Below are 55699 nucleotides of genomic sequence, written 5' to 3' on the forward strand. Positions count from 1 at the left end.
CCGCCCAGGCCCAGAACGACGCCAGCACCAGCACCACCATAGTGATCTGCACCGTCAGCGACGAGCGCAGGAACAGGCCCACGAGTGTGAAGTCGAGCGGCTGGCCGTTGGCGGCGAGGGTTTCCATGTCAGTGCCTCAAATCCGTTTCATGCCGCAGTTCCGCGGGCTTGTAGCAAGAAGCGCGTCGCGGGGTCAGGCGCAAGGCCAACACAATGCCGTGCGGCCCGGCCCGTCAGCCGTCCCTTGCCGGGTTCGGGAGGGAGGCCAGCCCCGCAGGCAGCCGCACCGGCCGCCCTGCCGGGCCGAGCGCGACGACGGTGACGGCGGCGCGGAACAGCAACGCTTCGCCGCGCCGCACCTGCTGGTCGAGGGTCAGCCGCGCGGGAGTGGCGGCGGCGAGCGTGGTCTCGGCGGTAAGCAGGTCGTCGAAGCGGGCCGGGGCGAGGTAGTCGGCCTCGATCCGACGCACGGCGAAGACGGTGCCCGCCTCCTTCATCGCCGCCTGGTCGAAGCCCATCTCGCGCAGCCATTCCGAGCGCGCCCGCTCGATGAAGCGCAGGTAGTTGGCGTAATAGACGATCCCGGCGAGGTCGGTGTCCTCGTAATAGACCCGGATGGGCCAGCGATGCGTCATGCAAGCCTCGCGCCGAGGCGCAGCGCATGCGAGGCGTCGGTGGCCACGGCGGGCAGGACCGGGTCATAGGCGGCGCGGATGAGCGCGGCGAGGTCGGGCGAGGGCGTGACCTCGCGAGCGAATGTGAGCAGCGCGTTGACGGCGAGGGATTCGGCGAGTGCCGCGGGATGCTCGTCGGTGACGCGCACGAAGGTCAGGCAGGCGCGGATGGCGCCCTCGGCGTCGAAGCGGAACAGGCGGTAGCGCGCGACGCCCTCGGCCGCGAGGCGCGCGGGCAGGTCGGGGAAGCCGGTGAGCTGGTCGAGGTCGGGGAAGCCCTCGAGCTCGGCCCAGTCGCGCAGGAAGAAGCCCATGAGGTTCGCGCCGGTCTCGGGGTCGGTCTCGGCCATCGGGATGCGCGCGTCGGCAAGGACGGCGGGGATCGCGGACTGGAACACGGCGAGGGAGTCGTCGGCCAGCCCGAACATCACCGGGACGATGGGCCGCGCCCAGCGGGAGCAGAGGAAGCGGTCGTCGCGGGTGAAGAGGGCGGCGATGTCGTCGGAGGTGAGCATGGGGCGGGGGCATAGGCGCGCGCGGCCCGGCCGTAAAGCCCGTGGCGAAGCCGGGGGCTTTGCGCCCCCGGACCCCCGCAGGATATTTGGATCAAGGCGAAAAAGCGGCCGCAGCGCCGCTGTCGGCCGCGGCGTAGGGTGCGTGGTTTCCACGCACCATGTTGCGGCGGGGCCGCCCGCGTCAGTTGACGATCGTCGCCTCGGTCGCCGCCCGCAGCTCGTCCTCGGTCACGCCGTCCGCGGTCTCGACGATCTTCAGCCCGCCCTCGACCACGTCCAGCACGCCGAGATTGGTGATGATGCGGTCCACCACGGCCTTGCCGGTCAGCGGCAGGGTGCAGTCCTTCAGCACCTTGCTCTCGCCCGCCTTGTTGGTGTGATCCATCACTACCACCACGCGGCCGACGCCGGCGACGAGGTCCATGGCCCCGCCCATGCCCTTGACCAGCTTGCCGGGGATCATCCAGTTCGCCAGGTCGCCGTTCTCGGCCACCTCCATGGCGCCGAGGATCGCCATCGCGATCTTGCCGCCGCGGATCATGGCGAAGCTGGTGGCGCTGTCGAAATAGGCCGAATGCGGCAGCTCGGTGATGGTCTGCTTGCCGGCGTTGATGAGGTCGGGATCCTCATCACCCTCGAAGGGGAAGGGGCCCATGCCGAGCATCCCGTTCTCGGACTGGAGGGTGACGTGCACGCCCTCGGGGATGTAGTTCGAGACCAGCGTCGGGATGCCGATGCCGAGGTTGACATACATGCCGTCCTCGAGCTCCCGCGCAGCCCGCGCCGCCATCCGGTTGCGGTCCCAACCCTTTGTTTCGGCGGCCATCAGGCGGTCTCCCTCTTGCGAACGGTGCGCTGTTCGATGCGCTTCTCGTGCTCGCCCTGCACGATGCGGTGGACGTAGATGCCGGGCAGGTGGATGCCGTCGGGGTCGAGCGAGCCGGCCTTCACGATCTCCTCGACCTCGACCACGCAGACGCGGCCGCAGGTGGCGGCGGGGACGTTGAAGTTGCGCGCGGTCTTGCGGAACACGACGTTGCCGGTCTCGTCGGCCTTCCAGCCCTTCACGATGGCAAGGTCCACGACCAGCCCGCGCTCGAGGATGTAGGTCTCGCCGTCGAACTCCTTGTGCTCCTTGCCCTCGGCGATGACGGTGCCTACGCCGGTCCGGGTGTAGAAGCCCGGGATGCCCGCGCCGCCGGCGCGCATGCGCTCGGCCAGGGTGCCCTGCGGGTTGAACTCCAGCTCCAGCTCGCCCGAGAGATACTGGCGCATGAACTCCGCGTTTTCGCCCACATAGGAGGAGATCATCTTCTTGATCTGCTTGGTATCGAGCAGGATGCCCAGCCCGAATCCGTCCACGCCGCAGTTGTTGCTGGCGATGGTCAGATCCTTCGTTCCCGCCTCGCGGATGGCGTCGATCAGCAGCTCCGGGATGCCGCTGAGGCCGAAGCCCCCGGCGGCGATGCTCATGCCGTCGCGGAGCAGCCCGTCGAGCGCCTCCGCGGCGGTGCCATAGACTTTCTGCATGCACGGTCCCCCTTGTCGCCTGCTTCTATTGGCCGAAGCGGCGACGGGCTGTCAACGCAGGCGGTCAGTAGCCGACAGTGGCCGCGTCCGAGCGCCGCGGGTCGGAGGCGCCGAAGAGGTAGCCGCTCGCGGGGTCGCGCAGGATCGACTGGGTCGAGCCCATCGCCTCGCGCACGACGATGGTGTGGCCCTTGGCTTCCAGCAGGCGGATGGTGTCGGGGCTGATGCCCTCCTCGATCCGCAACTCCTCGGGCAGCCACTGGTGATGGATGCGCGGCTCGGTGCTGGCCTGGGCCACGTTCATGCCGTGGTCGATCACGTTCATGACGACCTGCAGCACGGTCGTGATGATCCGCGCGCCGCCGGGCGAGCCGGTGACGAGGAACACCTCCCCGTCCTTGGTCACGATGGTCGGCGTCATGGACGAGAGCGGCCGCTTGCCCGGCTCGACCGCGTTCGCGTCGCCGCCGATCAGGCCATAGGCGTTGGGCACGCCCGGCTTGGCCGAGAAGTCGTCCATCTCGTTGTTCATCAGCACGCCGGTGCCGTCCGCGACCAGCCCCGAGCCGTAGGAGAAGTTGATCGTGTAGGTGTTCGAGACCGCATTCCCGTCCGCGTCGATGATCGAGAAATGCGTGGTCTCGTTCGACTCGTAGGGCGAGAGGTCGGCGGGCCGGATCAGCGCCGAGGGCGTGGCGAAGTCGCCGTCGATCTTCTGACGCATGGCGGCGGCGTATTCCTTGGCCGTCAGCGCCTCGACCGGCACGTCCACGAAATCAGGATCGCCCAGGTATTCCGAACGGTCGGCATAGGCGAGCTTCATCACCTCGGCCATCAGGTGGATGGTGTTCGCCGCATTCGGGCCGAGGGCGCCGATCGGATAGCCCTCAATCGCGTTCAGCATCTGGATCAGGTGCACCCCGCCGGAGGACGGCGGCGGCATCGAAATGACCTCATGCCCGCGATAGATGCCGCGCACCGGCTCGCGCTCGACGGCCTCGTAGGCGGCCATGTCCTCGACGGTGATGCGCCCGCCCGCGGCCTGCACGGCGCTCGCGATCGCCTCGGCCACCGGGCCGCGGTAGAAGCCGTCGGGCCCGTCATTGGCGATGCGTTGCAAAGTCTGGGCGAGGTCGGCCTGCACCAGGCGCTCGCCCGGCTGCCAGAAGCTGCCGTCGGGCTTGTAGAAGATCGCGGCGGCGGAGGGGTACCGGGTCAGGTCCTCGTGCGAATCCTCGAGGCTGTCGGCGAGGTCCGGCGTGACGGTGATCCCCTCCTGCGCGAGCCGGATCGCCGGGGCGATCACCACCGGCCAGGGCATGGAGCCGAAGCGGTCGAGCGCCAGCTTCATGCCCGCCACGGTGCCCGGAACCCCGGTCGCGAGGCCTGAGTAACGCGACTTCTCGCTGTCCGCCTCGCCGGCGTCATTCAGAAAGATGTCCCGCTCGAACGATGCGGGCGCGGTCTCGCGGTAGTCGATGGCGTGGGTGGTGCCGGTCTCGGCGTCATGGACCAGCATGAAGCCGCCGCCACCCAGGTTGCCCGCCCGCGGCAGCGTCACGGCGAGCGCGAAGGCCACCGCCACCGCCGCGTCCACGGCGTTCCCCCCTTGGGCGAGGATGTCGCGCCCGATCTCGGCCGCGATCCGCTCCTGCGCCGAAACCATGCCGTTCGCGGCCCAGACCGGATGGACCCGGTCCATCTCGGAGAAGATCGCCACCTCCTGCGCGGCGGCAGGCGTCGCGAGCGCGACGAGCAGCGAGACGGCGCAGCCGCGCCGCAGTCCGGTTGCAAGCGTCATTGGAAACTCTCCCCTGATCCGTGGAGCAGAGGGTAGCAGGCAAGCGGCCTGCGACAAAGCGCGGTTGTGAGGTCAGCCCTCGGCCGCCGCCTTGCGCTCCGCGGCCGTCTTCCTGGCGGGCGCTTTCTTCGTGGCGGCAGCCTTGGGCTTCGTAACGCCCTTCGTGGTCGCGGCCTTCTTCGCCGTTGCCTTCTTCGCCGTCGTCGCTTTGGGCTTGGCGTCGGCCTTCGGCTTCGCCCTCGTCTTGCCGCCTTTCGCCGCCTTTGCCTCGATCAGCTCCAACGCCCGGCCCAGCGTCACCTCCTCCGGCGCGAGGTCGCGCGGCAGGGTGGCGTTGATCTTGCCCCATTTCACATAAGGCCCGAACCGGCCCGACAGCACCTGAACCGGCCCGCCGTCGGGATGCTCGCCCAGCTCCGCCAGAGGCGCGGCGGCGGCCCGGCCGCGCTGTGGCTTGCTCGCCAGCACCTCGACGGCGCGGTTCATGCCGATGGTGAAGACCTCCTCCACATCCGGCAGGTTCGCGTATTTCGGCCCGTGCTTCACATAGGGGCCGTAGCGCCCGATCCCGGCCTCGACCGCCACCCCGTCCTCGGGGTGCGGCCCGATCTCGCGTGGCAAGTCCAGCAGCTTCAGCCCCCGCTCGAGGTCCATCTCCTCGAGGCTCCACCCCTTCGGTACCGAGGCGCGCGGCGGCTTCGGCTGCGCCTCGGACGCCTCGCCGCGCTGCACATACCAGCCGAAGCGACCGTTCCTGAGGCTGATCGGCAGCCCCTCCGCGTCGTCGCCGAGCAGCCGGTCGCCCTGCGCCTCCTCGTCGCCGGGCGCCGAAAGGGGACGGGTATAGCGGCATTCGGGGTAGTTCGTGCAGCCGATGAAGGCCCCGCCCGCCCGTGCGGTCTTGAGGTTCAGCCGCCCCTTGCCGCAGAGCGGGCATTCCCGCGGATCGCCACCATCGGCGCGCGGCGGGTAGAGATGGTCGGCCAAGGCATCGTCGATCGCCGTCAGCACCTCGCTGATGCGAAGCTCGGACGTGCCGTCGAGCGCGGTGCGGAAATCGCGCCAGAAGCGCGCCAGCACATCGCGATAGGCGCGGTCGCCGGCGCTGATCTCGTCGAGTTCGTCCTCCAGCCCGGCGGTGAAGTCATAGGCGACGTAGCGCGGGAAGTAGCGGGTCAGGAACGCGGTGACGAGGCGGCCCTTGTCCTCCGGGATCAGCCGCTGGCCATCCTTGCGAACGTATTCGCGGTCCTGAATGGTCGTGACGATGCTCGCATAGGTCGAGGGCCGGCCGATCCCCAACTCCTCCATGCGCTTGACGAGGGTCGCCTCGGTGTAGCGCGGCGGCGGCTGGGTGAAGTGCTGCTCGGGCGTGACGCTGCGCTTGTCGGCCCGATCGCCCTCGCGGATCAGCGGCAGGCGGGCGCCGTCCTCGCCCTCGTCATCGTCACGGCCCTGGTCGTAGATCTTCAGGAAGCCGTCGAAGAGCATCACCTGACCCGTCGCGCGCAGCCCCACCTGGCCGTCGCGGCTGGCGATCTCGACCGTGGTGCGCTCCATCCGCGCGGCTTCCATCTGGCTGGCTAGGGTGCGCTTCCAGATCAGATCGTAGAGCTTCCGCTGCTCGGCGTCGTGGATCCTGGCGTTCGCGGGCGCCAGCATCATGTCGGTCGGCCGGATGCATTCATGCGCTTCCTGCGCGTTCTTGGCCTTGTTCTTGTACATGCGGGGCGATTTCGGGACGTAGTCGGCCCCGAACCGCGCCCGGATCGCATCGCGCGCGGCCATCACTGCCTCGGGCGCCATGTCGATGCCGTCGGTCCGCATGTAGGTGATGAGCCCCGCCTCGTAGAGGCGCTGCGCCGTGGACATGCAGGCCCGCGCGCCCATGCCGAGCTTGCGGCTGGCCTCCTGCTGCAGCGTCGAGGTCATGAAGGGCGGCCACGGGTTCCGGGTGGCGGGCTTGGCCGTCACCGAGGCGACCTGCAGGTCGCGGCTCTCGACCGCGGCGACCGCCAAACCCGCCTCCTCCGCCGTCTTGAGGTCGAACTTCTCCAGCTTGCGCCCGGCGTAGCTCACCAGTTGCGCGTCGTATTCGGCGCCCTCGGGCGTGGCGAGGCGGGCGTGGACGGTCCAGTATTCCTGCGCCCGGAACGCCTCGATCTCCATCTCGCGCTCGACGATGATCCGCAGCGTCACCGACTGCACCCGCCCGGCCGACTTCGCGCCCGGAAGCTTGCGCCAGAGGACCGGCGAGAGGTTGAAGCCGACGAGGTAATCCAGCGCCCGCCGCGCGAGATAGGCGTCCACCAAGTCCTGGTCGATCTCGCGCGGGTTCGCCATCGCCTCGGTCACGGCGTTCTTCGTGATCGCGTTGAAGGTCACGCGGCTGACGGGCGTGCCCTTCTTCGGCGCCAACGCCTCGAGCAGGTGCCAGCTGATCGCCTCGCCCTCGCGGTCGGGGTCGGTGGCGAGGACCAGCGCGGGATCCTCCTTCAGCGCCTCCTTGATCGCGCGAAGGTGCTTTTTGGAATCCGCCGCGACCTCCCATTTCATCGCGAACTCGTCCTCGGGATCGACCGAGCCGTCCTTGGGCGGCAGATCGCGGACATGGCCGAACGAGGCGAGGACTGTGTAGTCGGGCCCGAGGTACTTGTTGATCGTCTTGGCCTTGGCGGGGGATTCGACGACGACGACGGGCATGGTGGTGACTTTCGGCAGGGATGGCCGCGGAACATGGTCGCCGAGGCCGGGGCTGTCAACCGCAGGTCGGCGGGGCTTCTTCTGTCCGAAAATATCCTCCGGGGGTGCGGGGGTGGAAAACCCCCGCCGTCGCAGCGTCAGGTCAGGGCGATCCGCCCGCCCGCCGCGCGGGTGATCCGCCCGTCGAGTTCCAGCGCGACAAGCGCCGGGGCCAGCGCCGCGGCCGTGAGGCCGAGATCGCGCAGGAGCATGGTCTCGTCGGTGGGGCTGCGGCCGAGGAGCGAGAGGATGCGGCCCTCGAGGTTCACGGGCCCGCCGGCATCCCGCAGGCGCGGCGGCGGCCGCGGGATCTCGGGGGCGCGGGGCAGGCCCCCGTGGCGCGGCGGGCTGCGTCCGGCGAGGGTTGTCGCGATACGATCCTGGGCGCCGGGCGCTTCGATCAGGGTCGCGGCCGGCGCCGGTTCGATCCCCAGCGCCGCCAGCACATCGGCCGCGCTGCGGACCAGCGTGGCGCCGTCGCGGATCAGCGCGTTGCAACCTGCGGCGCGAGCGTCCATCGGGTGCCCCGGCACCGCCAGCACCTCGCGGCCCTGATCGAGCGCGCAGCGCGCGGTGATGAGCGTGCCCGAGCGATGCGCCGCCTCGACCACCACGACGCCGCGCGTGAGGCCGGAGACGATGCGGTTCCTGAGCGGAAACAGCCGCGCCACCGGCTCGGTCCCCGGCGCCTGCTCGGAGATGAGCGCGCCGGTCTCGCAGATCGCCTCGGCCAGCGCGCCGTTCTCGGAAGGATAGATCCGGTCGAGTCCGCCGGCGAGGACCGCGACGGTGCCGCGGGCGCGGCTGCCCTCATGTGCGGCGGTGTCGATGCCGCGCGCGAGGCCGGCGGCGACGGTGACGCCCGCCTCCGACAGCGCGGCTGCCATGCCATGCGCCATCCGCAGCCCCAGCGAGGAGGCGTTGCGGGCGCCGATCACCGCGACGGCATCGCGCGCCAGGCAGGCCGGATTGCCACGCAGCCACAGGACTGGCGGCGCGTCGGGCAGGTCGAGCAGCGTGGCGGGATAGCCGGGGCCGTCCCAGCGCAGCAGGCGCCAGCCCGCGCGGCGGCCGGCGGACAGTTCCGCCTCGGCGACGCCGATGGGGCAGGGCGCATAGCCTTCCACCCCTGCGGAGGCGGCGATGCGCGGCAGCGCCTCCAGCGCGGCTTCGGCCGAGCCTTCCTCGGCGATCAGGCGGTGAAAGGTCGTGGCGCCGACGCGGCGCGAGCGGATGAGGCGCAGGACGGCGAGATCGTCTTCCCTCGTGGTGGTTGGGGTGGGGGTGCCGAAAGAAAACATCCGCATCGCCACGTTCCTCGCCTCATCCGGGGATGTTCATGCCCCGGAAAGATTAAGGAAAGGTTGATGCGGCTGCGGAAATCTCAGGCGGCCGAGCCGCCCACCGTCAGCCCGCCGATCATCAGCGTCGGCAGGCCCACGCCAACCGGCACCCATTGCCCCTGCTTGCCGCAATTGCCGATGCCGGGATCGAGCGCGAGGTCGTTGCCGATGGCGCGAATCTGCCGCAGCGCGGTCGCGCCGTCGCCGATCAGCGTCGCCCCGCGGATCGGGTCGCCGACGGTGCCGTCCTTCACCCGGTAGGCCTCGGTGCAGGAGAAGACGAACTTGCCGTTGGTGATGTCCACCTGGCCGCCGCCGAAGCCGACCGCATAGATGCCATCCCTGAGGTCGGCGAGGATCGCCTCGGGTGCGGCATCGCCGCCCAGCATGAAGGTGTTGGTCATGCGCGGCATCGGGGCATGGGCGAAGCTCTCGCGGCGGCCGTTGCCGGTGGGCTCCACGCCCATCAGCCGCGCCGACTGGCGGTCCTGCATGTAGCCTGTCAGCACCCCGTCCTCGATCAGCACGTTGCGGGCCGGCGCGGTACCCTCGTCATCGACGCTGATCGAGCCGCGGCGGCCTGGGATGGTACCGTCGTCGATCACCGTCACGCCCGGCGCGGCGACCCGCTGGCCCATCAGCCCGGAGAAGGCCGAGTGCTTCTTGCGGTTGAAATCCGCCTCCAGCCCGTGGCCCACCGCCTCGTGCAGCAGGATGCCCGGCCAGCCGGGGCCGAGGACGACGTCCATCACCCCCGCGGGGGCCGGGACCGCGCGCAGGTTCACCCGCGCGATCCGCAGCGCCTCGCGCACCTGCGCCTGCCAGTGCTCCGGCGCGATCAGCGCGTCCAGCGGCCCGCGGCCGCCGCCGCCGGTCGAGCCGGTCTCGCGCCGGGCGTTGTCCTCGAGGATGACCGAGACGTTCAGCCGCGCCATGGGCCGCGCGTCGGTGACGAGCCCGCCCTCGGGGCGGAGGATGGCAATCTCCTGCAACCCGCTGGCCAGGGTGGCGCTGACCTGGACCACCCGCGGGTCGAGGTCGCGGGCGTAGGCGTCAATTTGTCGCAGCAGTTCCACCCGGCGGGCGAAGGAGATGCCCTCGGCCGGGTCGGTGTCGGGATAGAGGGCGGGGCCGCGCGGCGGCGGGGCAGGCCCGAGGCGGCCGCCGCCCGCGACCGCGAGGCGCACGGTCTCCGCGGCCTGGCGCAGCGCGGCTTCGTTGATCTCGGTCGAATGCGCGTAGCCCGTCACCTCGCCCGAAATCGCGCGCAAACCGAAGCCCTGGCTGGCATTGTAGCTCGCCGTGCGCAGGCGCCGGTCGTCGAAGACGAGCGCCTCGGCGCGGGCGCGTTCGAGGAACAGCTCGCCGTCCTCGGCGCCGTCCAGCGCGGCGCGCAGGATGGTCAGCGCGCGGTCGCGGTCGATCAGATCCTCGAAGGGTGAAAAGCTGGGCTCTGGCATCTGGAGGCCCTCCGAAGGCGCGGGACAAGAGGTCCGCGACGGCTTGTCGCGGTGGCCGGTCGGCTCTACAACCCAGTGACAACGGCAGCGGCGCGGCGTCAACCGCCCGCCCGCGCAGCATGGGCGCCGCGCAGGGGAGTGAAGGACACAGATGCTGAAGGCGATGACAGGCCGCGCGGCGGCAGTGATGACGGCAATCGCGGTGCTTGGCCTCGGCGGGGCCGCGGCGGCGCAGGAACTGGAAGTGCTGGGCGACCTGCCGCATATCGGCAAGCCGGTGAACGGCGCCATCCATTTCCAGCCGGGCGTGACCTCGATCGCGCATGACCAGATCTGGCTGGACAACTTCGTCCTTATCATCATCACCGCGGTCTGCGTGCTGGTGATCGGGCTGCTCCTCTTCGCCGCGGCGCGCTTCAACGCCCGCGCCAACCCGACGCCGGCGCGTTTCACCCATAACACCGCGCTGGAGCTGACCTGGACGCTGATCCCGGTCCTGCTGCTGCTGGTGATCGGCATCTTCTCGCTGCCGATCCTGTTCCGCAGCCAGGAAATGCCGAACGACCCCGACATGGTCATCAAGGCCATCGGCAACCAGTGGTACTGGTCCTACGAATACCCCGAGGAGGGGCTCGTCTTCGACGCGGTGATGCTCGAGCGCGAGCAGCTGGCGGAATACGGCTACATGGAGGACGAGTACCTGCTGGCGACCGACAACTCGGTGGTGGTGCCGGTCGGCGCGCAGGTGCTGATGCAGTTCACCGCCAACGACGTGATCCATGCCTGGGCCATGCCCGCTTTCGCGATCAAGCAGGACGCCGTTCCCGGCCGTATCTCGCAGGCCTGGTTCACGGTCGAGCAGGAAGGCGTCTATTTCGGCCAGTGCTCGGAACTGTGCGGCATCAACCACGCCTACATGCCCATCGTCGTGAAGGCCGTCTCGCCCGAGCGTTATGCGGCCTGGGTCGAGGCGGCGCAGACGAACTTCGCGGCCGCGCCCGGCGCCCCCGCGACCGTGCAGACCGCCGCGGCCGACGCCGCCTCGCCGGTCCGCGTCGCCGCGGCGGAGTGAACCGGTGAGCGACGTCCCCCACAGCACCAGCGCGACCGGCGAGGCCGGGTTCGGCGACTATGTCGCGCTGCTGAAGCCGCGGGTGATGTCGCTGGTCGTCTTTACCGCCTTCGTCGGCCTCTGGGTCGCGCCGGTGCCGATGAACCCCTTCCTCGCTTTCTGCGCGGTGCTGTTCATCGCGCTCGGCGGCGGGGCCTCGGGCGCGCTCAACATGTGGTATGAGCGCGACATCGACGCGCTGATGCGCCGCACCCGCAACCGCCCGCTGCCCGCCGGGCTGATCGAGCCCGACGCGGCGCTCGGCATCGGCCTCGGCCTCGGCGGCTTCGCGGTGATGCTGCTGGGCCTTGCGGCCAACTGGTTCGCGGCCGGGTTCCTCGCCTTCACCATCTTCTTCTACGCCGTCGTCTATACGATGTGGCTCAAGCGCTCGACGCCGCAGAACATCGTCATCGGTGGCGCGGCCGGGGCCTTCCCGCCCATGATCGGCTGGGCCTGCGCCACCGGCGGCCTCGGGGTCGAGCCGCTGCTGATGTTCGCGCTGACCTTCTTCTGGACGCCGCCGCATTTCTGGGCGCTCGCGCTGTTCGTCAAGGATGACTACTCGAACGCGGGCGTGCCGATGCTGACGGTGACGCATGGCCGCCCGGCCGCGCGCCGCCAGATCTTCGCCTATACGCTGCTGCTGGTCCCGGTTGCCCTCGGCCTCGGGCTGACCTCGATCGGCGGGCCGGTCTACATGACGGTGGCGATCGTGATGAACGCGCTCTTCCTGCGCGGCGGCTGGCAGATCCTGCGCCGCACCGACGCCGAGTCCGAGGCCGACCGCCACGCGGCCGAGCGCGGGTTCTTCAAGCTGTCGCTCTACTACCTCTTCGCGCATTTCCTCGCGCTTCTGGTCCAGAGCGGGTTCGGGGGATGGTGAGCATGGCGCCTCGGGTCGAGCATGATCTCCACCGCCGCCGCCGCTCGCGGAACCTCGGGCTGCTGGTGGTGCTGCTGGCGCTGGTCGCCCTCATCATCGGCATGACGATGGTGCGGGTGAGCCAGGGCAACATGATGAAGGGCTTCGATCACCGGATGGGCGACCTGCCGCCGCCGGTGGTGCAGGAGGGCCAGCGATGACCACCGCCAGCGACCGCTCGAACAGCCGCACCCTCGCGATGCTCGTCGGGGTGATCGTCTTCATGGGCGCCGCCGCCTGGGCCGCGGTGCCCTTCTACGACTGGTTCTGCCGCGTCACCGGCTATGCCGGAACCACCATGGTCGCCGATGGCGAGAGCGACGTGATCCTGGACGAGTTGATCACCGTGCGCTTCGACGCCAATGTGGACCGCGACATGGGCTGGACCTTCCGCCCGGTCGAGCGCGAGATGAAGATCCGCATCGGCGAGACCGGCCTGGCCTTCTACGAGGCGGTCAACACCACCGACGAGACCATCATCGGCACCGCCTCCTACAACGTCGCGCCGCCGACCGCCGGCTACTTCTTCGAGAAGATCGAGTGCTTCTGCTTCACCGAGCAGACGCTGGCCCCGGGCGAGCGGGTCGAGATGCCGCTGAGCTTCTTCGTCAGCCCCGACCTCGTCGAGGACCGCGACGCCGGCCGCGTTCGCAGCATCACGCTGAGCTATACCTTCCACCGGACCGAGCCGAAGCAGCAGGTCGAGGCGCGGCTGGACACCGCCGCGGCCGCTGCGGTGAACTGAGGCCAGAACAGTCCAGAGCAACGAAGAACGTCCGACCGGGAACCTGAAGATGGCGCACGCGAAGAACCACGACTACCACATCCTGCAACCGTCGATCTATCCGTTCATCGGCGCGATCGGCGGCTTCACCATGCTCTCGGGCGGGGCCTTCTGGATGAAGGGATCGACCCCGGTCGCCTTCTTCATCGGCCTGGCGATCGTCCTCTTCACCATGTTCGGCTGGTGGCGCGAGGTGGCGCATGAGGGCAACACGGGCGACCACACGCCGGTCGTCCAGATCGGCCTGCGCTACGGGATCATCCTGTTCATCGTCTCCGAGGTGATGTTCTTCGTCGCCTGGTTTTGGGCCTTCTTCAAGCACGCCCTCTACCCCATGGGACCGGAGAGCCCGCTGCGCGACGGCGTCTGGCCGCCCGAGGGGATCGTCACCTTCGACCCTTGGCACCTGCCCTTCATCAACACGCTGGTCCTGCTGCTCTCGGGCGTGGCCGTGACCTGGGCGCACCATGCCCTCGTCCACCACGACGACCGCAAGACCGCGATCCGCGGCACCGCCGTCGCGGTGATCCTCGGCGTCGGCTTCACCATCCTGCAGGCCTACGAATACAGCCACGCGGCCTTCGGCCTTTCGGACACGGTCTATGGCGGCGTGTTCTTCATGGCGACCGGCTTCCACGGCTTCCACGTCATCATCGGGACGATCTTCCTCTTCGTCTGCCTGGTGCGGCTCATGCGCGGCAACATGAACCAGGAGCAGCATGTCGGCTTCGAGGCGGCAGCCTGGTACTGGCACTTCGTGGACGTGGTCTGGCTGTTCCTGTTCTTCGCCATCTACGTCTGGGGCCGCTGACGCCCGTCCTCGGCAGCAAGCGCGCGGGGCCGCCCCCCGCGCGCTTTTTCGTTCAAGGGGGCGTCGGCGATGCGCCGCTACCTGTTTCCCGCGATCCTCGGCCTTGCCGGGGTGGCGATCCTGCTGAGCCTCGGCTTCTGGCAGCTGCGCCGGCTGGAATGGAAGACGGCGATGCTGGCCGAGATCCAGCAGGGCATCGAGGCCCCGCCGCAGGCGCTGCCCGCCACGCCCGAGCCGGGGATGAAATACCTGCCCGTCGAGATCGCCGGCCACACCCTTGGCCCCGAGGTGCTGGTCCTCGGCGGCAGTCGCGAGACCGGCGGCGGCTATCTCGTGATTTCCGCCTTCGAGACCGATGACGGCCGCCGCGTCATGGTGCAGCGCGGCTTCATCCCCGAGGGCGCCCGCCATGCCGAGCGCCCGCCGGTCGAGCTGCGGATCGAGGGCAACCTGCACTGGCCGCAGGAGACCACCTCATCGACGCCGGCTCCGAACCGGACCGAGAACATCTGGTTCGCCCGCGATGTGCCGCTGATGGCCGAGGCGCTCGGGACCGAGCCGGTGCTGGTCGTCGCGCGCCGCATCCAGGGCGACCTGCAGGGGATCGACCCGGTGCCCGTCGCCATTGCCGGGATCCCGAACAATCACCTCGAATACGCCTGGACCTGGTTCATGCTGGCGGTGGTATGGGGGGGCATGACAGCCTATCTGATCTCGCGTATCAGACGCCGTTCCTACTGAAGGCCCCTGCCCATGCGCTATGTCTCGACCCGCGGCTCCGCCCCCGTCCTGCCCTTCGACGAGGCGATGCTGACCGGGCTGGCGCGGGATGGCGGCCTCTATGTGCCGGAGGCGGTGCCGACCCTCTCGCCGAAGCAGATCGCCGGGCTTGAGGGGCTGCCCTACGAGGAAGCGGCCTATCTCGTGCTCGCGCCGTTCATCGGCGACAGTTTCACGCGGGCCGAGATCACCGGCGCGATCGAGCGCGCCTATGCTGGTTTTGCCCATGCCGCCCGCGCGCCGCTGGTCCAGCTCGGCCCCGGCCATCACCTGCTGGAGCTGTTCCACGGCCCGACGCTGGCCTTCAAGGACTTCGCCATGCAGCTGATCGGGCAGCTGTTCCAGATCGCCCTCGCGCGCACCGGCCGCCGCATCACCATCGTCGGCGCGACCTCCGGCGACACCGGCTCGGCCGCCATCGAGGCGTTCCGCGGGCTGGAGAATGTCGATGTCTTCATCCTCTACCCGCATGGACGGGTCAGCGAGGTGCAGCGCCGCCAGATGACCACGCCTTGCGAGGCGAATGTCCACGCCCTCGCCATCGACGGGACCTTCGACGACGCGCAGGCGCGTCTGAAGGACCTGTTCAACGACCACGGCTTCCGCGACGAGGTGGGCCTTGCCGGGGTCAACTCGATCAACTGGGGGCGGGTGCTGGCGCAGGTGGTCTATTACTTCACCTCGGCCGTCTCGCTGGGCGCCCCGCATCGCGAGGTCGCCTTCACCGTGCCGACCGGCAATTTCGGCGATGTCCTCGCCGGGTCGGTGGCCAAGCGCATGGGCATGCCGGTGGCGAAGCTCGTGGTGGCCACGAACCAGAACGATATCCTCCATCGGGTGCTGACGACCGGCGAATACCGGCCCGCCACGGTCGCGCCGTCGCTCTCGCCGAGCATGGACATCCAGATCAGCTCCAACTTCGAGCGCGCCCTGTGGTGGGCCCACGACTGCGACGCCGCGGCGGTGTCGCGCCTCATGGCCGAACTCGGCGCCGGCGGGTTCACTGTCAGCCAGGGCGCGTTCGAGGCCCTGCGGGAGCTTTACGCCTCCGGCCGTGCCTCGGAGGAGGAGACGCTGGACACCATCCGCCGCACCCGCGACGAGACCGGCGAAATCCTCTGCCCGCACAGCGCGGTGGCCGTGAAGGTCGCGCAGGAGCACCTTCAGCCCGGCGTGCCGATGATCACCCTCGCGACCGCGCACCCGGCCAAGTTCCCCGCCGCGGTCGAGCGCGCGACCGGCCTGCGCCCGAAACTGCCGCCGCATCTGGCCGACCTCATGGGCCGCCCCGAGCGCATCACCGAGGTCGCAAACGATGTCGCCGCCCTTCAGGCGTTGATCCGCGAACGGAGGACGGCATGAGCGGGCGCGTTCAGATCTCGACCCTGCCGAACGGGTTGCGTGTCGTCACCCATGCGATGCCGGGCCTGCATTCGGCCAGCATCGGCGTCTGGGTGAACGCAGGCGGGCGCGACGAGCGGATTGAGCAGAACGGCATCGCCCATTTCCTCGAGCACATGGCCTTCAAGGGCACCGCCACCCGCAGCCCGTTGCAGATCGCCGAGGCGATCGAGGACGTGGGCGGCTACATCAACGCCTACACCTCGCGCGACGTCACCGCCTATTACGCGCGGGTGCTGGCCGGGGACACCGGCCTGGCGCTGGATGTCATTTCCGACATTGTGCTGAACCCGGCCTTCGACGCAAGCGAGATCGAGGTCGAGCGTGGCGTGATCCTGCAGGAGATCGGGCAGGCGCTCGACACGCCCGACGACATCATCTTCGACTGGCTGCAGGAGGCCGCCTATCCCGGCCAGCCGATGGGCCGCACGATCCTCGGCCCGGCCGAGCGCGTGCGCGCCTTCTCGCGGGGCGACCTCGCGGGGTTCGTCGCCGAGCATTACGGCCCGGGCGAGATGATCGTCGCCGCCGCGGGCGCGGTGGACCACGACCGGATCGCTCGCCAGGCCGAGGCCGCCTTCGGCCACCTGCCCGCGCGCCCTGTCGCCCCGCGCGAGCCCGCCCGCTGGACCGGGGCCGAGCAGCGGCGCGAGAAGCGGCTGGAGCAGGTGCATTTCGCCCTCGCGCTCGAAGGCCCCGGCTATCTCTCGCCCGACTACTTCGCGGCGCAGATCTGGACGTCGGCCTTGGGCGGCGGCATGTCCTCGCGCCTGTTCCAGAAGATCCGCGAGGAGCGCGGCCTCTGCTATTCGATCTTCGCGCAGTCGGGCTTCCATGAAGATACCGGCATGGTGACCATCTATGCCGGCACCTCCGCCGCCGACATCGGCGACCTCTCGCGCCTGACCATCGACGAGATTCGCCGCAGCGCCGACGACCTGACCGAGGCCGAGATCGCGCGCGCCAAGGCGCAGCTGCGCGCCTCGATGCTGATGGGGCTCGAGAGCCCCTCGGCGCAGGCCGAGCGGATTGCGCGGTCGCTGGCGATCTGGGGCCGGGTGCCGGACGCGACGGAGGTGGCCGAGCGAATCGCCGCGGTGACCGCGGACGAGGTGCGCGACCATGCCCGGCGGCTGATCGGCGCGGCGCGGCCGGCACTGGCGCTTTACGGCCCGGTGGGGCGGGCGCCCTCGCGCGACGAACTGGCAGAACGCCTCGCCGCATGATGTTCGGCCGCCGCCGTCCGCTCCAGATCGAGACCGAGCGGATGGTCCTCCGCCTGCCCGCGCATGGCGACGCGCGGGCCTGGGCGGCGCTGCGGGACACCAGCCGGGACTTCCTGACACCCTGGGAGCCGATCTGGGCCGACGACCACCTGACGCAGAAATCCTTCGCCCAGCGGGTCTACTGGGCCGGCCGCGCGCAGCGCAGCGGGACCGCGCTGCCGCTGTTCCTCGTGCGCCGTGACGGCGTGCTGCTGGGCGCGATCACGATGGACAACATCCGCCGCGGTCCGGCGATGGCGGCGACCATCGGCTACTGGATCGGCGCCCCCTTCGCGCGCCAGGGCTACATGCACGAGGCGATCCTCGCCCTCGTCCACCACGCCTTCAGCGCGATGGAGCTGAGCCGGATTGAAGCCGCCTGCCTGCCCGAGAACACCGCCAGCCGCGGCGTGCTGGAGAAGGCGGGGTTCAAATACGAGGGCGTGGCGCAGAGCTATCTGCAGATCAACGGCCGGTGGCGGAACCACGTGCTTTACGCCAACCTGCGCAGTGACCGGCGCGGGCGCAGCGATGCGCGGTGAAGCCGGGGGTTTCCACCCCCGGACCCCCGAGGATATTTGGATCAAGGCGAAGATGCTGAATGATGCCGACGAGACCCTTGCCGCGCGGTTGCCTGTTGGCGTCGTGCGGGCGGTCGCCCCTCGGCTCTTGGAGGAGCCGCGAGGGCGGTGGAAGGGCCGCGCCGGGGTCGTGGCCGCGCCGCGCAATGTCGAGGAGGTCGCCGGAGTGGTCCGCGCCTGCGCCGAGGCGCGGGTGGGGATCGTGCCCTGGGGCGGCGGCACTGGGCTGGTCGGCGGGCAGGTGATGCACGAGGGCGCGGTGCCGCTGGTCCTGACACTCGAGCGCATGGCTGCCGTTCGCGCGGTCTATCGGGAGGAGAACGTCATCGTCGCCGAGGCCGGCGCCACGCTGCAGGCGGTGCGCGATGCGGCGGTCGCGGCGGGACGGCAGTTTCCGCTGGCGCTCGCCTCGCAGGGGACGGCGACCATCGGCGGGGTGCTGGCAACGAATGCGGGCGGGACGGGCGTGCTGCGGTGGGGCAATGCCCGCGAGCTGTGCCTCGGGGTGGAGGCGGTGCTGCCGGATGGGTCGGTCATGCGCACGCTGACGCGGCTGCGGAAGGACAATACCGGGTATTCGATCCGCGACCTGCTGGTCGGGGCCGAGGGGACGCTCGGGATCATCACCGCCGCTAGCCTTCGGCTCGCCCCGGTCCCGGCGGGGCAGGGGACCGGGTTTCTGGTCGTGCCCGACCCTGCGGCGGCCTTGACGCTGCTCGCCCGCGCGCAGGCCCGGTTCGCGGGCGGCGTGACAGGGTTCGAGCTGATCTCGGGCGAAGGATTGAGGTTCCTCGCGGAGGTCATGCCCGAGGTGCGGCTGCCCTTCGATCCCGCGCCCGCCTGGCTCGTGCTGATGGAGGTCGGGCTGCCCGCCGGGATGGACCCCGAGGCGGCGCTGTCGGGACTGCTGGAGGAGGCGGTCGAGGCCGGGCTGGTCGAGGACGCGCTGCTGGCGCAGTCGGGCGCGCAGGCGGCGGCCTTCTGGGCCGTGCGGGAGTCGATCCCGGATGCCAACCGAAGGATCGGCGCGGTGGCCAGCCACGACGTCAGCCTGCCGCTGTCCGAGGTGCCGGGCTTCATCGCCGAGGCGGGGGCCATGCTGGGGCGGATGGCGCCGGAGCTCAGGATCAACTGCTTCGGCCATCTCGGCGACGGCAACCTGCATTACAATCTGTTCCCGCCGTTCGGCGGCAGCCGCTCGGATCATGCCGGGGCTGCGCCCGCCCTCTCTCTCGCCGTGCATGAACTGGTCGTCGCCCGCGGCGGCAGCTTCTCGGCCGAGCATGGCATCGGCCGCGCCAAGACCGCCGATCTCGCCCGCTGGGCCGATCCGGCGCGGCTGGCGGCGATGCGGGCGGTGAAGGCGGCGCTCGACCCGCTGGGGATCATGAATCCGGGGGCGGTGCTGGCCTGAGCCGCAGGTCGGCGAGGCGGCGGCGCAGTTCGAGTTCGAGGGCACGCCGCTCCTCGGGGGCGAGGAAGGCGCCGAGTTCGACCTCGCGGCCCTCGCCCCTGAGCGTCAGGTAGCTCTCGACCGGGCCGGGACGCAGGACCACCTGCACCCAGTAGGGGTTGGCGTCGAAGCGGCGCGGTTCGCGGCCGGGATCGTGCCGCGTCAGTTCCAGCCGGTCAGCGTCGAAGCGCAGCACCTCGCGGGTCTGCTCGGCGCGGCGATAGCTGCGGTCGATGGCGTGCCAGAGGCCCCAGACCGTCACCACGATGAAGGGCAGCAGCCCCCAGAGGACGGCCGAGCCGACCACCGCCAGCAGCGGCAGCGCCACAAAGCCGGCGGTAATGGCGATGAACCACACGAAGCCGCGCCGCGGCAGCGAGCGGTGCGGCCAAGCGACCAGCTCATGAAAAACGGCCCCGAAATGATCCGGGGCCGCCTGATGGTCACGCCACTGGTAGGGCATCAGTGGGCGTGGCTGCGGTCCCAGTCCGAGGGCTTCGGCAGCTGCTCGAAGGTATGCTCGGGCGGCGGCGAGGGCAGCGTCCATTCCAGCGTGTCGGCATGCTCGTTCCAGTAGTTCGCCACCCCGACCCGGCGCCCGGCGAAGAGGGTGTAGAACACCACGCCGATGAACCACAGGAACGAGGCGAAGGCGATGTAGGCGCCGATCGAACTGAAGTTGTTCCAGAACGCGAACTCGACCGGGTAGTCGATGTAGCGCCGCGGCATCCCCTGACGGCCGAGGAAGTGCTGCGGGAAGAAGATCATGTTCGAGCCGATGAACATGGCCCAGAAATGGACCTGGCCGGCCCACTCGGGATACTGCCGGCCCGACATCTTGCCGATCCAGTAGTAGACCCCGGCGAAGAGGGCGAAGGCCGCGCCGAGCGACATCACGTAGTGGAAGTGGGCCACGATGTAGTAGGTGTCGTGATAGACCCGGTCGAGCGGCGCCTGGCTGATGACCACGCCGGTCACGCCGCCGATGGTGAACAGGAACAGGAAGCCGAAGGCCCAGAGCATCGGCGTCCTGAACTCGATCGAGCCGCCCCACATGGTCGCGATCCAGCTGAACACCTTGATGCCGGTCGGCACCGCGATGGTCATGGTCGCCAGCATGAAATAGGCCTGCTGGGTCACGGACATGCCGACCGTGTACATGTGGTGCGCCCAGACGACGAAGCCCAGCACCCCGATCGCGATCATCGCCAGCACCATCGGCAGGTAGCCGAAGATCGGCTTCTTGGCGAAGGTGGCGATCACGTGGCTGATGATGCCGAAGCCCGGCACGATGATGATGTAGACCTCGGGGTGGCCGAAGAACCACAGGATGTGCTGGTAGAGGATCGGATCGCCGCCGCCGGCCGGGTTGAAGAAGTTGGTCCCGAAGTTGCGGTCCATGAGCAGCATGGTGATGGCCCCGGCGAGCACCGGCAGCGCCAGCAGGATCATCCAGGCGGTGATGAACACCGACCACGCGAACAGCGGCACCTTGAACAGTGTCATGCCCGGCGCGCGCATGTTCAGGAAGGTGGTGATGATGTTGATCGCGCCGAGGATCGAGGAGGCGCCCGACAGGTGGACCGCGAAGATCGCGAGGTCCATCGATACCCCGTCCTCGAGCGTCGAGAGCGGCGGGTAGAGCACCCAGCCCACGCCGGAGCCCAGCTGGCTGTTGCCACCCGGCGACAGCAGCGAGAAGAGGCCCGTGGCCACGCCCGCGACGAAGAGCCAGTAGCTGAGGTTGTTCAGACGCGGGAACGCCATGTCCGGCGCGCCGATATGCAGCGGCATGAAGTAGTTGCCGAACCCCCCGAACAGCGCCGGGATCATGACGAAGAACATCATCAGGATGCCATGGTAGGTCACCATGACGTTCCAGAGGTGCCCGTTGGGCGTGCATTCGGCGGAAGCGTCGGCGATGAGGCGCGCGCCCTCGAGGCACATGAACTGGACGCCGGGATGCTGCAGCTCCATCCGCATGTAGACCGTGAAGCAGACCGAGATCAGCCCCACGACGCCAGCGGTGAAGAGATAGAGAATCCCGATGTCCTTGTGGTTGGTGGACATGAACCACCGGGTGAAGAATCCACGCTTGTCGTGGTGTTCCTCGTGCCCGTGGACGGCAGCGTCGGCCATGTTTGCTGCTCCCCTGCAAGGACCAAAAGCCGGACGAGTGCCCGGCGACTGCCATCGGTTCTAGCGCGGCCCTCCGGCTGCGGCAATGTATCACTGCCCCCAGGCTGCGGCCAGTTGTCGCGGGTGGGTTGATGTCGCGGCGGCGGGTTCCACCGGCGCGGCGCTGCCGCGCGTGGGCGGGGCGCCGCGCCGAGCCGGGTGGCAAAGAAAAACCCCCGGCGCGGGGCCGGGGGTTCTGGCAGGTCACGGCGCCGGGGGCGCGGGGGAGGTCAGTTCGCGGCAGGCGCCGCGGCGGCACCGGCCGGAGCGGCCTCGGCCGGGGCCGCATCGGCGGCGGCCGCGTCACCGCCGGGCTCGGCCGGGCCGGTGTCGCCGTCGGCCTCGGCCACGTTCGCCGGGGCGTCGGGCGAGTGCTCGAGCAGGAAGGCGACCACGTCTGCCTGGTTGCGCGCCATCTTGAAGGTCATCTTCGACTTGGCGCTCGGGTCGGTGCCGTGCTCGTCAACCCAGGGGGTCGGGTCGGTGATGTAGGCGGTCAGCGCCTCGACGTCCCAGGTGCCGCCGGGATGGGCTTCCTTCACGCCGAGGATGCCGTCACCGTACTTGAAACCCTCGACCGAGGCGATCTCGCGGCCTAGAACCCCGTAGAGGTTGGGCCCGGTGCGGCCGCCCTTCACGATGTCCTCGCCGTCGGGCGCCTGGATCATGTGGCAGGCCTTGCACTTGTTGTATTCCTTCATCCCGGCCGCGGCGTCGCCGACCTCCTGGGCGAAGGCGGGCGCGGCAAGAGCCAGCATCGAGGCGGCGAATGCGGTGGTCAGCTTGATGGTCATGTTCATTCCCCTGGTCTGCGGGCGAGGCCCGGCGACAGACCCCTGTTCTAGCATGGATTGCCCGGCCTCAACCACCGAGTAGTGATTTGGTGCCATACCCTTGCACAAAAAACACCGTGAATTGGGCGTGCAAGGCGTGATCGAGGTCGGCCATGCCGACGGGAAGCCCTAGGTCCACGAGGCTGGTCACGCCATGCGTGCGGATGCCGCAGGGAATGATGGCCTCGTAATGGCGCAGGTCCGGCTCGACGTTGATGGCGAGCCCGTGGAAGCTGACCCAGCGGCGCAGGCGGATGCCGATGGCCGCGATCTTGTCCTCGCGCAGGCTGCCGTCGGGCAGGGGCGGCTTCTCGGGACGGGTGACCCAGACGCCGACGCGGCCCTGGCGCGCCTCGCCGCGGATGCCGAACTCGGCCAGGGTGGCGATGACCCAGGCTTCGAGTTGCGCCACGAAGGCGCGGATGTCGCGGCCGCGGCGCTCGAGGTCGAGCATGACATAGACCACCCGCTGGCCGGGGCCGTGATAGGTGAACTGCCCGCCGCGGCCGCTGCGGAAGACGGGGAAGCGCGCCGGATCGAGGAGGTCCTCGTCGCGGGCGGAGGTCCCGGCGGTGAGCAGGGGGGGATGCTCGACCAGCCAGACAACTTCCGCTGCGGTGCCCTCGCGGATCGCGGCGGCGCGCGCCTCCATGGCGGCGACGGTCTCGAGATAGGGCGAGAGGCCCGGAAGGACGGTCCATTCGATCATGGCCGCGGGCGTAGCGCGCCCGTTGCGCCGCAGCAACGCAGCGTCGCGATTTTCCCCCTTTTCACCCGCGGCGGGCTCGGCTATCAGGCGGCCCTGCCCGGATGCGGTCGTGGCGGAATTGGTAGACGCGCAGCGTTGAGGTCGCTGTTCCTTAACCGGAGTGGAAGTTCGAGTCTTCTCGACCGCACCATTTTTCCTTTATTTCAGGCATGGGCGCGGATCGCCTGCACGCGGTGCGTGCAGAGCACGCACCCTGCGGCTCCGGTAGGGTGCGTGGTTCCCACGCACCATGCGGCGCGGTGCCGGTTTAACCCTCCGCCATCGCGCGACGCCCCGGAGCGATGTCCGGGGGTTGCGCCGCGCCCCACCCTCGGCAAAGGTGGCCGTGGCCTCGGGGAGGAGGCCGCGGAAGGGGGGATGGATGACGGCTGATCTGGCCGAGCCCGCAGCGAGGCCCGCGGGACTCAGCGCCGACCCGATCCTCGCCCTCGAGCATGTGACCGTGCGCTTCGGCGGCCTCGTGGCCAATGACGACGTCAGCCTCACCTTGGGCGAGCGGCGCTCGTTGGCGCTGATGGGGCCGAACGGGGCGGGCAAGACGACGCTCTTCAACGTCGTCGCGGGATCGGTGCGGCCGACCTCGGGGCGGGTGGTCTTCGCGGGGCAGGACATCACCACCGCCCCCGCCTCCGAGCGCAGCCGCCTCGGCATCGCCCGGACCTTCCAGATCACCCAGCCGTTCAGCACCCTCACCGTGCGCGAGAACGTCATGGTCGCGCTGACCGCCGCCGGGGCGTCGATGAAGGACGCCCATGCGCGGGCGCGGGACTATGTCGATTTCGTCGGCCTGGGCCTCAAGCTCGACGATCCCTCCTCGACCCTCAGCACCGGGCAGCGCAAGCGCCTGGAACTGGCCCGCGCGCTCGCCACCCGGCCCCGTCTGCTGATGCTGGACGAGGTCACGGGCGGCGTGGATCGGCCTTCGATCCCCGGCATCATCGACACCATCCACCGCCTGCGCGACGAGCGCGGCATCACCCTGATCGTGGTCGAGCACCACATGGACTTCCTGCGCGCACTGGCCGACGAGGCGCTGTTCCTGCATCGGGGACAGGTGGTCGTCGGCGGCCCGATCGAGACGGTCGCGGCGCATCCGACGGTGCGGAACATCTATCTCGGGGATGCCGATGACTGAGCCGCTGCTGGCGCTCGACGCCATCGACGTGCGCTACGGGCCGACGCAGGTGCTGTGGGGCGTGACGCTGCGGGTGGAACCCGGCGAGGTCGTGGCGGTCATGGGGCCGAACGGCTCGGGCAAGTCAACGGTCCTGAAGGCCGCGATGGGGCTCAAGGGCGTCTCCGGCGGGCGCGTCATGTTCCGCGGCGAGGACATGACCCGCCGCCCGGCCACCGCGCGGCCGGGCGCCGGCATGTCCATCGTGCTCGAGCGGCGGCGGCTGTTTCCCTTCATGTCCGTGCGCGAGAACATCGAGCTTGGCGCCTATGCCCGCAGGCTCTCCCGCGCCGATCTCGCGCGCAGCTTCGACGAGGTGCTGGCCCTCTTCCCCGAGATCGCGGGCCACCTCGATGCCACCGCCGCCCGCCTCAGCGGTGGCCAGCAGCAGATGGTCGCCATCGCCCGCGGGCTGATGGGCGACCCGCAGCTGCTGCTGATGGACGAGCCGCTGCTCGGCCTCTCGCCCGCGCTGCAACGGCATGTGATCGACCTCATGGGCCGCATCAACCAGCGGGGCGTGGCGATCCTCTTCAACGAGCAGAATGCGAAGCTTAGCTTCGGCCTCAGCCACCGCGGCTACCTGCTGGAGAGCGGGCGCGTGGTCCTCGAAGGCTCGGGCGTCGAGATGCTGGACCATCCCGAGGTGCGCCGGGTCTATCTGGGGGAGGAGGCCGCATGACCGGCACCTTGCTGGCCGAGTCGCTCATCAACGGCCTCATCACCGGCGCGATCTACGCCCTCGTGGGCGCGGGCGTGGCGCTGATCTACGGCACCATGCGGGTGCTGAACTTCGCGCATGGCGAGATGATGATGCTGGGCGCCTATTTCGCTTGGATGGGCGTCGCGGTCGCCGGCTTGCCGGTGCTGCTGGCCTTCGCCCTCGCGCTGATCGGCGTGATGATCGTCGCCGCGGTGATCCAGCGCGCCGTCGTCGCGCCGGTGCTGGCGCGCGAGGACTGGTCCTTCCGCGTCATCGCCGCCACCATCGGCCTCTCGGTCGCCCTGCAGAGCGCGGCGCAGCTGATCTGGGGCGAGAAGTTCAACGCGCTGCCCTATTTCCTCGACGGCGTGGTGCAGATCGGGCCGATGCGGCTGCCTTGGCAGCGCGCGGCGATCCCGATCGTGGCCTTCGTGGCCCTCGGCCTCTCGGCGCTGCTGCTCTACCGCTCGCGCTTCGGCCAGATGATCCGCGCCACCGCGCAGGATGCCGAAGCCGCGCAGGCCGTGGGCATCCCCGCGGGTCTGGTCCACACGGCGGTGTTCGCGCTCTCGGCCGGCCTCGCCGCCATCGCCGCGATCATGCTGGCGCCGATCATGTCGGTGAACCCGTGGATGGGGCTGCCCTATATCCTCAAGGCCTTCGCGGTGGTGATCCTCGGGGGCTTGGGCAACTTCGGCGGCGCGATCGCGGCGGGGCTGCTGCTGGGCCTCGTCGAATCGTTCGGCGTCATGGTCACCTCGAGCGAGTGGCGCGACGTGATCTCCTACGGGCTGCTGATCGCGATCATCTGGGTGCGGCCCTACGGCCTCTTCGGCGGGCGGGAGGCGGCCTGATGCGTTCGGTCCTCGGCTCCCGTCCGTGGCTCACGCTGGCGCTGATCGCTCTCGTGCTGGCGGCGATGCCGTTCGTGATCGACGACAACTACCTGCTGCACATCCTGATCCTGTTCCTGATCTTCGCGGTCTTCGCCACCGGCTGGAACCTGACCCTCGGCATCCTCGGCCAGAAGACGCTGGGCCATCACGCCTTCTTCGCCATCGGCGCCTATACCACGGCGCTGCTGTCGGGGACGGTCGGCCTCTCGCCCTGGCTGACGCTGTGGCTGGGGGTGCTGGCGGCGGCGCTTGCGGGCGGGCTGATCGGCATCCCGATCCTCCGCATCCGCTCGATGCCGCACGTCGCCATCGTGACGCTGGCCTTCGCCGAGATCGTCAAGCTGCTGCTGGCGAACTGGAAGGACGTGACACGGGGAGAGCTTGGCCTCTGGGGCATCCCGCCCTTTCCGGCAATCGAGATCGGCGGCACAACGATCCGCTTCGGCGCGGGCCAGATCGCGGGCAGCTTCGCGCTCGCGCTGCTGGCCTTCGTGGCCGTCCACGCGCTCGTGCTGTGGCTGCTGCGCGGCCGCTTCGGCCTCACCATGGTCGCCATCCGCGACAGCCAGCTCGCGGCCGAGAGTCTGTCCATCGACCTCACCCGCAGCAAGCTCGCGGCCTTTGCGCTCAGCGCCGCCATCGTCGGCCTCTCGGGCGGGCTCTATGCGCATTACCTGCAGATCCTGACGCCCACCTCGACCGCGGGGCCGGAAATGCTGGTGACGCTGCTCGCGATGATCATCCTTGGCGGCGTCGGCACCTTCTTCGGCCCGATCTTCGGCGCCCTCGTGCTCACGGCGCTGACCGAATACCTGCGCGAATACGGCGACCTGCGGATGCTGATCTATGGCGCCACGGTGACGCTCTTCGTGATCCTGCTGCCGCGCGGGGTGGCGGGGCTGCTGACACGCCGCGGCCGTCCGGCCGCCGCGGGCGACGAACCGGCCACGGCGCCGGAAACCTGAACCAACCGGGGAGAGAGACCAGATGACCATCCGCAGGACACTGATGAGCGCCGCCGCTACCGCCCTCGCGCTCGGCGCGGGCGCGGCCTCGGCGGAGGAGATCGTGCTCGGCGCCACCGCGCCGCTGACCGGGCCGGCCGCCAACAGCGGCGAGGCGCACCGCCAGGGCATGGAACTCGCGGTGAAGGAGTGGAACGAGGGCCGCGGCGACTACGTCAACGAGGGCGGCGAGCATCCCACCTTCCGCCTGGTGATCGAGGACCAGAACTCCAAGCCCGAGGTCGCGGTCAGCGCCGTGCAGCGCATGGTCACGCGTGACGGGATCAAGCTGCTGCTGGGCGACACGCTCCACAGCCACGTCACCATGGCGCTGATGGAGCTGAGCCCGCAGTTCAACCTGCCGATCCTGTCGATCGAGCCGGTCTCGACCTTGATCGCCGACAAGGTCGTCTCGGACCCCGAGAAATACGCGATGTACTGGAAGGGCAACTACAACAGCGAGGGCTACGGCAATGCCGTGGACCAGTTCGTCGAATGGGCGACCGGCAAGGGCCTCCTCGATCCCGGCGAGAAGAAACTCGCCTTTGTGATCGAGGACACCGACTACGGCCATGCCAATGCCGACACGATCATCGACCTTCTGGGCGCCGACGGCTGGACCCATGCGACGACCGAGACGCTGCCGGCGGGCAGCACCGACTTCTACCCGGTGCTGACGAAGCTGCGGGCCGAGGACCCGGACCTCACGGTCTCAGTCTTCACCGCCGTCAACAGCGGCGTGGCCCTCGTGCGGCAGATGCAGGAGCAGGCGATCCCCGGCCGGCATCTGGCGATCTACTATCCCACCAAGACCGAGTTCGTGGAGCAGGTCGGCGACGCCGCCGAGGGGCTGGTCTGGGCCTCGCTGCAATACGCCCCCGAGCTGTCGGAGGCGCACAAGGCCTTCGACGACAAGATCGTCGCCGAATACGGCAACCCCTCGACCTACAGCCAGGCCCAGGCCTACTGCATCACGATGCTGGGGATGCGCGCGATCGAGCAGGCCGGGGCCGACGACCCCAAGGCGATCTCAGACGCCATCGGCGCCAGCGACTACGAATGCCTGACCGGCAGGCTCGTGTTCAACCCCGAGAATCACACCGTCATCGACGGCGAGGGTTACATCCCGATCCCGGTGGCGCAAATCCAGGACGGGCACAACCAGATCATCTGGCCGGAATCGTCGGCCTCTGCCGAGATGGTCCAGTAAGCGGACGCGGGCGGCGGGGCAGGTGTCCCGCCGCCGTTCTATGCATGAAGGGACGGGAATGGAGTTCATCGACAGCGAGGCCAAGCTTGAGTCGCTCTATGGCGAGGTGAGCATGGCCGCGATCACAAAGGTCGCGAATCACATCACGCCGACCTATCGCCGCTGGATCGAGCAGGCGCGCTTCTGCGTCGTCTCGACCGTGGGGCCGGGCGGCACCGACGCCTCGCCCCGTGGCGACGACGGCCCGGTGGCTCGGCTCCTGGACGAGCGGACCTTCGCGATCCCCGACTGGATCGGCAACAACCGCATCGACAGCCTGCGCAACCTGATGCACGACCCGCGCATCTCGGTGATGTTCATGGTCGCGGGCTCGGGCAACGTGGTGCGGGTGAACGGCCTCGCGCGCGTCACCGCCGACGAGGCCTTCCGCGAGAGCTTCGCGCGGCACAACAAGGCCGGCGCGCTGCTGCCGCGCACGGTGATGATCGTGCAGGTGGGCGAGATCTACATGCAGTGCTCGCGCGCGCTGATGCGCTCGCGCATCTGGGGCGGGCAGGCGGCGCCCGAGGGCCTGCCGACCCAAGGGCAGATGATCGCCGGGCAGTCGGAAACCTTCGACGTGAAGAGCTATGACGAGGGCTGGGCGATCCGGGGGCCGGCCAACCTCTGGTGAGGGGCCTTCCGCCTCAACTTTCCTGAAGGACCGGGAAGGTGTTCGGTCTTCGCGGCAAGACGGGACGGGCGGGCCCGGTTCCCGGAAAATCTCCGCGGCTGTCATAAAACATACATGTTCCTGCCGCACAGGTGTCACGGGACCGCGTTACTCCCCGCGCGTCAACATCCCATCGTTGGCCACACCAGTGGAGCATTCACATGACCCCCGCCAAGATCACCGTCTCGGCCCTCGCGCTGCTGGCGGCTTCGGCCGCCACCGCCGCGGCGCAGGAGCAGATTCAGGTTGCCGGCTCGTCGACCGTCCTTCCCTACGCGACCATCGTGGCGGAGGCCTTCGCCGAGAACACCGACTTCCCCGCGCCCGTGGTCGAGGGCGGCGGCAGCGGCGCCGGCCTCAAGCAGTTCTGCGCCGGTGTGGGCCAGAACACCATCGACGTCGCCAACGCGTCGCGGCCCATCAAGGCCTCGGAACTCGAGGAGTGCCGGGCCAACGGCGTCGAGAACGTCATGGAGGTCCAGTTCGGCTATGACGGGATCGTCTTCGCCTCGTCGATCAACGGCCCGGACTTCGTGCTGACGCCGGCCGACATCTACCGCGCGCTGGCCGCCGAAGTCGTCATGGACGGCGCCACGGTCGCCAACCCGGCCATGACCTGGGCCGACGTGAACCCCGCGCTGCCCGCGCAGCAGATCACCGTCTTCGTCCCCGGCACCAAGCACGGCACCCGTGAAGTGTTCGAGGAGAAGGTCATGGCCGCCGGCTGCGAAGCTTCGGGCGATCTCGAGGAGATGACCGGGCTGGCCGATGCGGACACCGCCGAAGCCGCCTGCACGGCGCTGCGCACCGATGGCCGCTCGATCGACATCGATGGCGACTATACCGAGACGCTGGCGCGCATCAACAGCGACCCGAATGGCATCGGCGTGTTCGGCCTCTCCTTCTACGAGAACAACACCGACAAGCTGAAGGTCGCGACCATCGACGGCGTGGCCCCCTCGGTCGAGACCGTCGCCTCGGGCGAGTACCCGGTGTCGCGTCCGCTGTTTTTCTACGTCAAGAAGGACCACTTCGGCACCGTTCCGGGCCTGAAGGAATACGCCGAGTTCTTCGTCGCCGACGCGATCGCCGGCCCCGGCGGCCCGCTGGCCGACTACGGCCTGGTCCCCGACCCGGAACTGGCCGCGGTCCAGTCGGCCATCGCCGACGAGACCGTCCTCTCGGCGGCGAACTGATCCGCCAGGAACGACCGGGCAGGCCGCATGCGGCCTGCCCGAACCCGGTTGCCTCCCGCGCTCCCCGTCATCTTCGCAGGCGAGTATAAATGTCCCCCTTCTGGACCATCGTTGCGATCCTTGCGCTTGCCGCCCTGGGCTACGGCCTCGGCCGCCGCCGGGCGATGTCGCTGGCGCAGGGCAACCCCCGCAGGCTGCACTCGCGGCCGAACTATTACGGCTGGAACGTGGCCCTGTTCGCGGCCGTCCCGGCGCTGCTGCTGCTCGTGCTCTGGGCGCTGGCCCTGCCGCTGCTGCCCCACGGCGCCGCATCCTCGCGAGCCGCCGGTATCCTCGCGATCATCATCGCCGTCGCCGGGCTGGCGGTCGCCGTCCGCCGCACCACGCCCGAGTTCCGCGCCCGCAACGCCGTCGAGCAGATGATTCGCGGCCTCCTGATCCTGTGCTCGCTGATCGCCATCGCCACGACCGTGGGCATCGTGCTGTCGCTCGTCTTCGAATCGCTGCACTTCTTCAGGCTCTACCCGTGGCAGGACTTCTTCTTCGGCACCGAATGGACGCCGCGTTTCGGCGGCGGCTCTCGCCTCGGCATCCTGCCGCTGCTCTGGGGCACGCTCTACATCTCGTTCATCGCGCTTCTGGTGGCGGTGCCGGTGGGCCTCTACGCGGCGATCTACATGTCGGAATATGCCACCCCGCGGGTCCGCTCCTTGGTGAAGCCCGCGATCGAGGTGCTGGCCGGGATTCCCACCATCGTCTACGGCCTCTTCGCGCTGGTCACGGTCGGCCCGCTGCTGCGCGACTGGATCGCGCAGCCGCTGGGGCTGGGCAACAGCGGCTCCTCGGTGATGACGGCGGGGCTGGTGATGGGCATGATGCTGATCCCCTTCGTCAGTTCGCTGTCCGATGACATCATCAACGCGGTCCCGCAGACGATGCGCGACGGCTCGCTCGCGCTCGGCTCCACCCATTCCGAAACCATCCGCCAGGTCGTGATCCCCGCCGCGCTGCCGGGCATCGTCGGCGCGATCCTGCTGGCCGCCTCGCGCGCGATCGGCGAGACCATGATCGTGGTCATGGGCGCCGGAGCCATGGCGACCATCAGCGGCAACCCGTTCGAGGCGATGACGACGATCACCGTCAAGATCGTCTCGCAGCTGACCGGCGACAACGATTTCTCCTCGCCCGAGACGCTGGTCGCCTTCGCGCTCGGCCTCACGCTGTTCGTCATCACGCTCGGGCTCAACATCTTCGCGCTCTACATCGTCCGCAAGTATCGGGAGCAGTACGAATGAGCGACGTGGCCCCGACTCCATCCCGCCCGACCCCGGCGCGCTCGCTGCTGGTCGAGGATGCGCGGACCAGGCGGCGCAATGCGGCCGAGCGGCGTTTCCGCGCCTATGGCGTCATTGCCATCGCCATCGCCGTGGCCGGCCTCGCCTTCCTGCTCTTCACCATCTTCCGCGACGGCTCGTCGGCCTTCGTGCAGACCTACGTCAAGATCCCGGTCGCGATCGAGGCCTCGGTCGTGGACCCCGAGGGCAACGGCGATCCCGCCGAGATGCAGAAGATCCTGACCATGAGCTATGGCAGGCTGCTGGAGAATGCGCTGGCCCGGCACATCGCCCGCAACGACATCCAGATCGAGGGGCTGGAAGACGCCGACCTCTCGACCTTCTTCTCGAGCCAGGCGCGCGCCGATCTGCGGCGCGCGGTGCTGGCCGATCCTTCGCTGGTCGGCACGGTCGTCGAGCATCCGGTGATGACCTCGTCGCGTGTGGACGGCATGTTCAAGGGCCGCGTCAGCCGCGCCTCGGCCGCCATCGACGCCAAGACCTCCGCGGCGCAGTATGATCTGGCGATGGCCCTCGGGGCGCGGGACGATGTCAGGACCACGTTCAACTGGAACTTCATCATCTCGACCGACAGCTCGGACAACCGTCCCGAGGCGGCGGGCCTCGGGGTGGCGATCATCGGCTCGTTCTACATGATGCTGATCGTGCTGGTCCTCGCTGTGCCCATAGGCGTCGCGACCTCGATCTACCTCGAGGAATTCGCGCCGCAGAACAGGCTCACCGACGTGATCGAGGTGAACATCTCGAACCTCGCCGCGGTGCCGTCGATCGTCTTCGGCATCCTCGGTCTCGCGGCCTTCATCAACTTCATGGGCCTGCCACGCTCGGCCCCCATCGTCGGCGGGCTCGTGCTGACCTTGATGACGCTGCCGACGATCATCATCTCGACCCGAGCGGCGCTGAAGGCGGTGCCGCCCTCGATCCGCGAGGCGGCACTCGGCGTCGGCGCGTCGCGCATGCAGATGGTGTTCCACCACGTCCTGCCGCTGGCGATGCCGGGCATCCTGACCGGCACCATCCTCGGGCTGGCGCAGGCGCTGGGCGAGACCGCGCCGCTGATGCTGATCGGCATGGTCGCCTTCGTGACCACCTATCCGGCCGCGCCGCCGGAGGGCTTCTTCGACCCGGCCTCGGCGCTGCCGGTGCAGGTCTTCAACTGGACGCAGCGCGCCGATCCGGCCTTCTTCGAGCGGGCCTCGGGTGCGATCATCGTGCTGCTGGCCTTCCTGCTGGCCATGAACCTCCTTGCGATCTACCTGCGCCGCAAGTTCGAGCGCCGCTGGTGAGCGCGACCGGAAAGGCTGAAACCATGGACGATGTGAGACTGGCGGAGCGCGGCGTGGACGCGGACGCGAAGGTCAAGTTCGAATGCCGCGGCGTGCAGGTCCACTACGGCGAGAAGCAGGCGCTGAAGGATGTCGACGCGGACATCCTCGACCGAACGGTCACGGCCTTCATTGGCCCGTCGGGCTGCGGGAAATCCACTTTCCTGCGCTGCCTGAACCGGATGAACGACACCGTGGCGAGCGCGCGGGTCGATGGCCGGATCCTGCTGGAAGGCGAGGACATCTATGACGCCCGCGTCGATCCGGTGCAGCTTCGCGCCCGTGTCGGCATGGTGTTCCAGAAGCCGAACCCGTTCCCGAAATCCATCTACGACAACGTGGCCTACGGCCCGAAGATCCACGGCATGGCCCGCAACAAGGCCGAGCTGGACGAGATCGTCGAGCGCGCGCTGCGCGGCGCCGCCCTCTGGAACGAGGTCAAGGACCGGCTGGGCGAGACCGGCACCGGCCTCTCCGGCGGCCAGCAGCAGCGCCTCTGCATCGCGCGCGCCGTCGCCACCGCGCCCGAGGTGCTGCTGATGGACGAGCCCTGCTCGGCCCTCGACCCGATCGCCACCGCCCAGGTCGAGGAGCTGATCGACGATCTGCGCGAGAGCTATTCGGTCGTCATTGTCACCCATTCGATGCAGCAGGCCGCGCGGGTGAGCCAGCGGACCGCCTTCTTCCATCTCGGCAACCTCGTCGAATACGGCGACACCGAGCAGATTTTCACCAATCCGCAGGACCCGCGGACAGAGAGCTACATCAGCGGCAAGATCGGCTGAGCCGGCTGCGCGAATGCGGAGAGAGACATGAAGCTGGATCAGCGCCATATCGTTTCGGCCTTCGACCGGGACCTCGAGACCGTCCAGGCCCTCGTCGTGAAGATGGGCGGCATGGTCGAATCGGCGATCAGCGACGCCGCGACCGCGCTCGAGCGGCGCGACGAGGAACTGGCCGAGGAGGTCCGCCGCCGCGACCGCGCGATCGACGAGCTTGAGTTGCAGGTCAACCACGAGGCGGCGCGGCTGATCGCGCTGCGCTCGCCGCGCGCCACCGACCTGCGGATCGTCCTCTCGGTCATCAAGATCGCCGCCGCGCTCGAGCGGGTGGGGGACTACGCCAAGAACATGGCCAAGCGCAGCCATGTCCTGCTGAGCCTGCCGCAGATCGAGGGCGCCGGACCGTCGCTGCGGCGCATGACCGCGACGGTCGAGCGGATGCTGAAGGACGCGCTCGACAGCTACATCCACCGCGACGCCGAACTCGCCGCGGATGTCCGCGCGCGCGATGTCGAGGTGGACCAGATGTACAACGCGCTGTTCCGCGAGTTCGTGACCCACATGATGGAGGACCCGCGCAACATCACCGCCTGCATGCACCTGCATTTCATCGCCAAGAACATCGAGCGCATGGGCGACCACGCCACCGGCATCGCCGAGCAGGTGATCTATCTCGTGTCGGGCGAGCTGCCCGAGGACAGCCGGCCCAAGGACAACGCCCTGCGCGCGGAGGCGGACGAGGCCAAGGAGGACTGACACCATGACCTCAAACCAGCCCAGCGTCCTGATCGTCGAGGACGAGAGCGCGCAGCGCGAGGTGCTCAAATACAACCTCGAGGCCGAGGGCTTCGAGGTGGTGATGGCCGAGAACGGCGACGAGGCGCTGCTTCTCGTGCGCGAGGAGAACCCGGACCTGATCGTGCTGGACTGGATGCTGCCCAACGTCTCCGGCATCGAGGTCTGCCGCCGGATCAAGGCCGACCCCGAGACGCGCGGCATCCCGATCGTGATGCTCTCGGCCCGCGGCGACGAGGGCGACCGGGTGCGCGGGCTCGAGACCGGCGCCGACGACTATGTCGTCAAGCCCTATTCGGTGGTCGAGCTGATGGCCCGCCTGCGCACCCAGCTGCGCCGCACCCGACCTACGACGATGGGCGAGCGGCTGGTCCATGACGACATCGTCCTCGATTCCGCCGAGCACCGCGTCTTCCGCGATGGCGAGCCCCTGCATCTCGGCCCGACCGAGTTCAGGCTCCTCTCCACGCTGATGGAGAAGCCCGGCCGCGTCTGGACCCGCGAGCAGCTGCTGGACCGGGTCTGGGGCCGCGACATCTATGTCGACATGCGCACGATCGACGTCCATGTGGGCCGCTTGCGCAAGGCGCTGATGGCGAATGGCGGCTCGAACCCGGTCAGGACGGTGCGCGGGACCGGCTACGCCCTCGGCTAGGCGCGGTCGGCGCTGTTTATCGGGTGATAAGATCAACCAGTTAACCTGCGAGCCCTCAACGGGTCATACGCCGTATGACAGGCGGACCACAGGGCAAACACAAACCCTGGCGGTACCAGGTGGAAGCTGATGCCAGCTCAGGTCGCGGAGCTAAGAACGTCGGCAACCGCACTCAGGCTTCCGTCCGTCGCTGTGAAGAAACAGGGCAGCGTTCGAAAGCGGGGCCAGAGGCACTCCACGGCAGGTTTCTACCGATGAGCGGCAGGTCCAGTACGGCAATGGCAAGATTGCAGTTGCTGAAAGGAAAGAAAAGCCCGTCAAATGGCAATTTTATCGTTGGCTCTGCACCCCTAAACCGTGTCCAGATACAGCTCCACCGTCTCCTCGTCCGACAACTCCGCCATGTAGTGCAACTCCTGCCGCTTGGTCATGACGTAGTTCTCGATCAGATGGGCCGGGAAGATCCTTCCGATCTCGGGGCTTTGCGCGAAGGTCGAGATGGCTCCGGACCAGCTGCCAGGCAGTTGTGCGAGGGCCTTGTCGTAGGCGTTGCCCTCGAACGGGTCGGGGCAGGAGGCGCGGGACTGCATGCCGTCCAGCGCGGCGCCGAGGATTGCGGCGAGGGACAGGTAGGGGTTCACGTCGCCCCCCGCCACGCGGTGCTCGATGCGCCGGGCCGATGGTCCTGAGGCGGGGATGCGGATGGCGGCGGTGCGGTTCTCGTAGGCCCAGCCGATGCCGGTCGGTGCGTGCTGGTTCGGCACCAGCCGGTCGTAGCTGTTCTCGTGCGGGGCGAAGACCAGGGTCGAGCCGGGCATCGCCTGAAGGCAGCCGGCCACGGCGCAGCGCAGCGCCTCCGAGCCCTTCTCGCCGCCGTCATCGAAGATGTTGCGGCCCGCCGCGTCCAGCACCGAGAAATGGACATGCATGCCGCTGCCGTTCCACTCCTCATAGGGTTTGGCCATGAAGCTGCCAGCGAAGCCGAAGTTGCGGGCGAGGCCCTTGACCAGCATCTTGAAGAGCCAGGCGTCGTCCGCGGCTTTCAGCAGGTCCGGCTGGTGCATCAGGTTGATCTCGAACTGGCCCGGCGCGGCCTCGGAGATCGCGGTGTCGGCGGGAATGTCCATCGCCTCGCAGGCGTCGTAGAGGGCGGTGAAGAACTTGTCGAAAGTGTCGAGCGCCCGCAGGCTCAGCGTCTCGGCCCCGGTGCGGCGCTTGCCCGAGCGCGGCGAGCGCGGAGCCTGCAACTGCTTGCCGGAATCGTCGATGAGGAAGAACTCCAACTCGGTCGCCACCACGGGCGTCAGCCCGGCGTCGCGGTAGCGCGCCGCGATCAGCGCGAGCGCTTGCCGCGGGTCGCCGTCATAGGGGCGGCCGTCGGTGTGGAACATCCACAGCGGCAGCAGCGCCGTGGGGGCCGCGAGCCAGGGCATCGGCATGAAGCCGCGCTCGGTCGGCAGCAGCAGCCCGTCCGGGTCGCCGGCCTGGAAGACCAGCGGACTGCCCTCGATGTCCTCGCCCCAGATGTCCATGTTGAGGACCGAATAGGGGAACCGGGTCCCCTCGCTCATCAGCTTCTCGGCGAAGCGGGCGGGCACGCGCTTGCCGCGGGGAACGCCGTTGAGGTCCGAGGCCGCCACGCGGATCGTCTTCACTTCGGGATGCTCGCGCAGCCATTCCATATCGTTCACCTGATAAGCCGGGGCCGGAAGCGCAGGCGCGTGGCGGAACCCGGAAGATGCCGGTTCAACCGGCGGTTCGCCACCCCGAAGAGCGCGGTGAGCGCCAGTGTCGCGAGGATGAAATAGGCCGCGACCAGGGGGTAGGCGACGAAGGGGTTGAAGGTCTTGCCGACGATGTAGCTGGCGTAATAGAGCGCGTCGCCCGACTGCCGGAAGGCCGGGAAGCTGGAGAAGAAGACCAGCGTCGTGGCGTGAAAGAGGAAGATCGCCTCGTTGGTGTAGGCGGGCCAGGCGAGGCGCATGGCGGTCGGCCAGACGATGCGGCGAAAGCGCGCCCAGCCGGCGAGGCCGTAGGCGTCGGCCGCCTCGACCTCGCCCTTTGGCACCTGCATCAGCGCGCCGTGGAAGATCTGCGCCGAATAGGCCGCGGTGTTCAGCGTCAGCACGATCAGCGCCCCGAGCCAGGCCTTGCTCAACGTGGAGGTCGGCAGGGTGAAGGCTCCGAGGTCGATCCCGTCGCGCGGCAGCAGCACCACGGCCGAGTAGAACAGGAAGAACTGGATGAAGAGAGGCGAGCCGCGGAAGAGGAAGATGAACCCCTCCGCCGGGCGGCGCAGCAAGGCGCGCGGCGAGGTCTTGGCGAGGGCGAGTCCGGTCGCCAGAACGAAGCCCGCGGCGAGCGAGAGGGCGGCGAAATAGACGTTCCAGATCAGACCCGAGCCGATCAGCACCACCTGCTCGCAGAGGGTGAAGTCGGTCGTCGGCAGCCGCCGCTCGCCGATGCCGATGGCGCGGAGGCCGTAGTCCTGCAGCGTCTGCGCGCAACTCATGCCCAGGCCCCCTGCGCGGCGCCGGCGACGGTCGCCTGTCCGCGGGCGAAGCGGCGGCTCAGGCGGGTGATCACCCGCTCGGAGATCGCGGTCATGGCGAGGTAGAAGCAGAGGATCACAAGGAAATACCACAGCCGCCAGTCGCCATGCGGATAGGCATAGGTCGAGGTCTTGGAGCCGCCGAGCTCGCGCGCCCAGTAGACGATGTCCTCGATCCCCAGCAGGAACAGCAGCGGCGTCGCCTTGATGAGGATCATCCACAGGTTCGAGAGGCCCGGCAGCGCGAAGGTCCACATCTGCGGGATCAGGACGCGCCGGTTCACCTGGCCGGGCGTCATGCCATAGGCCTCGGCCGCCTCCAGCTGGCCGTGCGGCACCGCGCGCATGGCGCCGTAGAGGACATTCGCCGCGAAAGCGCCGAAGACGATCGCGAAGGCGAGGACCGCGAGGCCGAAGGCGTAGATGTCATGCACCCAGGGCGCAGCGGTCGACTGCGGCAGCTTGGCCGCGGCGCAGACGACGAACTCGTTGCCCTGCCGCACCGGGACCGAAGGATCGCAGAGCGCGCGCGAGCGCAGCCATTCGAGGCCCTGGTCCACCGCGATCGGAACGAACAGGAAGAACACGATGTCGGGGATGCCCCGCACCATCAGCGTGTAGAGCTTGCCGATCCAAGCCAGCGGCGCGATATGCGAGCGCGCCGCCATCGCCGCCGCGAAGCCGAAGGCGAGCGCGACGGGGGCCGTGATCGCCAGCAGCAGCAACACCGTGCCGAAGCTGGCGTAGAAGCTCAGATGCGTGCCGGTCGTGAGGTAGCAAGCCAGCCACGGCAGGCGCTCGAGCGTCGAGGGGTCGGAGCAGAACTCGAACATCGGGCGGTCCGCGCCCGGCGCATGCGCGCCCGGCACGGCCGGGACCGGTCAGAAGATCAGCGCTTCCTCGCCAAACCACTTGCGGATCAGCTCGTTCAGGCTGCCATCGGCCTTCATCGCCTCGATGACCGCATCCACCTTGGCCTTCAGCTCGGTGTCGGAGGGGCGCAGGCCCATGCCGATGCCCTCGTCGAGCGCGATGGTGTCGCCCACGAAGACCAGCTCGCCGCCGCTCTCGGTCACGAAAGGCGCGAGGAAGTCGCGGTCGGCAAAGACCGCGTCGGCCTCGCCGTTGCGGACCGCGGCGATGGTCTCCTCGCCGGTGGCGAACTCGATCACGTCACCCGTCTCGGCGACGTGGCTGGCCTGAATGGTGCCGGTCTGGGCCGCGATCACGCCGCCTTCGAGGTCGGCGTCCTCCGACAGCGCGGCATAGGCCGAGAGCGCGGGCGGCAGGTAGGGCTCGCTGAACTGGATCGACTTGCGCCGTTCCTCGTTGATGCTCATGCCGGCCATGAAGGCGTCGTAGTTCCCGGACAGCAGGTTCGGGATCATCGTGTCCCAGTCGTTCTTGACCCAGGTGCATTCCAGTTCGGCGCGGGCGCAGATCTCGTCGCCGAGGTCCTTCTCGTAGCCGTCGATCTCGCCCTTGTCGTTGATGAAGTTGTAGGGAGGGTAGGCGCCCTCGGTGCCGATCCGCACCGTCTGTCCGGCACTCATGCCGGCGCTGAGGGCGACGGCCAGGGCGGCAAGCATCAGGTTCTTCATTCTTCGTTTTCTCCCGTTGGATTCAATGCACCCTGCTGGCGCTCAGGAACTGGCGCAGGCGGTCGCTGCGTGGCTCGCGGAACAATCGGGCGGGCGGCCCGGCCTCCTCGATGCCGCCTTGGTGCAGGAAGACGACGTGGTCGGACACGTCCTCCGCCAGCCGCATGTCGTGGGTGACGAGGATCATGGTGCGGTGCTCGGCGGCGAGGTCCTTGATGACCCGCACGACTTCGTTCTGAAGCTCGGGGTCGAGCGCGCTCGTCGGCTCGTCGAACAGGAGCGCCCGCGGCTCCATGCACAGCGCGCGGGCGATCGCGGCGCGCTGCTGCTGGCCGCCCGAGAGCTGCGCCGGCCAGACGTCGGCCTTGTCGCCGATCCCGACCTTGTCGAGCAGACGCCGGGCGCGATCCTCGACCTCGGGTCTGGGCTGGCGCAGCACCGTCAGCGGCGCCTCCATGACGTTCTGCAAGACGGTCATGTGGGCCCACAGGTTGAACTGCTGGAACACCATCGCGAGATTCGTGCGGATGCGCGTCACCTGCGCGCGGTCGGCGGGCAGGCGGTCATGGCCCTCGCCGCGCCACAGGACCGGCTCGCCCTCGAAGAGGATTTCGCCCGACTGCGAGGGTTCGAGCAGGTTGAGGCAGCGCAGCAGCGTGGACTTGCCCGAGCCGGAGGAGCCGATGAGGCTGACCACATGCCCGCGCGGCGCCGCAAGGCTGACCCCGCGGATGACCTCCAGGGGGCCATAGGCCTTGTGCAGGTCGCGCACCTCGATCACCGGCGTTGCGGCGGCGGTGGCGGTGGCGGCGCTTGCGGGGGAGGGATCGGGCGTCATGGCCGCGTCATCTGGCGGGATTCGCAGCGCGATTGCAACGGGTTTGGCCGCTGCGGGACAGGCGTGCCGTGCCGTCAGGCCTCGTCCTGCCGGGCCAGCACCGCCTGCCGCGCGAGGTTCGAATCGCGGTCGTTGACGCCGATCAACCCTGCCGCGAGGCGGACCATCGCCTCCTCCTCGGCATGGCGGTGGCCGTCGGAATAGACCACCTCCCACATCGAGGCGATGATCTCGATGCGCTCCTCGAGCGGCACGAACTCCTTGATGCGCCGGGTCAGCCGCACGGTGTCCGGGGCCTCGGCCTCGATCATCTCGGCCGCGGCGCGGCGGTCGGCGGCCTCGACGGAATCAAAGCCGCCCCGGCGGGCGAGGATTTCGTCGATCAGCGCCCGTTCGAGCCGGGTGTAATGGTCATCCGACCGGGCAACCCGGACGAGCAGGGCGGCGATCGCCAGGTCGGCGTCACCGGGGCTGAGCGCGGCGGCGTCGGCGTCGTCACTCAGCAGGCGCGAGAGCAGGTTGCGGAACATGCGGGCAGGATATTCCTTTCCGGGGGCGGCACAAGCTCCTAACATTGTTATGATCTGCCTCTATCCCTCGGCTACGCCCTCCACGATCACGAGGTCGATGACCGACGCCCCCTCCCGCATCGCCATCGCCTCGCGGTATTCGGCGGAGGCGTAGCAGTCGCGCGCCGCCTGCAGGGACGGGAACTCCAGCACCACGGTGCGCGCGTGTGTCTGCCCCTCCACCACCTCCTGCGGCCCGCCGCGCACGAGGAAGCGGCCGCCGTATTTCGCGAAGGCGGCGCCGTTCGCGGCGCGGTAGGCCTCGTAGGCTTCGGGGTCGGTGATGGTCGTGAGCCCGACCCAGTATCCCTTGGGCATTCCTGGTCCTCCAGTCAGAAGCGTTTCGGCACGTAAAGGTCGCGCGGCAGGATCTCGCGCTCGTAATCGGGATTGAACACCCGCTCGGGCAGCGTCACCGGCTCGTCCGGCACCTCGGTATAGGGAATTAGCGACAGCAGGTGGCTGATGCAGTTCAGCCGGGCGCGCTTCTTGTCGTTGCCGGGGACGATGTACCACGGCGCCTCGGGGATCGAGGTGCGCTCGAACATGTCCTCCTTGGCCTTGGTGTAGTCCTCCCAGCGGATGCGGCTCTCAAGGTCCATGGGCGAGAGCTTCCACTGCTTCAGCGGGTCGTGGATGCGCATCAGGAAACGCATCTGCTGCTCGGCATCGGTGATCGAGAACCAGTATTTCACCAGCCGGATGCCCGACCGGACCAGAGTCCGCTCGAAGCCGGGCACGTCGCGGAAGAACTGCTCGACCTCGTCCTCGGAGGCGAAGCCCATCACCCGCTCGACGCCTGCGCGGTTGTACCAGCTGCGGTCAAAGAGGACGATCTCGCCGCCGGCCGGCAGATGCGGGACGTAACGCTGGAAATACCATTGCGACATCTCGCGGCTGGAGGGCGCGGCCAGGGCCACGGTGCGGACCACGCGCGGGTTCAGCCGCTGGGTGATGCGCTTGATGACGCCGCCCTTGCCGGCCGCATCGCGGCCCTCGAAGATCACCACCACCTTCTCGCCGTGATGCTGCACCCAATCCTGCAGCTTGATGAGCTCGCCCTGCAGCCGCAGCAGGTTGCTGTAATAGACGCCCCGGGGCAGCGGATCGGGGTGCATCTCCTTGTAGGCGGCGGCGATCTGCCGCGGCAGGAGCGCGTCTTCGAGGTCGAGCTCGAAGTCCTCGTCGAGGGACTCGTCGATGGCGAGGCTGTCGAGGTCCGGCATGGCAGGCTCCGTTGCGGCGGCTGGCGCAGCGATCATGCGCCGCCTCCATGACTCGCGCGCGACGGCCCGCCGCGCAAGCGCCCTCAACCCAGCCAGACGTCGAGGAACAGCATGATGACGAGGCCGACGGCGAGGCCGAGCGTCGCCCTGTTCTGGTGCCCCGAGCGGTGCGTCTCGGGGATGATCTCGTGGCTGATGACATAGAGCATCGCCCCCGCCGCGAAGCCGAGCCCCCAGGGCAGCAGCGGCTGCGCGATCACCACGAGGCCGGCGCCGAGGATGCCGCCCACCGGCTCCAGCAGCCCGGTCAGCGTCGCGATCGTGAACGAACGCCGCTTGCTGTAGCCCTCGCCCAGCAGGGCCACCGCGACGGCGAGACCCTCGGGGATGTTCTGCAGCCCGATGCCGATGGCCAGCGGCATCCCGCCCAGCAGCCCCTCGGCGCCGAAGCCGACGCCGACCGCCAGCCCCTCGGGGAAGTTGTGGATGGTGATGGCGAAGACGAACAGCCACACCCGCCGGAGCGAGGGCGAGGCCGGTCCCTCCGGCCCGAGGCGGAAATGCTCGTGCGGCAGCAATTCGTTCATCGCATGGACCGCGCCCATCCCCAGCAGGATCGACAGACAGATGATGAGCGCGGGCCAGGGCCCGGCGCCGATCTGCTCCTCCGCCGCGTCGAGGCCGGGGATGATGAGCGAGAAGAACGAGGCCGCCAGCATCACCCCTGCCGCGAAGCCGAGCGCCATGTCCCGCTGCCCGGTCGAAAGCGTCCGCCCCACCAGCACCGGCAGCGCGCCGAGCGCGGTGCAGAGCCCCGCCGCGAGCGAGCCGAGAAAGCCAAGGAGGATCGGGGACATGGGGGGCTCCGGCAGCGTTTTCGCGGGCAAACTGGCCGAGACCGCATCAGCCGGCAAGGAGAGGTGCTGACAAATGTGGGTGGGAACTGCCACGCGACAGACGGGTTCGGTGCCACCAGAAGAAAAGGACCCGCAGATGACCGAACCGCGCGAATGGCTGGTCATGTGGCTGCGCGACGCCCATGCGATGGAGGAGCAGGCCGAGACCATGCTGACGGGGCAGGCAAGCCGGATCGAGAGCTACCCGGACCTGAAGGACCGCATCACCCGGCATCTCGAGGAGACGAAGGCTCAGGCCGAGCGCCTGCGCCAGTGTCTCGAGGGCATGGGGGAGAGTCCCTCGAAGCTCAAGGATGCCGGCGGCAAGCTGATGGCGACGGGCCAGGCGATGGGCGGCATGTTCGCGGGCGACGAGGTGATGAAAGGCTCGCTCGCCAGCTACGCCTTTGAACAGATGGAGATCGCCTCCTACCGCGTCCTGATCGCCGCGGCCGAGCATCTGGGCGAGATGCGGGTGGCCGAAGCGTGCAAGGCGAACCTGCAGGAGGAGATCGCGATGGCGGAGTGGCTGGCCAGCCACCTGCCGGGCACGACGCGGGACTTTCTCGACAGGGCGGCGGCGGGGGACAAGGACGCTAAGCGGTAAACTTCACGCCCGCTCGTGCAGCGGGCTTCAGTCAGACGAAGGAAACGACGATGAAAAGTCTTCTCTTGTCGGCCGCATTCGGCCTCGCAGCAATGAGCGGCGCCTGGGCGCAGGCGCCGGCGGCACAGGACTTCGTCAACCAGGCGGCCAGCGGCGGCCTGTTCGAGGTCCAGTCAAGCGAACTCGCGCTGCAACGCTCGCAGAACGCCGACACGCAGCAGTTCGCCAATCAGATGGTCACGGACCACACGGCGAACAATGAGCAGTTGAAGGCGGCTGCGGAAGCCGAGGGCCTGACGGTGCCTTCGGAAGTCGCCGGGCCGCAGGCCGAGATGATGCAGACGCTTGAGGCGGCCGAGGGCGACGCCTTCGACCCGGCCTATGCCGAGGCGCAGGTGACGGCGCATGAAACGGCGGTGCAGCTCTACCAGTCCTATGCCGAGGGCGGCGACAACGAGGCGCTCAAGACCTATGCGCAGGAGAGCCTCCCGGTGCTGCAGCAGCATCTGGAACACGCGCAAGGGCTGGCTGGGCAGTAGCTGCGGCGGCTGGCGAACGGTCCGGGCGGCGCGTGAGCCGCCCGGTGCGTCACAGCTTAGGCCGAGCTTGACTCGTAGGGTGCGTGCTCTGCACGCACCCTCTTGCCTCGACATGGTGCGTGCAGAGCACGCACCCTACGGCTGCCAGTCTCACACCATCCGCTCCAGCTCCTTCGCCGCGCGCACGAAATCCGCAAACAGCGGCGCCGGCTCGAAGGGTTTCGACTTCAGTTCCGGGTGGCTTTGGACGCCGATGAACCAGGGGTGGTCGCGCAGCTCGACCGCCTCGGGCAGGCGGCCGTCCGGGCTCATGCCCGAAAACAACAGCCCCGCCTCTTCCAGCCGGTCGCGGTAGCGGGCGTCGATCTCGTAGCGGTGGCGGTGGCGGTCCTCGATCTCGGTCGCGCCGCCGTAGACCTCGGAAATCTTCGATCCCGGCGCCAGCACCGCGGTATAGGCCCCGAGGCGCATGGTGCCGCCCTTGTCGTCGGTGATCTTGCGTTCGACCTTGTGGTTGCCCTGCACCCACTCCTTCAGATGGTAGACCACCGGCGTGAAGCGGACGGCGCCCGCCTCGTGGTCGAACTCCTCCGACCCCGCGTCCTCGATGCCCGCAAGGTTGCGCGCCGCCTCAACCACCGCAAGCTGCATGCCGAGGCAGATGCCCAGATACGGCACCTTCTTCTCGCGCGCATATGTCGCCGCCGCGATCATCCCCTCGGTCCCGCGCTCGCCGAAGCCGCCCGGCACGACGATGCCGTGGAAGCCGTCGAGGCGGTGGATGCCCTCCTCGCCCTCCAGCAACTCGCTGTCGATCCACTCGGCCTGCACGCGGACGCGGTTGGCCATGCCCCCATGGGTCAGGGCCTCGGAGATGGATTTGTAGGCGTCCTCGAGCCGGGTGTACTTGCCGACCACGGCGATGCGGACCTCGCCCTCGGCGTTGTTGAGCCGGTCCAGCACATCCTCCCACCGCCGCAGATCGGGGCGCGGCGCCGGGCTGATCCGGAAGGCGTCGAGGACCGCGCGGTCGAGGCCGACGCGGTGATAGGCCAGCGGGGCCTCGTAGATCGACTTGAGGTCATAGGCCGGGATCACGGCGTCCGGGCGCACGTTGCAGAAGAGCGCGATCTTGGCGCGCTCGGTCTCGGGGATCGGCTGCTCGGAGCGGCAGACGAGGATGTCGGGCGCGATGCCGATCGAGCGCAGTTCCTTGACCGAATGCTGCGTCGGCTTGGTCTTCAGCTCTCCGCTCGCCGCCAGCCAGGGCAGCAGCGTCAGGTGCATGAAGATGCACTGGCCGCGCGGAAGGTCCTGGGCGAACTGGCGGATCGCCTCGAAGAAGGGCAGGCCCTCGATGTCGCCGACGGTGCCGCCGATCTCGCACAGCATGAAATCGACCTCGTCCTCGCCGATGGAGAGGAAGTCCTTGATTTCGTTGGTGACGTGCGGGATCACCTGGATCGTCTTGCCAAGGTATTCGCCCCGGCGCTCCTTCTCCAGCACGTTGGAATAGACGCGGCCGGCGCTGATGCTGTCGGTGCGGCGGGCGGAAACGCCGGTGAAGCGCTCGTAATGGCCGAGGTCGAGGTCGGTCTCGGCGCCGTCGTCGGTGACGAAGACCTCGCCATGCTCGAAGGGCGACATCGTGCCGGGATCGACATTGAGATAGGGGTCGAGCTTGCGCAGCCGCACGGTGTAGCCGCGCGCCTGCAGCAGCGCGCCGAGGGCGGCCGAGGCGAGGCCCTTGCCGAGGGACGAGACGACGCCGCCGGTGATGAAGATGTAGCGCGCCATGCGGCCCCCGTGATGCGTGTTCTTGAGGCGAACGCGGCTCCGAATCCGGCCGCTATCACGGGAGCCGGGCTATAGCCGGAATCCCGCCGCGCCGCAACGGACCGCAATGGGTTGAAGGCGGGCCGCGGCGGGGCCCGCAAGTTCCGGGATCAGTCGGCGGCGGGCGCGGCGGGCGGTTCCGTCACCGGAACCGTGATGACGCGGGTGCGGGTGGTCGGGTCGGCCGCGGCGCCGCTGTCTGCCGGGGCGGTGGGGGGTTCAGCGGTGGCCGGCGCGGTCGCGGCGGGCGGCGCGTCCGGAGCCGCCACAGGGGGCGTCACCGGCGCCGCTGACGGCGCGGCGGCCTCGCCCGCGGGGGCCTGCGGCACCGGCGGCAGCACCGGCTGACCCGCGGCGGGCGGCGGCTGGTAGGAGGGCAAGGCGGGCAGGTCGCCGACCGGCGCCGTCGCCGGGGCGGAACCGCCGCCGATGCGGTCGATGACCGAGCCGATCCCGGCGCTGCGCGCGGCGAGGATCGTCAGGACCAGCGAGGTGATAAGGAACGCCGTCGCCAGTCCCCAGGTCGCGCGGCTCAGCGCATTGGCGGCCTGACGCCCGGTCATGACCCCGCCGCCGCCGCCACCGCCGATGCCGAGGCCGCCGCCCTCGGACCGCTGCAGCAGCACGACGAGGATCAGCAGCGCGGCGAGGATCAGGTGGACGGTCAGGACGACGTTCTGCACGGGCGCGGCCTCAGGGCGTTTGGGACGCGCCTATCTAGGACCGGCCCGCCCCGATGGCAAGCCGCGGAGGCTTTACCCCCCGGCGAGCGGCGTCAGCGCGAAGCGGGTCACGTCCACGAGGCCGAGGTCGGAGATCCGCAGCTCGGGGATCACGACGAGCGCCAGCAGCGAGTGCTGCATGAAGGCGTTGTTCAGACCGCAGCCGCAGGCTTCCATGGCGGCGACCATCTCGCGCGCCGCCGCCGCGACCTCCTCCGCCGGGCGGTCGGAGATCAGCCCGGCGATCGGCAGCGGCACCGTCGCAAGCTCCCGCCCCTCGCGCCAGACGGTGACGCCACCCTGAATGGCCGCCAGATGCGAGGCTGCCGCCGCCATCGTCTCGCGGCAGGTCCCGACGACCAGCAGGTGGTGGCTGTCATGCGCGACGGTGGAGGCGACGGCAACACCGGGGCCGTAGCCGAAGCCCTGCACGAAGGCATTGGTCACCCGCCCCGAGGCCCGGTGCCGCTCGATCAGCGCCAGATGGGCGATGTCGCCTTCGAGCGCGATCACGCCGTCGCGGACCGGCAGCGTGGCTGTCAGCGCGCGGGTCGGGGCTTGGTTCTCGATCACGCCGATGACCTTCACCTCGGCCTCCGCGCCGGGGGCCGGGGTAGCAAAGTCCTCCGTCGCCGGCTGTCGCCCCAGCCTCACCGACCGCCGCGCCGCCTGCGGCCAGTCGATCCGTGGACAGTCCACCAGCAGCCGCCCGCCCTCCGCCACCAGACGGCCCTGCGCCAGCACCGCCTCCACCGGCAGCGTCTTGAGGTCCGACGTCAGGATCACATCCGCCCGCCGCCCCGGCGTCAGAGAGCCGAGTTCCCGCTCCATCCCGAAATGCCGCGCCGGGTTCAGCGTCGCCATCTGGATCGCCACCAGCGGATCGCAGCCGCAGCCGATGGCGTGGCGAACGACGCGGTTCATGTGCCCCTCGTGGACCAGCGTGCCGGAATGGCTGTCGTCGGTGCAGAGGATGAACTGCCCCGGATCGAGGCCCGCCCGCGTAATCGCGGTGATCTGCGCCTCGACGTCATACCAGGCGCTGCCCAGCCGCAGCATCGCGGCCATGCCCTGCCGCACCCGCGCCACCGCCTGCGCCTCGGCGGTGGTCTCGTGGTCGTCGGCCGCGCCGCCCGCGACATAGGCGGCGAAGGACCGGCCCATGTCGAGGCTCGCGTAATGCCCGCCCACCGTGCGCCCGGCCGCCCGCGTGGCCGCGATCTCCGCCAGCATCTGCGGGTCGCCCGCCGCCACCGCGGGGAAGTTCATCATCTCCCCCAGCCCCGCGATCCCCTCCCAGCCCATCGCCTGCGCGACCTCGCCCGCGGTGATCTCGGCCCCGGCGGTCTCCAGCGCCGGCGCCGAGGGCACGCAGGAGGGCATCTGCGTGAAGACCGAAATCGGCTGCAGCAAGCTCTCGTCCCGCATCAGCCGCACGCCTTCGAGCCCCATGACGTTGGCGATCTCGTGCGGGTCGTGGAAGATCGTCGTGGTGCCGTGCGGGATCACGGCGGCGGCGAAGCCTGAAGGCGTCAGCATCCCCGATTCGATATGCATATGCGCGTCGATCAGGCCGGGGATCATGAAGCGCCCGTTCGCCTCGATCACCTGCGTCTCGGGACCGATATTGGCCGAGGCGTCTGGCAGCACGGCGGCGATCCGGCCGGCAGCGATGGCGATGTCGTGTCCAGGCAGCACCTCGCGGCTATGAATGGCGAGCCACTGCCCGCCTCGGATCACCATGTCGGCAGGCGCGCGTCCCGCGGCGACCTCCACGAGGCGGGGCTGGGCATCGATCCAGGGCAGGAGCATGTGGCGGTCCCTCGGGCTTTTTGCCACTGTGGCGCGCGGCCGTGGCAGGGGGCAAGGGATGGAGTGGCGCGAGGACGGCACGATCCTGAGACGGGCCGCGCATGGCGAGAACGCGGTGATCCTCGACGTGCTGACTGCCGGTCGCGGCCGGTCGCGCGGGCTGCTGCCGGGGGGCGCCTCGCCCCGCCGTGCGGCGCTGGCGCAGCCGGGGGCGCGGGTGGCGCTGCATTGGCGGGCCAAGGGCGAGGGGCAACTCGGAACCTTTGCGGTGGAGCCGGTGGCGGCGCGGGCCGGGCTGATGGGCTCGGCCGAGGCGCTCGCCGGGCTCGGCGCGGTCGCGGCGCTCCTCTGCTGGGCCCTGCCCGAGGACGACCCGCACCCGCGCCTCACCCGCGCGACCGAGGCGCTGCTCGACGCGATGGACGCAGAAACCGGCTGGGGCGCGGACTACCTGCGGTGGGAGCTGCTGCTGCTCGACGAGTTGGGCTTTGGCCTCGACCTCACCGCCTGCGCGGTGACGGGCGAAGGCGAGGGGCTGGCCTATGTCAGCCCGGCGAGCGGGCGGGCGGTGACGCGGGCGGGCGCCGGAGAGTATGCGCCAAGGCTGCTGGTCCTGCCGGCGCTGCTCGGCGGACAGGGCGGCGGGATGGCCGAGGGGCTGGCGCTGACTGGGCATTTCCTAGAGGTGCGGCTGGCACGGGAGCTGATCGGGCGGCCGGTGCCGGCGGCGCGTGGGCGGTTGGCGGAGCGGCTCAGCAGGTAGCCCCTCGCGACAACGGGCAGCGTTCGCCCTGGTGGACGCGAAGCGTCCGCCGGGGGGAGGGCGGACGCTGACCGACCCGCCGGGCGGATCGGTCGTCATGTGGCTGGCGGTGCACGAAATGGGCACAGGGTCCCATTTGCGAACGCGGGAGGTGTAGGTTGCGTCTTACCCCAGCAACCGCCGCGCAATCACCTGCGCCTGAATCTCCGCCGCGCCCTCGAAGATGTTGAGGATCCGCGCGTCGCACAGCACCCGGCTGATGGCGTATTCCAGCGCAAACCCGTTCCCGCCGTGGATCTGCAGCGCGTTGTCCGCCGCCGCCCAGGCCACCCGCGCGCCGAGCAGCTTCGCCATCCCCGCCTCGAGGTCGCAGCGCTGGCCGTGGTCCTTCTCCCAAGCCGCGAAATAGGTCAGCTGCCGCGCGATCATGATCTCCACCGCCGAGAGCGCCAGCTTGTCCGCCACCCGAGGGAAGGCGATCAGCGCCTTGCCGAACTGCTTGCGGTCGAGCGCATAGCGCAGGCCGAGTTCGAGCGCCGACTGCGCCACGCCAACCGCTCGGGCGGCGGTCTGGATGCGGGCGCTCTCGAAGGTCTGCATCAGCTGCTTGAAGCCCTGTCCCGGCTCGCCCCCCAGCAGGTTGTCGGCCGCGACCTTGAAGCCGTCGAAGCCGAGCTCGTATTCCTTCATCCCCCGATAACCCAGCACCTCAATCTCGCCGCCGGTCATGCCCTCGGTCGGGAACGGGTTCTCGACCGTGCCCGGCTCCTTCTCGGCGAGGAACATCGAGAGCCCGCGCCAGTCCGTGCTCTCGGGATCGGTGCGGGCCAGCAGCGTCATCACATGCGCGCGGGCCGCATGGGTGATCCAGGTCTTGTTGCCGGTGATCTCCCAGCCGTCCCCGGCGCGGACCGCGCGGGTCCGCAGGCTGCCGAGGTCGGAGCCGGTGTTCGGCTCGGTGAAGACCGCGGTGGGAAGGATTTCCCCGCTGGCGATGCGGGGCAGCCATTCGGCCTTCTGCTCCTCCGTGCCGCCGCCGAGGATCAGCTCGGCCGCGATCTCGGACCGGGTTCCGAGCGAGCCGACGCCGATATAGCCGCGCGACAGCTCCTCCGAAACGACCACCATGCTGGCCTTCGAGAGGCTGAGACCGCCGAACTCCTCCGGGATGGTGAGGCCGAAAACCCCCATCTCGGACAGCTCTTCGATGACCTCCATCGGGATCAGCTCGTCCTTCAGATGCCACTCATGCGCGAAGGGGATCACGCGCTCGTCCGCGTAGCGGCGGAACTGGTCGCGGATCATCTCGAGGTCCTCGTCGAGGCCGGTCGCGCCGACCGGGCCGCGGCCCTCGCCCTCGGCGATCAGCGCCGCGAGGCGGGCGCGGGTCTCGGGCGTGTTGCCGCCCATCAGCGCGCGGGCGGCCGGGCCGGGGGCGGGCGCGATCCCGAGGTCCGAGAGGCGCGCGAACTCGGTCTGGCTCATGGGGATCGCCGAGAAGAGCTGCGTCAGGTATTCGCCGCAGCCGATCTGCAGGATCAGCGCCTCGGTCTCGCGGAAGCTGCCGGCCTGCGCCAGCCGCCCGGCCCAGGCGCCGATCTGGCGCAGCGATTCGACGTAAGTGGCGATCCAGGCGAGCGCGTGGGCGGCGTGCTGCTCCTGCTCGAGCGCGGCGGGCTGGTCGAGGCCGGTGGCGGCGAGCCGCGCGGCGACGCCGTCCTTCGCCGCGGCGAGGATCGTGTCCAACTCCTGCGGCAGCGCGCCTGCATGGTCGAGCAGCGCGTCGGATCGGGCGGGGGTGTCGAGCATCGCGGGGCCTCCTGAGCGTCCGGGGCGGCTTAACGCCTTCGCTGCCGCAGCGCAATCATCATGCGTGAGCGAACGCTCCCGCGCAGCATTGTGTCGCCATGGTCGCGCGCGCCGGGACTGGCACCCGCCGCGGCCCGCGTCTAAGCCTCGCCCATGATCCTCGGTCTCGATGCCTCCGTCTTCCTGTTTGCCGCCGCGACCACGCTCTTTGCAGGCTTCGTGAAGGGCGCCATCGGCTTCGCCATGCCGATGATCATGATGTCGGTGTTCGGCTCGTTCCTGACCGGGACCGAGGCGCTCGCGCTGCTGATCCTGCCGACGCTGGTGACGAACCTGTTGCAGGCGGGCCGGCAGGGGATCGAGCCCGCGGTGCAGTCCGCGCATCGCTACCGGCTGCATATCGGCATGGTCGTCCTCTTCATGCTGGTCTCGGCGGCCTTCGTGCGGTCGATCCCGCAGGCCTGGATGATGCTCGCGCTCGGCGCGCCGATCACCGGTTTCGCCCTCTGGCAGCTGAGCGGCCGCCCGCTCACCCTCGAAATCCACCACCGCCGCCGGGTCGAGGCGGTGACGGGCATGATCGGCGGCCTCTATGGCGGCATCTCGGGCATCTGGGGGCCGCCGCTGATCGTCTATCTGCTGAGCATCGGCGCACCCAAGCAGGAGCAGATCCGGGTTCAGGGCGTGGTCTTCCTGCTCGGCGCGGTGGTGCTGGTGGTGGCGCATCTGTTCTCGGGCGTGCTGAACGCGCAGACGCTGCCCCTCTCGGCCGCGATGGTGGTGCCGGCGCTGATCGGCCTCTGGCTCGGGTTCCGGGCGCAGGACCGACTGGACGTGGTGCAGTTCCGCCGCTGGACGCTGGTGATGCTGGTGCTGACCGGCCTCAACCTTGTGCGCCGCGCCTTCGAGATCGGAGTGTGAGATGACCAACGCCGCCGACCTGACCGCAAGCCTGATCCGCTGCCCTTCGGTCACGCCTGAGGAGGGCGGCGCACTGACGCTGCTGGGCGGAATGTTGGAAGGCGCGGGCTTCGAGGTGCATCGCTGCGACCGGAATGGGGTGCCGAACCTCTTCGCCCGCTGGGGCGCGAAGGGGGCAGAGCGCAGTCTCGGCTTCAACGGCCATACCGACGTGGTTCCGCCCGGCCATCCGTCGAGTTGGACGCATCCGCCCTTCTCCGGCCACCGCGACGCGGGGCTGATCTGGGGCCGGGGCGCGACCGACATGAAGTCGGGCGTCGCGGCCTGGGTCTCGGCTGCTTGCGACTTCGTCCGCGAGGCGCCACCCGCGGAGGGCGCGCTGATCGTCACCATCACCGGCGACGAGGAAGGCCCGGCGGCGGACGGCACCCGCGCGATCCTCGACTGGATGGCCGGGCAGGGCGAACGCATGTCCGCTTGCGTCGTAGGCGAGCCGACCTGCCCCGAGCGTTTCGGCGACATGATGAAGATCGGCCGTCGCGGCTCCACGACCTTCGAGATCGAGGCGCGCGGCAAGCAGGGCCATGCGGCCTATCCCGACCGGGCGCGCAATCCGGTCCATGCGCTGATCCGGCTGCTCGCCGACCTCACCGCCGCGCCGCTGGACGAGGGGACGGCGCATTTCGAGCCCTCCGGCCTGCAGGTGGTGACGGTGGACGTGGGCAACCCCGCCGCCAACGTCATCCCCGAGACCGCCCGCGCCACGGTCAACATCCGCTTCAACGACGCCCATACCTCCGCCTCGCTCCGCGCCCGGCTCGAGGCTGCCGCGGCCGAGGTCGAGGCCGCCACCGGGGTCAGCTTCACCCTGGCCCAGCGAACCTCCGGCGAGAGCTTCGTGACCGAGCCCGGCCCTTTCGTGGACTTGGTCCGCGAGACGGTGCGCGAGGTCAGCGGGATCGAGCCGGTCCTCTCCACCTCCGGCGGCACCTCCGACGCGCGCTTCATCCACGAGCATTGCCCGGTGGTCGAGTTCGGCCTCGTCGGGCGCGGCATGCATGAGGTGGACGAGCGCGTGCCCGAGGCCGAGATCGAGGCGCTGAAGCAGGTCTATCTGCGGATCATGCAGCGTTACCTCGCCTGACAGGCGCCGGCGCTTTCCCCCTCACACCCGCCACGGCCGCATGCTAGCCTCCCGCGCATGGCCAAGCTCCCCACGAAATCCGAGATCATCGACTGGCTGGACGCGCATCCCGCCGCCAGTTCAAAGCGCGACATCGCCAAGGCCTTCGGCCTCAAGGGGGCCGAGCGAGTCGAGTTGAAGCGGCTGCTGGCCGAGCTCGCCGATGACGGCCGGATCGAGCGCAGGCGCCGCCACTACCGCGACGCCGACAAGCTGCCGCCGGTGACGGTGCTGGTGCTGATCGGCCCGGACGCCGCGGGCGACCTCTGGGCCAAGCCGATGGAATGGCAGGGCGAGGGCCCGGAGCCGCGCGTCCTCTTCCTGCCGCGGCAGAACGATCCGGCGATCGGCCCCGGCGACCGCTTCCTCGCCCGGCTGATCGAGGCCCGCGACGAGCGCCACGACTACGAGGCGCGACTGATGCGGCGGATCGGCCAGCCGCAGGCCGAGAAGATCGTCGGCATCTTCCGCAAGGCGACCGAAGGCGGGCGGATCGTGCCGATCGACAAGGGCGTGGATCGCGAATGGCGGGTGCGAGCCGATGCGACCCTGTCCGCGAAGGACGGCGAACTGGTCGAGGCCGAGCAGATCGGGCCCAAGGGCCGCATGGGCCTGCCGCTCGCGCGCATCGTCGAGCGGCTGGGCGACCCCTCGGCCCCGAAGGCGATCAGCCTCATCGCCATCCACCAGCACGGCATCCCCGACGCGTTTTCCGACGCGGCGCTGGCCGAGGCCGACCGGGGCGAGCCCGCGTCAATGGCGGGCCGCGAGGACCTGCGGGACGTGCCGCTCATCACCATCGACCCCTCGGACGCGCGCGACCACGACGACGCCGTTGCGGCGATGCCCGACGACGACCCGCGAAACCCCGAGGGCATGATCGTCTGGGTCGCCATCGCCGATGTGGCGCATTACGTCCGCCCCGGCAGCGCCCTCGACCGCGACGCCTGGAACCGCGGCAACTCGACCTACTTCCCCGACCGGGTGGTGCCGATGCTGCCCGACATCCTCTCGGGCGACCTCTGCTCGCTGCACGAGGGGGTGGACCGGCCGGTGATCGCGGTGCGGATGCGGCTGAACAGTTCGGGCGACAAGATCGGCCACAGCTTCCACCGGGGCATGATGCGCTCGGGCGCCTCGCTCTCCTACGAGCAGGCGCAGGCGGCGGCGGATGGGAACCCCGACGAGGCGACCGAGCCGCTGATGGAGGAGGTGATCCGCCCCCTCTGGAACGCCTACAGCCTGCTGAAGCGCGCCCGCGACCGGCGGCAGCCGCTCGATCTCGACCTGCCGGAGCGGAAGATCGAGCTTACGCCGGACGGGCGAGTGAAGTCGGTCAACTTCCGCGACCGCTTCGACGCCCATCGTCTGATCGAGGAGTTCATGATCCTCGCCAACGTTGCCGCTGCCGAGGAGTTGGAAAGGCTGCGCCGCCCGCTCCTCTACCGCGTCCACGAGGAGCCGAGCCCCGAGAAGATGGACGCGCTGCGCGAGGTGGCGGAGGCGTCGGGCTTCACGCTGGCCAAGGGGCAGGTGCTGAAGACCAGCCACCTCAACCGGCTGCTCGGGCAGGCCGAGGGCACGGATTTCGACGAGCTCATCAACATTTCGACGCTCAGGTCGATGACGCAGGCCTACTACCACCCCTCGAACTTCGGCCATTTCGGGCTGGCGCTGAAGAGCTACGCGCATTTCACTTCGCCGATCCGGCGCTATTCGGACCTCGTGGTGCATCGCGCGCTGATCTCGGCGCATCGCTGGGGCGACGACGGCCTCGGGCCGACCGACATCGAGCGGCTGGAAGAGACCGCGCTGCACGTCTCGGAGACCGAGCGCCGCTCGATGGCGGCCGAGCGCGACACCACCGACCGCTACCTCGCGGCCTTCCTCGCCGAGCGGGTCGGCACCGAGATGACCGGCCGCATCAGCGGCGTGCAGCGCTTCGGCGCCTTCGTGAAGCTGGACGAGACTGGCGCCGACGGGCTGATCCCGATCCGTGAGATCGGGCGCGAGTTCTTCCACTACGACCGCGACGCGCAGACCCTGATGGGGAGCGAGACCGGGGTGGAGATCGGCATCGGGCAGCGGGTGACGGTGCGGCTGACCGAGGCGGTGCCGATGACCGGCGGGCTGACGCTGGAGTTGGTGGAGCTCGAGGGCAGCGCGGTGCCGGGTCAGTCGAAGAAGGGCCGCGGCAAGCCGGTGCGGCGGAAGCCGGGGATGGCGCGGGCGCAGGAGACGGCGGCGAAGGTGCGGCGTCGGCGGGTGCGGCGGGAGGGGTAGTGGGAGCACGCAACTCACCTCGTTACTCTTGACGCCACCGCTACCTCCCGCCCGTCCGCCAAAGCGGACGGGTCCGCGCCCTCCCGCCCCACAGGCGGGCGCGATTGCGCCCACCTTCGTGCGTGCGCGGACCCTCTGTTTCGCTTCTTCACCGGACCAAGCGGGATTGGGTCACGCGCCCCCATCCCTTGCGCTGCAGCATCGCGTCGTAGGGTGCGTGGTTTCCACGCACCACCCCTCACAACCCGCAGGCCACCAGCCACGCCCGGATCGCCGCCACCGCCACGGGCTCGTCGAGGAACGGGATATGTCCCCGCCCCGGCACCTCGGCGAAGATCATGTCCGGCCGCCGCCGCCGCATCTCGGCCGCCGTGGCCTCCGACAGCAGGTCCGAGTTCGCCCCGCGGATCAGCGCCAGCGGCAGCCCCTGAGCGGTGTCGAACAGCGGCCACAGGTCCGGCTGCTCCCCCTCGAAGGCGGCCATGAATGCCTCGCGCAGCGCCGGGTCGTAGGTGATCGACATCCCATCCGGCCCCCCGCGGTAATGCAGCCGCGCCTCGTCGAGCCAGCGGCCTTCGGGCACGTCCGAGAACCCCGTCATGGTCTCGGCCATCCGCTCGGCCACCGCCTCGTGCGTCTTCGCCGCCGGATTGCGGCCGACATAGGCGAAGATCGCCTCCAGCCCTTTGCGATCCACCACCGGCCCCACGTCGTTGAGGCAAAGGCCCAGCATCCGGTCCTTCGCCACCGCGGCCAGCATCATGCCTATCAGCCCGCCGC

The 55699-nt window shown here is 69.4% G+C and carries 55 protein-coding genes and 1 tRNA gene (2 of these 56 cut by a window edge); 29 read left to right on the forward strand and 27 right to left on the reverse strand.

The genetic code is table 11. The features are described 5' to 3' along the window. The 9 genes from tolQ to tldD all read right to left on the reverse strand — a co-directional run. Positions 1–127, reverse strand: the 5' end (the start) of a protein-coding gene (tolQ, locus tag GI374_RS01635; RefSeq protein WP_154335262.1) for a protein TolQ. 569 nt of this gene lie to the left of the window's left edge; 127 of the gene's 696 nt are visible here — the first part of the coding sequence; it begins with the start codon at positions 125–127; its stop codon lies off the left edge, out of view. A 106-nt stretch (positions 128–233) separates the two neighbouring features. Beyond that, positions 234–635, reverse strand: a complete 402-nt coding sequence (gene ybgC, locus GI374_RS01640) for a tol-pal system-associated acyl-CoA thioesterase (RefSeq protein ID WP_154335263.1) — start codon at positions 633–635, stop codon at positions 234–236. Next, positions 632–1189, reverse strand: a complete 558-nt coding sequence (locus tag GI374_RS01645) for a hypothetical protein (RefSeq protein ID WP_154335264.1) — start codon at positions 1187–1189, stop codon at positions 632–634. Before GI374_RS01645 ends, ybgC begins: the two co-directional genes overlap by 4 nt. A 181-nt stretch (positions 1190–1370) precedes the next feature. Then, a complete protein-coding gene (locus GI374_RS01650; protein WP_154335265.1) occupies positions 1371–2015 on the reverse strand; it encodes a 3-oxoacid CoA-transferase subunit B in 645 nt (214 codons plus the stop codon). Beyond that, a complete protein-coding gene (locus GI374_RS01655; RefSeq protein ID WP_154335266.1) occupies positions 2015–2719 on the reverse strand; it encodes a CoA transferase subunit A in 705 nt (234 codons plus the stop codon). Before GI374_RS01655 ends, GI374_RS01650 begins: the two co-directional genes overlap by 1 nt. Before the next feature lie 64 nt (positions 2720–2783). Continuing rightward, a complete protein-coding gene (gene ggt / locus GI374_RS01660) occupies positions 2784–4520 on the reverse strand; it encodes a gamma-glutamyltransferase (protein ID WP_154335267.1) in 1737 nt (578 codons plus the stop codon). A 72-nt stretch (positions 4521–4592) separates the two neighbouring features. Then, entirely contained in the window at positions 4593–7223 is a 2631-nt protein-coding gene (topA, locus tag GI374_RS01665; protein WP_154335268.1) for a type I DNA topoisomerase, read from the reverse strand. Positions 7224–7360: 137 nt separating this feature from the next. Then, positions 7361–8563 carry a DNA-processing protein DprA gene (gene dprA, locus GI374_RS01670; RefSeq protein ID WP_154335581.1) on the reverse strand — a complete coding sequence of 401 codons (1203 nt, stop codon included), beginning with the start codon at positions 8561–8563 and terminating at the stop codon, positions 7361–7363. Between the two features lie 83 nt (positions 8564–8646). Beyond that, complete coding sequence (gene tldD, locus GI374_RS01675; protein WP_154335269.1) at positions 8647–10065, reverse strand: metalloprotease TldD; 1419 nt, start codon at positions 10063–10065, stop codon at positions 8647–8649. A gap of 151 nt (positions 10066–10216) precedes the next feature. Between tldD and coxB the strand changes: the two genes are divergently transcribed. The 10 genes from coxB (at position 10217) to GI374_RS01725 (ending at position 19137) form a co-directional block, all read left to right on the forward strand. Continuing rightward, the gene (gene coxB / locus GI374_RS01680; RefSeq protein ID WP_370515083.1) at positions 10217–11137 is read left to right on the forward strand and encodes a cytochrome c oxidase subunit II; all 921 of its coding nucleotides are present in this window, start codon (positions 10217–10219) and stop codon (positions 11135–11137) included. 4 nt (positions 11138–11141) lie between these two features. Further along, complete coding sequence (gene cyoE, locus GI374_RS01685; RefSeq protein WP_370515084.1) at positions 11142–12062, forward strand: heme o synthase; 921 nt, start codon at positions 11142–11144, stop codon at positions 12060–12062. A 2-nt stretch (positions 12063–12064) separates the two neighbouring features. Then, positions 12065–12262, forward strand: a complete 198-nt coding sequence (locus GI374_RS01690) for a hypothetical protein (protein WP_154335271.1) — start codon at positions 12065–12067, stop codon at positions 12260–12262. Further along, positions 12259–12846, forward strand: coding sequence for a cytochrome c oxidase assembly protein (locus GI374_RS01695; protein ID WP_154335272.1), 588 nt, complete (start codon positions 12259–12261; stop codon positions 12844–12846). Before GI374_RS01690 ends, GI374_RS01695 begins: the two co-directional genes overlap by 4 nt. Positions 12847–12895: 49 nt before the next feature. Further along, on the forward strand, positions 12896–13696 hold the full coding sequence (locus tag GI374_RS01700; RefSeq protein ID WP_154335273.1) for a cytochrome c oxidase subunit 3: 801 nt from the start codon (positions 12896–12898) through the stop codon (positions 13694–13696). A gap of 69 nt (positions 13697–13765) precedes the next feature. Then, positions 13766–14437 carry an SURF1 family protein gene (locus tag GI374_RS01705; RefSeq protein ID WP_154335274.1) on the forward strand — a complete coding sequence of 224 codons (672 nt, stop codon included), beginning with the start codon at positions 13766–13768 and terminating at the stop codon, positions 14435–14437. A gap of 12 nt (positions 14438–14449) precedes the next feature. Next, positions 14450–15838 carry a threonine synthase gene (gene thrC / locus GI374_RS01710; RefSeq protein ID WP_154335275.1) on the forward strand — a complete coding sequence of 463 codons (1389 nt, stop codon included), beginning with the start codon at positions 14450–14452 and terminating at the stop codon, positions 15836–15838. Further along, complete coding sequence (locus GI374_RS01715; RefSeq protein ID WP_154335276.1) at positions 15835–17103, forward strand: pitrilysin family protein; 1269 nt, start codon at positions 15835–15837, stop codon at positions 17101–17103. Before thrC ends, GI374_RS01715 begins: the two co-directional genes overlap by 4 nt. Continuing rightward, positions 17103–17684 (forward strand): GNAT family N-acetyltransferase, encoded by a 582-nt coding sequence (locus GI374_RS01720; protein WP_154335277.1) that lies wholly within the window; start codon positions 17103–17105, stop codon positions 17682–17684. Before GI374_RS01715 ends, GI374_RS01720 begins: the two co-directional genes overlap by 1 nt. Before the next feature lie 52 nt (positions 17685–17736). Beyond that, the gene (locus GI374_RS01725) at positions 17737–19137 is read left to right on the forward strand and encodes an FAD-binding oxidoreductase (RefSeq protein ID WP_154335278.1); all 1401 of its coding nucleotides are present in this window, start codon (positions 17737–17739) and stop codon (positions 19135–19137) included. Here the strand turns inward: GI374_RS01725 and GI374_RS01730 are convergent. The 4 genes from GI374_RS01730 to lipB form a co-directional block, all read right to left on the reverse strand. Next, positions 19109–19639 (reverse strand): DUF2244 domain-containing protein, encoded by a 531-nt coding sequence (locus GI374_RS01730; RefSeq protein WP_154335279.1) that lies wholly within the window; start codon positions 19637–19639, stop codon positions 19109–19111. The two genes, GI374_RS01725 and GI374_RS01730, sit on opposite strands and share 29 nt — an antisense overlap. Next, a complete protein-coding gene (locus GI374_RS01735) occupies positions 19639–21315 on the reverse strand; it encodes a cytochrome c oxidase subunit 1 (protein WP_154335280.1) in 1677 nt (558 codons plus the stop codon). Before GI374_RS01735 ends, GI374_RS01730 begins: the two co-directional genes overlap by 1 nt. Positions 21316–21584: 269 nt before the next feature. Further along, positions 21585–22148 carry a cytochrome c family protein gene (locus GI374_RS01740; protein WP_154335281.1) on the reverse strand — a complete coding sequence of 188 codons (564 nt, stop codon included), beginning with the start codon at positions 22146–22148 and terminating at the stop codon, positions 21585–21587. Between the two features lie 67 nt (positions 22149–22215). Next, positions 22216–22929 carry a lipoyl(octanoyl) transferase LipB gene (lipB, locus tag GI374_RS01745; RefSeq protein WP_255453660.1) on the reverse strand — a complete coding sequence of 238 codons (714 nt, stop codon included), beginning with the start codon at positions 22927–22929 and terminating at the stop codon, positions 22216–22218. A gap of 70 nt (positions 22930–22999) precedes the next feature. Here lipB and GI374_RS01750 point away from each other — a divergent pair. From GI374_RS01750 to phoB, 13 genes are all read left to right on the forward strand, one after another. After that, positions 23000–23086, forward strand: a tRNA-Leu gene (locus GI374_RS01750). A 231-nt stretch (positions 23087–23317) separates the two neighbouring features. Beyond that, positions 23318–24091, forward strand: coding sequence for an ABC transporter ATP-binding protein (locus GI374_RS01755; RefSeq protein ID WP_195759803.1), 774 nt, complete (start codon positions 23318–23320; stop codon positions 24089–24091). Continuing rightward, on the forward strand, positions 24084–24812 hold the full coding sequence (locus tag GI374_RS01760) for an ABC transporter ATP-binding protein (RefSeq protein WP_195759804.1): 729 nt from the start codon (positions 24084–24086) through the stop codon (positions 24810–24812). Before GI374_RS01755 ends, GI374_RS01760 begins: the two co-directional genes overlap by 8 nt. Further along, positions 24809–25687: a branched-chain amino acid ABC transporter permease gene (locus tag GI374_RS01765; RefSeq protein WP_154335285.1), complete on the forward strand. Its 879-nt coding sequence runs from the start codon at positions 24809–24811 to the stop codon at positions 25685–25687. The genes GI374_RS01760 and GI374_RS01765 overlap by 4 nt, the downstream gene beginning before the upstream one ends. After that, positions 25687–26694 (forward strand): branched-chain amino acid ABC transporter permease, encoded by a 1008-nt coding sequence (locus GI374_RS01770; RefSeq protein WP_154335286.1) that lies wholly within the window; start codon positions 25687–25689, stop codon positions 26692–26694. Before GI374_RS01765 ends, GI374_RS01770 begins: the two co-directional genes overlap by 1 nt. A 22-nt stretch (positions 26695–26716) precedes the next feature. Then, positions 26717–27943, forward strand: coding sequence for an ABC transporter substrate-binding protein (locus GI374_RS01775; protein WP_154335287.1), 1227 nt, complete (start codon positions 26717–26719; stop codon positions 27941–27943). 58 nt (positions 27944–28001) lie between these two features. Then, positions 28002–28616, forward strand: a complete 615-nt coding sequence (locus GI374_RS01780) for an MSMEG_1061 family FMN-dependent PPOX-type flavoprotein (protein ID WP_154335288.1) — start codon at positions 28002–28004, stop codon at positions 28614–28616. A gap of 200 nt (positions 28617–28816) precedes the next feature. Then, positions 28817–29851, forward strand: a complete 1035-nt coding sequence (locus GI374_RS01785; RefSeq protein ID WP_154335289.1) for a PstS family phosphate ABC transporter substrate-binding protein — start codon at positions 28817–28819, stop codon at positions 29849–29851. 89 nt (positions 29852–29940) lie between these two features. Next, positions 29941–31146, forward strand: coding sequence for a phosphate ABC transporter permease subunit PstC (gene pstC, locus GI374_RS01790; protein ID WP_154335290.1), 1206 nt, complete (start codon positions 29941–29943; stop codon positions 31144–31146). Continuing rightward, positions 31143–32492, forward strand: a complete 1350-nt coding sequence (pstA, locus tag GI374_RS01795; RefSeq protein ID WP_154335291.1) for a phosphate ABC transporter permease PstA — start codon at positions 31143–31145, stop codon at positions 32490–32492. The genes pstC and pstA overlap by 4 nt, the downstream gene beginning before the upstream one ends. A 23-nt stretch (positions 32493–32515) precedes the next feature. Continuing rightward, a complete protein-coding gene (gene pstB, locus GI374_RS01800) occupies positions 32516–33316 on the forward strand; it encodes a phosphate ABC transporter ATP-binding protein PstB (RefSeq protein WP_154335292.1) in 801 nt (266 codons plus the stop codon). A 27-nt stretch (positions 33317–33343) separates the two neighbouring features. Next, positions 33344–34069: a phosphate signaling complex protein PhoU gene (phoU, locus tag GI374_RS01805; RefSeq protein ID WP_154335293.1), complete on the forward strand. Its 726-nt coding sequence runs from the start codon at positions 33344–33346 to the stop codon at positions 34067–34069. Between the two features lie 4 nt (positions 34070–34073). Further along, entirely contained in the window at positions 34074–34763 is a 690-nt protein-coding gene (phoB, locus tag GI374_RS01810; RefSeq protein WP_154335294.1) for a phosphate regulon transcriptional regulator PhoB, read from the forward strand. Positions 34764–35113: 350 nt separating this feature from the next. Here the strand turns inward: phoB and GI374_RS01815 are convergent, their stop codons facing one another. The 9 genes from GI374_RS01815 to GI374_RS01855 form a co-directional block, all read right to left on the reverse strand. Then, positions 35114–36445: a glutamine synthetase family protein gene (locus GI374_RS01815; protein ID WP_154335583.1), complete on the reverse strand. Its 1332-nt coding sequence runs from the start codon at positions 36443–36445 to the stop codon at positions 35114–35116. 5 nt (positions 36446–36450) lie between these two features. Then, on the reverse strand, positions 36451–37275 hold the full coding sequence (locus GI374_RS01820; protein ID WP_154335295.1) for an ABC transporter permease: 825 nt from the start codon (positions 37273–37275) through the stop codon (positions 36451–36453). Then, positions 37272–38147: an ABC transporter permease gene (locus GI374_RS01825; RefSeq protein ID WP_154335296.1), complete on the reverse strand. Its 876-nt coding sequence runs from the start codon at positions 38145–38147 to the stop codon at positions 37272–37274. The genes GI374_RS01820 and GI374_RS01825 overlap by 4 nt, the downstream gene beginning before the upstream one ends. Before the next feature lie 48 nt (positions 38148–38195). Continuing rightward, a complete protein-coding gene (locus GI374_RS01830) occupies positions 38196–38915 on the reverse strand; it encodes a transporter substrate-binding domain-containing protein (protein WP_154335297.1) in 720 nt (239 codons plus the stop codon). A 22-nt stretch (positions 38916–38937) separates the two neighbouring features. Next, on the reverse strand, positions 38938–39753 hold the full coding sequence (locus GI374_RS01835) for an ABC transporter ATP-binding protein (RefSeq protein ID WP_154335298.1): 816 nt from the start codon (positions 39751–39753) through the stop codon (positions 38938–38940). A gap of 74 nt (positions 39754–39827) precedes the next feature. After that, a complete protein-coding gene (locus GI374_RS01840; protein WP_154335299.1) occupies positions 39828–40283 on the reverse strand; it encodes a TerB family tellurite resistance protein in 456 nt (151 codons plus the stop codon). 60 nt (positions 40284–40343) lie between these two features. After that, positions 40344–40640, reverse strand: a complete 297-nt coding sequence (locus tag GI374_RS01845) for a DUF1330 domain-containing protein (RefSeq protein WP_154335300.1) — start codon at positions 40638–40640, stop codon at positions 40344–40346. A 14-nt stretch (positions 40641–40654) separates the two neighbouring features. Continuing rightward, positions 40655–41548: a polyphosphate kinase 2 gene (ppk2, locus tag GI374_RS01850; RefSeq protein WP_154335301.1), complete on the reverse strand. Its 894-nt coding sequence runs from the start codon at positions 41546–41548 to the stop codon at positions 40655–40657. An 83-nt stretch (positions 41549–41631) separates the two neighbouring features. Beyond that, a complete protein-coding gene (locus GI374_RS01855) occupies positions 41632–42405 on the reverse strand; it encodes a ZIP family metal transporter (RefSeq protein ID WP_154335302.1) in 774 nt (257 codons plus the stop codon). Between the two features lie 136 nt (positions 42406–42541). Here GI374_RS01855 and GI374_RS01860 point away from each other — a divergent pair, with 136 nt between their 5' ends. Together GI374_RS01860 and GI374_RS01865 are read left to right on the forward strand one after the other, a co-directional pair. Further along, complete coding sequence (locus GI374_RS01860; protein ID WP_154335303.1) at positions 42542–43051, forward strand: ferritin-like domain-containing protein; 510 nt, start codon at positions 42542–42544, stop codon at positions 43049–43051. A gap of 50 nt (positions 43052–43101) precedes the next feature. Further along, complete coding sequence (locus GI374_RS01865; protein ID WP_154335304.1) at positions 43102–43590, forward strand: DUF4142 domain-containing protein; 489 nt, start codon at positions 43102–43104, stop codon at positions 43588–43590. Positions 43591–43740: 150 nt separating this feature from the next. On the opposite strand, the gene GI374_RS01870 is transcribed toward GI374_RS01865, so the two are convergent. The 3 genes from GI374_RS01870 to ade form a co-directional block, all read right to left on the reverse strand. Next, positions 43741–45387 (reverse strand): CTP synthase, encoded by a 1647-nt coding sequence (locus tag GI374_RS01870; protein WP_154335305.1) that lies wholly within the window; start codon positions 45385–45387, stop codon positions 43741–43743. 149 nt (positions 45388–45536) lie between these two features. Then, positions 45537–46109, reverse strand: coding sequence for a preprotein translocase subunit SecG (secG, locus tag GI374_RS01875; RefSeq protein WP_370515085.1), 573 nt, complete (start codon positions 46107–46109; stop codon positions 45537–45539). Positions 46110–46181: 72 nt separating this feature from the next. Beyond that, positions 46182–47960, reverse strand: a complete 1779-nt coding sequence (ade, locus tag GI374_RS01880; RefSeq protein WP_154335306.1) for an adenine deaminase — start codon at positions 47958–47960, stop codon at positions 46182–46184. A gap of 58 nt (positions 47961–48018) precedes the next feature. Between ade and recO the strand changes: the two genes are divergently transcribed. After that, the gene (gene recO, locus GI374_RS01885) at positions 48019–48723 is read left to right on the forward strand and encodes a DNA repair protein RecO (protein ID WP_154335307.1); all 705 of its coding nucleotides are present in this window, start codon (positions 48019–48021) and stop codon (positions 48721–48723) included. Between the two features lie 165 nt (positions 48724–48888). On the opposite strand, the gene GI374_RS01890 is transcribed toward recO, so the two are convergent. Then, positions 48889–50532 (reverse strand): acyl-CoA dehydrogenase family protein, encoded by a 1644-nt coding sequence (locus tag GI374_RS01890; protein ID WP_154335308.1) that lies wholly within the window; start codon positions 50530–50532, stop codon positions 48889–48891. 153 nt (positions 50533–50685) lie between these two features. Between GI374_RS01890 and GI374_RS01895 the strand changes: the two genes are divergently transcribed. The 3 genes from GI374_RS01895 to rnr are packed head-to-tail and all read left to right on the forward strand — an operon-like array spanning position 50686 to position 54919. Continuing rightward, positions 50686–51453 carry a sulfite exporter TauE/SafE family protein gene (locus GI374_RS01895; protein WP_154335309.1) on the forward strand — a complete coding sequence of 256 codons (768 nt, stop codon included), beginning with the start codon at positions 50686–50688 and terminating at the stop codon, positions 51451–51453. Position 51454: 1 nt separating this feature from the next. Beyond that, positions 51455–52597 (forward strand): succinyl-diaminopimelate desuccinylase, encoded by a 1143-nt coding sequence (dapE, locus tag GI374_RS01900; protein ID WP_154335310.1) that lies wholly within the window; start codon positions 51455–51457, stop codon positions 52595–52597. A 57-nt stretch (positions 52598–52654) separates the two neighbouring features. Beyond that, the gene (gene rnr, locus GI374_RS01905; protein ID WP_154335311.1) at positions 52655–54919 is read left to right on the forward strand and encodes a ribonuclease R; all 2265 of its coding nucleotides are present in this window, start codon (positions 52655–52657) and stop codon (positions 54917–54919) included. 238 nt (positions 54920–55157) lie between these two features. On the opposite strand, the gene GI374_RS01910 is transcribed toward rnr, so the two are convergent. Then, positions 55158–55699 carry the 3' portion of an alpha/beta fold hydrolase gene (locus GI374_RS01910; RefSeq protein ID WP_154335312.1) on the reverse strand. The gene runs 289 nt beyond the window's last position, so only the last 542 of its 831 coding nucleotides appear in the window; its start codon lies beyond the right edge, outside the window; its stop codon occupies positions 55158–55160.

It is taken from the genome of Paracoccus sp. S-4012 (assembly GCF_009674885.1).
Lineage (GTDB): Bacteria > Pseudomonadota > Alphaproteobacteria > Rhodobacterales > Rhodobacteraceae > Paracoccus.

Coding starts and splice junctions, on each gene's coding strand:
- GI374_RS01725 (WP_154335278.1), top strand. CDS start 17,737: ATGCTGAATGATGCCGACGAGACCCTTGCCGCGCGGTTGCCTGTTGGC.
- GI374_RS01650 (WP_154335265.1), bottom strand. CDS start 2,015: ATGGCCGCCGAAACAAAGGGTTGGGACCGCAACCGGATGGCGGCGCGG.
- GI374_RS01645 (WP_154335264.1), bottom strand. CDS start 1,189: ATGCTCACCTCCGACGACATCGCCGCCCTCTTCACCCGCGACGACCGC.
- phoU (WP_154335293.1), top strand. CDS start 33,344: ATGAAGCTGGATCAGCGCCATATCGTTTCGGCCTTCGACCGGGACCTC.
- GI374_RS01690 (WP_154335271.1), top strand. CDS start 12,065: ATGGCGCCTCGGGTCGAGCATGATCTCCACCGCCGCCGCCGCTCGCGG.
- GI374_RS01770 (WP_154335286.1), top strand. CDS start 25,687: ATGCGTTCGGTCCTCGGCTCCCGTCCGTGGCTCACGCTGGCGCTGATC.
- dprA (WP_154335581.1), bottom strand. CDS start 8,563: ATGTTTTCTTTCGGCACCCCCACCCCAACCACCACGAGGGAAGACGAT.
- ybgC (WP_154335263.1), bottom strand. CDS start 635: ATGACGCATCGCTGGCCCATCCGGGTCTATTACGAGGACACCGACCTC.
- GI374_RS01895 (WP_154335309.1), top strand. CDS start 50,686: ATGATCCTCGGTCTCGATGCCTCCGTCTTCCTGTTTGCCGCCGCGACC.
- GI374_RS01735 (WP_154335280.1), bottom strand. CDS start 21,315: ATGGCCGACGCTGCCGTCCACGGGCACGAGGAACACCACGACAAGCGT.
- tldD (WP_154335269.1), bottom strand. CDS start 10,065: ATGCCAGAGCCCAGCTTTTCACCCTTCGAGGATCTGATCGACCGCGAC.
- GI374_RS01860 (WP_154335303.1), top strand. CDS start 42,542: ATGACCGAACCGCGCGAATGGCTGGTCATGTGGCTGCGCGACGCCCAT.
- GI374_RS01695 (WP_154335272.1), top strand. CDS start 12,259: ATGACCACCGCCAGCGACCGCTCGAACAGCCGCACCCTCGCGATGCTC.
- pstC (WP_154335290.1), top strand. CDS start 29,941: ATGTCCCCCTTCTGGACCATCGTTGCGATCCTTGCGCTTGCCGCCCTG.
- GI374_RS01780 (WP_154335288.1), top strand. CDS start 28,002: ATGGAGTTCATCGACAGCGAGGCCAAGCTTGAGTCGCTCTATGGCGAG.
- GI374_RS01830 (WP_154335297.1), bottom strand. CDS start 38,915: ATGAAGAACCTGATGCTTGCCGCCCTGGCCGTCGCCCTCAGCGCCGGC.
- GI374_RS01765 (WP_154335285.1), top strand. CDS start 24,809: ATGACCGGCACCTTGCTGGCCGAGTCGCTCATCAACGGCCTCATCACC.
- GI374_RS01740 (WP_154335281.1), bottom strand. CDS start 22,148: ATGACCATCAAGCTGACCACCGCATTCGCCGCCTCGATGCTGGCTCTT.
- coxB (WP_370515083.1), top strand. CDS start 10,217: ATGCTGAAGGCGATGACAGGCCGCGCGGCGGCAGTGATGACGGCAATC.
- GI374_RS01730 (WP_154335279.1), bottom strand. CDS start 19,639: ATGCCCTACCAGTGGCGTGACCATCAGGCGGCCCCGGATCATTTCGGG.
- GI374_RS01705 (WP_154335274.1), top strand. CDS start 13,766: ATGCGCCGCTACCTGTTTCCCGCGATCCTCGGCCTTGCCGGGGTGGCG.
- GI374_RS01825 (WP_154335296.1), bottom strand. CDS start 38,147: ATGTTCGAGTTCTGCTCCGACCCCTCGACGCTCGAGCGCCTGCCGTGG.
- GI374_RS01700 (WP_154335273.1), top strand. CDS start 12,896: ATGGCGCACGCGAAGAACCACGACTACCACATCCTGCAACCGTCGATC.
- phoB (WP_154335294.1), top strand. CDS start 34,074: ATGACCTCAAACCAGCCCAGCGTCCTGATCGTCGAGGACGAGAGCGCG.
- GI374_RS01785 (WP_154335289.1), top strand. CDS start 28,817: ATGACCCCCGCCAAGATCACCGTCTCGGCCCTCGCGCTGCTGGCGGCT.
- GI374_RS01835 (WP_154335298.1), bottom strand. CDS start 39,753: ATGACGCCCGATCCCTCCCCCGCAAGCGCCGCCACCGCCACCGCCGCC.
- ade (WP_154335306.1), bottom strand. CDS start 47,960: ATGCTCCTGCCCTGGATCGATGCCCAGCCCCGCCTCGTGGAGGTCGCC.
- GI374_RS01890 (WP_154335308.1), bottom strand. CDS start 50,532: ATGCTCGACACCCCCGCCCGATCCGACGCGCTGCTCGACCATGCAGGC.
- rnr (WP_154335311.1), top strand. CDS start 52,655: ATGGCCAAGCTCCCCACGAAATCCGAGATCATCGACTGGCTGGACGCG.
- thrC (WP_154335275.1), top strand. CDS start 14,450: ATGCGCTATGTCTCGACCCGCGGCTCCGCCCCCGTCCTGCCCTTCGAC.
- GI374_RS01855 (WP_154335302.1), bottom strand. CDS start 42,405: ATGTCCCCGATCCTCCTTGGCTTTCTCGGCTCGCTCGCGGCGGGGCTC.
- GI374_RS01865 (WP_154335304.1), top strand. CDS start 43,102: ATGAAAAGTCTTCTCTTGTCGGCCGCATTCGGCCTCGCAGCAATGAGC.
- GI374_RS01760 (WP_195759804.1), top strand. CDS start 24,084: ATGACTGAGCCGCTGCTGGCGCTCGACGCCATCGACGTGCGCTACGGG.
- ggt (WP_154335267.1), bottom strand. CDS start 4,520: ATGACGCTTGCAACCGGACTGCGGCGCGGCTGCGCCGTCTCGCTGCTC.
- GI374_RS01775 (WP_154335287.1), top strand. CDS start 26,717: ATGACCATCCGCAGGACACTGATGAGCGCCGCCGCTACCGCCCTCGCG.
- GI374_RS01840 (WP_154335299.1), bottom strand. CDS start 40,283: ATGTTCCGCAACCTGCTCTCGCGCCTGCTGAGTGACGACGCCGACGCC.
- pstA (WP_154335291.1), top strand. CDS start 31,143: ATGAGCGACGTGGCCCCGACTCCATCCCGCCCGACCCCGGCGCGCTCG.
- GI374_RS01870 (WP_154335305.1), bottom strand. CDS start 45,387: ATGGCGCGCTACATCTTCATCACCGGCGGCGTCGTCTCGTCCCTCGGC.
- recO (WP_154335307.1), top strand. CDS start 48,019: ATGGAGTGGCGCGAGGACGGCACGATCCTGAGACGGGCCGCGCATGGC.
- dapE (WP_154335310.1), top strand. CDS start 51,455: ATGACCAACGCCGCCGACCTGACCGCAAGCCTGATCCGCTGCCCTTCG.
- GI374_RS01755 (WP_195759803.1), top strand. CDS start 23,318: ATGACGGCTGATCTGGCCGAGCCCGCAGCGAGGCCCGCGGGACTCAGC.
- GI374_RS01715 (WP_154335276.1), top strand. CDS start 15,835: ATGAGCGGGCGCGTTCAGATCTCGACCCTGCCGAACGGGTTGCGTGTC.
- topA (WP_154335268.1), bottom strand. CDS start 7,223: ATGCCCGTCGTCGTCGTCGAATCCCCCGCCAAGGCCAAGACGATCAAC.
- GI374_RS01845 (WP_154335300.1), bottom strand. CDS start 40,640: ATGCCCAAGGGATACTGGGTCGGGCTCACGACCATCACCGACCCCGAA.
- GI374_RS01655 (WP_154335266.1), bottom strand. CDS start 2,719: ATGCAGAAAGTCTATGGCACCGCCGCGGAGGCGCTCGACGGGCTGCTC.
- GI374_RS01720 (WP_154335277.1), top strand. CDS start 17,103: ATGTTCGGCCGCCGCCGTCCGCTCCAGATCGAGACCGAGCGGATGGTC.
- pstB (WP_154335292.1), top strand. CDS start 32,516: ATGGACGATGTGAGACTGGCGGAGCGCGGCGTGGACGCGGACGCGAAG.
- ppk2 (WP_154335301.1), bottom strand. CDS start 41,548: ATGCCGGACCTCGACAGCCTCGCCATCGACGAGTCCCTCGACGAGGAC.
- GI374_RS01820 (WP_154335295.1), bottom strand. CDS start 37,275: ATGAGTTGCGCGCAGACGCTGCAGGACTACGGCCTCCGCGCCATCGGC.
- GI374_RS01815 (WP_154335583.1), bottom strand. CDS start 36,445: ATGGAATGGCTGCGCGAGCATCCCGAAGTGAAGACGATCCGCGTGGCG.